This is a genomic window from Marinococcus halotolerans DSM 16375, assembly GCF_000420725.1.
In the GTDB taxonomy this organism is placed as follows: domain Bacteria; phylum Bacillota; class Bacilli; order Bacillales; family Marinococcaceae; genus Marinococcus; species Marinococcus halotolerans.
On sequence record NZ_ATVM01000008.1, the window covers coordinates 56715 to 113241 of the forward strand.

Below are 56527 nucleotides of genomic sequence, written 5' to 3' on the forward strand. Positions count from 1 at the left end.
CCACACTGCAATCCACTCCGGACGTGCGTCAAACAGCCTAGGAGTTTTCCCCGGCAGTTCCGTGCCACTTTCTTATCCTCTTTTGCAGAACAGGTTTCAGTTGTTGGGTCCCATACCAGTTGGCCGACCGGTATGATACCAATTGAACAACTTCCCCACTGTTCCACTCAAGGCAGGCTACGCTGTTGAAAGGCCTTCCCTTGGCCTTTGCAACAGGTCTTACCGCAGCATGCATCCGGGACGGTATCCGTCTTCCAGGATGACCCGGATGCATCACCGCAGCCTCCACGGCGAAAGGGTTCGCGCCCACATGCCATTGTGGATCGCCCTTACGCCTTAACTCCCAGCACCGACCCAGGGCTGGGCGCCGCAAGCCGACGCCAGGAACTTCATCGATGTGCCCTTCAGCGGATTTTTAGGCCCGCCTTCGAAAATGGAGAACCGACTAGGATACTGCACCATTCAACTTTTCAAAATTATTTTAGCATGGTTTGCCTGTTCTGAAAACTAATTCGTTCTGTTTTAGTGGTTACGCTGTCCAATATATTGGAGAAACGCTGTTAAAAGGGATGTTTCTACCGTCATGCGATCCAACACCATTTCCGCCTGCGCAATATGATGGGAAAGTTTCTCTTTTGCCCCTTCGAGCGTCAGCAGTTTTGGGTATGTGCTTTTTTCTTTCGTTTCATCGCTTCCGGAGGACTTCCCCATTTCCTCGAGAGATCCTTCGACATCCAGAATGTCATCCTTGATTTGAAAAACGAGACCGAGTTCCCGGCCAAACGCGCGCCAATTTTTCACCTCTTCGTCTGCGGCCTCTGCTATTAATGAACCGGAGACCACGGCAAAGGTCAAAAGATCACCTGTTTTATGATGATGAATGTATTCGAGCTCCTCCAGGGTAAGGGACTGCTTCTCCCCTTCAAGGTCAGCCATCTGACCGCCGACCATGCCTTCGCTTCCGGAAGCCACAGCCAGCTCCTGCACCAGCTGCAGTCTGGCGCCGGCAGATGCCGGCCGGCCCGCTTCCGCTATCCAGGAAAAGGCTGTCGTCTGCAGGGCGTCCCCCGCTAAGATGGCAGCGGCCTCTCCGAATTTTTTATGGTTCGTCGGCTGGCCCCGGCGCCAGTCGTCATCGTCCATCGACGGCAGATCATCGTGCACGAGCGAATACGTATGAATCAGCTCCACTGCTGAAGCGGCCGGAAGATCTTCTTCTTCCACTGGGCGGTAGCATTGAAGCACAGCCAGTGAAAGCAGCGGCCGCACGCGTTTTCCTCCTGCCTCGAGAGAATACAGCATCGCATCTTTCAGCGTCTCCGGCGTTTTTAACGCACGTACCCGGTCAGTCAAAGCGCGGTCGACAGAAGGGCGGTATGTATCGAAAAAACGTTGGAGGTCCTCACTCATTCGCCCGGTTCCTCGCTGTCAAGCGGCGTTACCTCTCCGTTCTCATCCACAATTTCGTCCATTTGTTTCTCAACCTTCTGCAGCTTTTCGTGGCACGTGTTGGAAAGTGTCATGCCCTCCTGATACATCGTGATCGCTTTTTCTAAAGGTACTTCGCCTTCCTCAAGCCGTTCTACGATCTGTTCAAGCTTCTCCATCGCCTGTTCAAATGATTGTTCTTGTTCTGCCAAGATTACCGCTCCTTTTCTGGACGGGAAAGTGCCTCAAAGCCATCCTCCCCCTTTTCTTTAACTTCACATCGCAGGTATCCATCCGTCATATACATTCGCACGCTGCTTCCTTCGCCTGCCTGGGCAATCGAAGACAGCACCTTGTCATTTTCGTCGTAAGCAACATTGTACCCGCGCTGTAAAATGGCCAGCGGGTTCAGTAGTTCAAGCGCCTGCAGCGACTTTGTAAAAGTAGCTTTTTTCCGCTCCACCTGCTGGTTCATCGCTTTTTGCAGCCGTGCCCGTTTCTCGTGCATCCTCTGGCGTTCAAGTTCGATTAAGCGCTCGGGGTGCTGGCGCATCAGCCGCTTTTCTGTTTCTTCAAGCTTCTGCCTGCTTGTTTTCACTGTCTGCAGCGCCTGCTTTTCGAGCCGTTCCATCATCCGGTCAAGATCCTGTTCTTTTTGCTCAAACAGGCGGGCCGGGTATTTAAATGCATACGAACGACGGAGCTTGGCAAGCCGGGTGCGCTGCTCCTGAACTTTATAATGCATCTGCCGGTGCAGCCGGTTCTGCAGCTGGCGGATTTTTTCTTCGAGTTCGCTGATCATCGGGACAGCTATTTCGGCAGCCGCTGTCGGGGTCGCAGCCCGTACATCTGCCGTAAAGTCGGCAATCGTAACATCTGTTTCGTGTCCAACAGCGGAAATAACCGGCACGCTTACGTTCCGGATGGCCCGTGCGACCACTTCTTCATTAAACGCCCACAGGTCTTCGATAGAGCCGCCTCCGCGCCCAACGATGACTACATCTGCGCTGTTCATTTTTTCAACTCTCTCAAGCGCCCGGGTGATTGATCCCGGGGCCTGCTCCCCCTGCACCAGCACCGGGAAGAGCGTGATTTTCACCGGCGGGAAGCGCCGCTTCAGCGTAGAGACGATGTCCCGTATGGCTGCACCGGTCGGCGACGTAATGACGACAATGTGTCTTGGGATGGGAGGGAGGGCGCGCTTGCGCTCCGCTGCGAACAGCCCCTCTGTCTCCAGCTGTTTTTTCAGCTGTTCAAAGCGTACGTACAGCTGTCCGATACCATCCGGCTCCATCGCGTTCACATACATCTGGTACTGTCCGAAAGGCTCATACACAGAAACGCTGCCTGTGACGAGCACCTTCATGCCATTTTCCGGCATAAAGGAAAGATTTTTGTTTTTGCCGGCAAACATTACTGCCGATATTCTCGCCTGCTCGTCCTTCAGCGTGAAATACATATGGCCCCTGCTGTGCTTTTTAAAGTTCGAGATTTCTCCGCGGAGCCATACCTTCTGCAGCCCCGGGTTCTGTTCGATAGAGCGCTTGATGGCCCCTGTCAGCTGGGAAACGGAGAGCCATTTATCCGCAGGTGACTGCATGACGACTACGCCTCCTGCCGGTGAAAACGTTTAGCGGACTGCAGCGTGTTGTAAAGAAGCATCGTAATCGTCATCGGACCGACGCCTCCCGGCACCGGCGTAAGGTACGAGGCTTTCTCGCTCACTTCGTCGAAATCAACGTCTCCGCATAGCTTGCCGTCATCCTTGCGATTCATCCCGACGTCTATCACGACGGCTCCCGGCTTAATATCTTTTCCTTTTACGAACTCCTGCTTTCCGATCGCCGCAATCAAAATATCCGCCGACTGCATATACGACTCCAGGTCCTTTGTGCGCGAATGGCAGTGGGTAACCGTAGCGTTTTGATTTAAAAGCAGCTGGCCCATCGGTTTACCGACAATGTTGCTTCTTCCAAGGACAACGGCATGCTTGCCTTCAATTGAAACCCCGACGTATTCAAGCATTTTAATAATGCCGTACGGCGTACACGGGAGAAATGCTTCCTGACCGGTCATCATCCGGCCAATGTTAATAGGGTGGAAGCCGTCCACATCTTTATCCGGCGAAATAGTTTCAATTACTTTTTTATCTGAAATGTGATCCGGCAGCGGCAGCTGCACAAGAATCCCGTGAATATCTTCATTGTGATTATAGTCTTTTACAATCTGCAGAAGTTCTTCTTCAGTAACGGATTCCGGCAGTTCTTTTAATTCTGAATGGATGCCGACTTCTTTAGACGCCTTCTGCTTTCCTTTGACATACGACCTCGAAGCCGGATTATCTCCTACTAAAACTACGGCAAGCCCCGGTATTTGCTCTCCATTATTCCAGGAGGCGACCTCCTGCTTGATTTCTTCACGCAAAGAAGCTGCTACTTCTTTGCCGCTGATCAGCTCGGCACTCATTCGCTTTCTCTCCCTTCACGTTCACAGTCACTTAAAATATTCGACAATACGCCGTTGACAAATTTCCCTGCCTCTACACCACCGAATGCTTTGGCCAGTTCAATAGCTTCATTGACGCTGACGTGCAGCGGAATATCAGGCACATATAACATCTCATGGACGCATTCTCTTAAAATAGCCCGGTCCACGTTCCCAACCCGTTCAAGAGTCCAGTGTTCAAGCTGATCTACGAGCCGTTCATCAATTTCTACAAGGTGTTCCCATACACCATGCACCGCAGAAATCAGAAATTCATCTGCTTCTTCATCTTCGAGCATGGAATTCTTTATTGCCTGGTCCGCATCAACATCTGTAATATCCATCTGGTACAGTGCCTGCACGGACCGAAGCCTGGCTAAACGTCGATTCATTTCGTGTTCTCCTTTTCTCCTATGTACCCGGAGCCGTATTCGTAAATGAAAGAAGGACGGCTCCCCCCGAAAAGCGGTTGCGGGACAGCCCTCCCTGGTCATTTTTCCTGTTCCTGTAACGGCTGCTCTTCTTCAGGGAACTGCAGGCCGATAATGTGTACGTTCACCGCATCGATGTGAATATCAGTCATCCCCCGTACGGTCTGCTGAATGTTTTCCTGGACCTGCTTAGCCGTGACGGGCACAGAGCTTCCGTAGTGAATCAGCATGCTGATCGTCACCACTGCACCGCGTTCAGTCAGATCTACCTTCACGCCTTTGCCATATGATTTCCGGCCGAAACGCTCTGCTACATCATCGGCGATGCTGCCCTGCAGTTCGTATACCCCTTCGACTTCGAGCGCGGCAATGCTCGCCACTACTTCAATCACGTCCCGGGCGATCTCAATATTTCCCAGGCTTTCTTTTTCTTCACCTATCGTAAGCAGCGTGTATTCGCTCACAGCGCTCCCCGCTTTCTATGCAGCATGATTTTATTCTTCCTGCTCCGCCTCTGCTTCTGCTCTTTCTTTTTCTTCCGCTTCTCTCTGCTTTTGTACGTACTCATATTTATACTGGCGGAAGACAGGATATTCGGAAAGATTATCAGGAATTTTTCCTTTTTCAAGCAGAATCAATTTGACAATATCCTTGTTCCGGGCCATATGATACTTTTCTCCGTACTCGTTTTCTTCAGCAAATTGTTTAATGCTCTGGTAATCCTCTTCCTGAATGGATACCGTATATTCATGGCCGGGTTCTCCGTACTGGTGCTCAAACCCGATTTCAAATTCCACGATCTGTATCTGGTCGCTTTTCATGTTGCGGGTCTGTTCAAGTACCGCTTTTGCGCCTTCCGTTAAATCATTCCATTCCATATAATAGCCTCTCTTTCCGTATTACCGCTCAAAATTCCATTCCATTATATCACGGTGTTTCTGCAATTTCACCGGTCCAGAGCCGCCTGCGTGTATTGTTCAAGAAAAAACGGCCTCCCCAATGGCAGGCCGTTTGTTTTTAGGCACGGGAAGCGTATGCGCCGGTTCTTGTATCGATAACGATCCGCTCGCCTTCTTCAATGAAAATAGGGACCTGCAGACGGTAGCCGGTCTCCACCACTGCCGGCTTCGATCCTCCGGACTGGGTGTTTCCTTTAATGCTCGGGTCAGTTTCTTTAACTTCGAGCTCTACCATGTTAGGCACTTCTACACCAAGTGTCTCTGTACCATAGCTGGTAATGGATACTTCCATGTTTTCTTTCAGAAAGTTTAATTCATATTTCAGCTGCTCACTTGTCAGCTCCATTTGATCAAACGTTTCCATGTCCATAAACGTATGCACGTCACCGCTCGCATACAAATACTGCATTTTCCGGCGTTCGATATGGGCGTTATTTACTTTTTCACCAGCGCGGAAAGTTTTTTCCTGGATGTTGCCCGTACGAAGACTGCGAAGCTTAGAGCGGACAAATGCTGCCCCTTTTCCAGGCTTTACGTGCTGGAATTCGACAACTGTCCAAATATCGCCGTCTGTTTCAATGGTGAGTCCTGTTTTAAAATCATTAACTGAAACCATAAACGTTCCTCCACTCTTCAATTGATCGATTATTACTATATCACAGCTGTCCGGTTTTTTATATGCACTCCCGGTTAATTGCCGACAATCGTGAGCTCTTTTGCAGAATAGCTGAGCTTCCGGCTGCCGGTTTCGGTAATTAGAACGTCGTCTTCTATCCGAACGCCGCCGAGCTCCGGCACATAAATCCCCGGTTCAATGGTAATGACCATGCCCGGTTCAAGCTTTACATCGCTTTTCGGAGAAATCCCTGGCTGTTCATGCACTTCCATGCCAAGACCATGGCCGAGGCTGTGGCCAAAGCGCTCGCCGAACCCTTCTTTATTAATGTGCTCCCGCGCGATCGCATCTGCTTCTTTTCCGGTCATCCCGGGACCAACCTGCTCCACGGCTTTCATCTGGGCTTCATATACGGTCTGATATATTTTTTTCAGGTCATCAATTGGTTCGCCGACAGCGAGAGTTCTTGTAATGTCGGAGCAGTAACCGTCCACATAAGCTCCGAAATCAAGCGTCACCAGTTCCCCGTCTTCTATCACTTTGTCGGAAGCGATACCGTGAGGAAGAGCACCTCTCCATCCCGAAGCAACGATAATATCAAACGACGACCCCGCTGCTCCGTTTTTTCTCATATAAAATTCCAGTTCGTTGCTTACATCGAGTTCAGTCATGTTCGGGGCAATGATCGATTTAATGTGTTCAAACGCGTCTTCAGCAATATTGACCGCTGTCTGCAGCTTTTCTACTTCTTCTTTTGATTTGTATACCCGAAGCTTCTCCACGATTCCTGATACCGGTGAAAGGGAGCCGCTCAATTTTTCTCTCATATCTTCAAACTGGGCATAGGTTACATGCTGCTTTTCAAACCCGATGGAGCGTACTTCTTCGCTTTGGGCAATTTCTTCAACCATATCCCATACTGAACCCTTCTGCTCGATCACATCGAAATCAAGTGCTTCATCGTTAGCCTGCTCCACATAACGAAAATCGGTAATCAGCCGGGCCGATTTTTTTGTGATAATCAGCGTGCCGGCCGAACCGGTAAAACCGCTCACATACCGGCGGTTGTAGGGGCTTTGTATAACGAGCGCGTCAAGCTTTTTATGTTCAAGGTCTTCCCGGATACTTGCTGTGATCTCATGCATTAACGACACCTCTTTTTGGATTAACTTTGCTTCTTTATTTATCGTAACACAACGCGCGGTAGGGAAACAGACACCAGCAGCGGGGAAGGTCTCTTTTATATATCATGTGTATTTTCGTTGGAATATGGGAATGATATTAATACCGTGAGAGAATGTTTAAAAGTAGCACATTTCAAATCTTTATTGTAAAATTTAAGTACTATTTCTATTAACACTCTATAATCCCCTTAACGCCTTATGCCCCTGCAGAATTGCTGTCATTTCTCCACACAAAGTTTTACAGTGTTACTTAACGGGTATGGAAATGAATCTTCTTATCGAAGCTGTTCAATCCGGGCAGCAGAGTGCCGGAGCGTATCTAATTTTCCTATGTTCACGTCCTATCTGCTCTATTTTCGATACAGCTCTCCATGCCTGCTGATAACGGTTGAAAATTTAACGAAACGAGAGGTGTGTTCCATGCAGCAAGCGCTGAAAAATCCCATTGCCACTGTTGTGCTGGGACTTGCCATTTTAGGGGTGGGTTACCGGCTCGTAACAGATCCGCTCGGACTGCTTCTCTACCTTGTTATTGGTGCAGCTATCGCTGTTGGTTTATATTTTCTTTTCACAAAGGTTATCATGAAACGCGCGATGATGAACCAATATCAAGCCGGCTCAAATGCCGCTTCCGGAAGACCCGGAGCAGCGAAAGGGAATCAGGCGAAAAATTTTAAGCAGGCCCAGAAGCAGCAGAAGAAAAAATCCGCTAAAAACTCCAGCAAACGGCGGAACGATGCAAATCTGAAAGTAATTCAGGGAAACAAAAACCGAAAAAAAGATCGGGCGTAAAATAAACGCCTGATCTTTTTATTCATACGAACGCTGAATATCGCGCAGCGCCTGCACGCGTTCGTCGTCATCTTCAAAATATTGAAGCACATCTCCGATCCGGTCAATCGCATCCCAGCTGAGATGATGTTCAATTCCTTCCACATCGGCGTATATTTTATCCTCTTCCACGCCGATAATATGTAAAAACTTCTCAAGCAGTTCATGCCTGTAAACCAGGCGCTTACCTATTTTATTTCCTTTTGAAGTCAGTACAAGCCCCCGATACCGTTCATAAATCAGATATTCCATTTTATCGAGTTTTTGGACCATTTTTGTTACTGAAGAAGGATGCACCTCGAGCGTCTCTGCAATATCTGAGACCCGCGCATAGCCTTTCGATTCAATCAGTTGATATATCCGCTCTAAATAATCTTCCATACTAGGAGTCGGCATCGAGACCCTCCAATAAATATGATAAAAACCGTCACACAAAAAAATTGGCTTTCTTCATTTTAACGAAACTATTTCTAAAAAACAAACCCTCTTTTTCTTATAATTAACCCTTATTTCAAAATTGCCCTTAAGAAACTTTTTTGTTCACTTAATAATTCTTTCCCTTTTGAAGAGCTTTTCTTTTTTTCGCCACCGCAATCTTGTACAATATAAAGTATTGAAGGAGGCAGCATTCATGAGCTATGTGATGTATAACGAATCCATCATCCCAAAAGAGGAAGCCACTATTTCATTCGAAGACCGGGGTTATTATTTCGGCGACGGCATTTATGAAGTGATCCGGGTGTACAACGGGCAATTGTTTCTCCAGGAGGGTCATCTCGAGCGCTTTCAGGACAGTGCTTCTAAACTCGACCTGGTGGTTCCCTATTCCCTCGATACCATGAAATCGCTTCTCCGCCGGCTGATCGACAAAAACGAGCTTACCACGGGCTATATTTACTTTCAGCTGACCAGAGGGATCCAGGCCCGGGATCATTTGTATGAACGAGGTACCGCCCCTGTGTTAACCGGCTTTACAAAAACGGCCGGGGTGCCGTTTGCTAAACAGACCGACGGTATTGATGTGTACGCCACTGAAGACATCCGCTGGCTTCGCTGTGACATAAAAACCATTAATCTGCTTGGAAACGTGCTTGCTAAACGCGCCGCTGAGGACCACCACTGCGCAGAGGCTCTTCAGCACCGCGGTGACGTTATTACGGAGGGTTCTTCCACTAACGCCTTTATTGTTAAAGATGAAACGATTATTACCCATCCACAGAGCAATTATATTCTTGAAGGTATTACTAAACGCTATGTGCTTCAGCTTGCAAAACAGCTGAATATTCCCGTCGAACAACGTCCGTTTACTATTGAGGAGGCCCGAAAGGCTGACGAAATGTTTATGACGAGCACTTCAATCGAAATTGTGCCTGTGCGATCCATTCAGGGCTCCTTTGAAGCTGAGTACGGAGATTCTCCGGTAACGAGAGAGCTTCTTGGAGAATTCCGCCGAGAGGTCGAACTATTCGAAGCAGGCGACACCCAGCCGCTTGTGACCTATAACTAAGTATTTATGTATAATCAGTAAAAGACCGCTCCCGAGCGGTCTTTTGTCTTTTGATTGCATTGTTTTATGCTCTGTATCAGCGCCTGAAATTCCATTCCTCTGCCTGATAGCGCTCTGCAGCCAGTTTTTGAACCTCTTGCTGCTGGGCAGTGGTCAGCTGGTATTCTTCAAGGTTCGCATTCAGACCATCGGCAAACCCTTCCTTAAACGCCTCACGCAGATCGCCGAGTGTAAATGGTGTATCCGTCAGCTCGTTAATTGCTACAGCTTTGTTTTTAAATGCTTTCTGCATTCTTTCCCGCACGCGCCCGCTCGGGTATTTAAACAAATCAAACAATTTATCCTCATCAAGATCAAGAATAATCGAACCGTGCTGGAGAATAACGCCGCGCTGTCTCGTCTGGGCACTCCCGGCAATTTTCCGGTCCTCTACGACCAGCTCATACCACGACGAGGCGTCAAAACAGTTAGCCGAACGAGGATTCTTTAATGAATCCTCTTCCTCCTTCGTCTTCGGCACGGAAAAATAAGCATCCAGACCGAGCTTTAAAAACCCCTGCAGAATGCCTTCCGAAAGCACGCGGTAGGCTTCGGTCACCGTTTCCGGCATTTCCGGATGTTCTTCTGAAACGATGATGCTGTAGGTCAGCTCCTGATCATGCAGAACCGCCCGGCCTCCCGTCGGCCGCCGTACAAAGCCTACGCCGTGCTTTTTTACTGCCTCCATATCGATATCCTTTTTCGCCTTTTGAAAGTAACCGACCGACAGCGTCGGCGGATTCCATCCGTAAAACCTTATTACCGGCGGAATCTGCCCTTCACTGTGCCACTGCAGGAGTTTTTCATCAAGTGCCATGTTGTAGGCCGGTGACTGATTACCTGAGTCTATAAAAAGCCAAGTATCTTTTGCCATTAATGTTCATCTCTCTTTCTCGATTTTTCCATTTCCATTGTAGCAGAGATCGCTGCTTTCCATATATAAAAATGACCGCCCGTTAATTAGAAATCTAGCAAAACAACAGGGTTATGCGTTATAATTAATTTGCAATCGACCTGGAAAGAGGTGAAATAATATATATGATATTTGAATGGTTATGGGTAGTGCTTATTGCAGTATTAGTTTTTCTTATTGTACGCCGGTTTGTCGGTCCGAAAGACTTAACTGCATTACCACAGGAAGATTTTATTAAAGGCTATCGTAAAGCCCAGCTTATCGATGTGCGGGAGCCGAAGGAATATGACGGCGGCCACATCCTCGGGGCCCGGAATATTCCTGTTTCCCAGATGAAGCAGCGGATGGTGGAGATCCGGGAAGACCAGCCTGTTTATTTATACTGTCAGTCAGGTATGCGTTCAAAGCAAGCTGCAAAATTGATCAAAAAGCATAAAGGGAACCGGGATATCTATCACCTGAAAGGCGGCTTCAAGCGCTGGACAGGAAAAATCAGCAAAAAGAAAAAAAGCGCATAGTTAAATAGTTAAAAGGAAGAGCGGGAGATGCTCTTCCTTTTTTGTATTTTGAAGTTCGAAGACCTCATTGGCTTATTTATTTCATCGATTTGAGCGACGTTTCGGTATTATATGTCAGCACTGGTTTACGTGCTGCCAGCGTCTCGTCCAGCCTTCCTACTACGGTGGTGTGAGGTGCTTCCTGTACCATTTCCGGGTCTTCCTCTGCTTCTTTGGCAATCCCGATCATGGCATCTGCGAACGCATCAAGCGTTTCTTTCGCCTCGGTTTCCGTCGGCTCGACCATCATGCACTCTTCGACGTTGATCGGAAAATAAATTGTTGGCGGATGGTAGCCATAGTCAAGCAGGCGTTTAGCCATGTCGAGTGTACGTACGCCGAGCTTCTTCTGGCGGCGGCCCGAAATCACAAACTCGTGCTTGCAGTGGCGGCCGTACGGAAGATCAAAATACGGCTCGAGCCGTCTCATTAAATAATTGGCGTTTAATACAGCATACTCCGACACTTTTTTGAGTCCCTCTGCACCCATCGTACGGATGTACGTATAGGCACGCACGTTAATGCCAAAATTGCCGTAATACGGCTTCACGCGGCCGATGGAATGTGGACGGTCGTTGTCCCAGTAGTACGTATCATTTTCCTTCGTAAGTACCGGTCCGGGCAGATAAGGGATCAGCTCTTTTTTTACGCCAACCGGCCCGCTGCCGGGCCCTCCGCCTCCGTGAGGGCCGGTGAATGTTTTATGCAGGTTCAGGTGAACGACATCAAACCCCATGTCCCCGGGTCTTGTGATCCCCATGATGGCATTGGAGTTGGCTCCGTCATAATAGAGCCGGCCGCCGGCCTGATGGATCGTATCGGCCATTTCCATAATATCTTCCTCAAACAAACCGAGTGTGTTCGGATTCGTGAGCATGAGAGCAGCTGTTTTTTCACTCGTTACTTCTTTTAAATGCTCAAGGTCCACCAGGCCGCGTGCATCGGTCCGGACCGTTACGTGATCGAATCCTGCTACCGTTGCTGAAGCAGGGTTCGTTCCGTGCGCAGAATCGGGAACGATTACTTCTGTGCGTTCTGTTTCCCCGTTAGCCTCGTGAAGCGCCCGGATCAGCATCAGACCGGTCCACTCTCCCTGGGCGCCGGCCGCCGGCTGCAGCGTCACTTCGTCCATACCGGTTATTTGGGCAAGCGCCTGCTGCAGGTCGTACATCATTTCGAGATTCCCCTGCACCTGCGCCTCCGGCTGGTATGGATGCGTAGCGGCAAAACCGGCCATACGGGCCGTTTCTTCATTGATTTTCGGATTATATTTCATCGTGCAGGACCCGAGGGGGTAAAAGCCCGAATCTACTCCGTAATTCCGGTTCGAAAGCGCCGTATAATGACGCATTAACTGCAGCTCGGACACCTCCGGCAGGGCCGGCTCTTCCTCCCGGATGCTCCCCTCCGGCAAAATATCACTCAGACTTTGCTCAGGTATATTTGTCCCAGGGAGTGAGTACGCTACCCTCCCTGGTTTACTTTGTTCGAAAATTAACGGCTGGTTAGGCTGTTTCATGTACGAGCACCTCCAAATGTTTAGCAAAGGTTTCCAGCTGTTCTCTTGTCCGGAGTTCGGTCACGCATACGAGCATCTGTCCGTTTTTATCTCTAGAGACCTCCCCTAAATCATACCCGCCGATGATCCCGTGTTTGAAAAGCTGTTCGTTCACTTCTGCCACAGGGCGGCCGAGATTAATCACAAATTCATTAAAGGATGGGGCTTCATAGACAAGCTGGATACCCTTTTGTTTGAGCAGTTGTTTAAAGAAATGAGCGCCTTTAACATTTCGTTCGGCCGTTTCCTTCAGGCCTTTTTTACCGAGAGCCGTCATCGCCACAGAAGCAGCCAGCGCGTTCAGAGCCTGGTTTGAACAAATGTTGGAGGTTGCTTTATCCCGGCGGATATGCTGCTCTCTTGCCTGCAGCGTCAGTACGTATCCCCGGCTTCCGTCTTCATCTTCCGTCTGTCCGACTAGACGCCCGGGAACTTTCCGGATATGCTTTTTAGTGGTGGCAAAAAATCCGCAGTGCGGGCCGCCAAACTGCATTGGAATACCAAGCGGCTGGGCGTCTCCTGCCACAATATCCGCCCCGAAACGTCCCGGCGGTGTCAGAACGCCGAGCGCAAGAGGGTTTGCCGAGACAATCATCAGCGAGTTTTCTTTATCGGCTGCCTTCCTTACAGCAGCTAAATCTTCAATAGTGCCGTAAAAGTTCGGGTACTGCACGATCACTCCTGCAGTGTCAGCATCAACCATGTCTTCAAGCTTATCGAGGTCTGTCTGTCCGTCCTTTTCGGGAACAATTTTCACTGTGATCCCGGGACCTGAAGCGTATGTTTTCAATACGTCGAGCGCTTCGGGATGAATCGTTTCAGAGACGACAATGGTACGCCGTTTCCCCCTGTTTTCACTTGCAGCCATCAGCGCTGCTTCTGCAAGCGCCGTCGGGCCGTCATACATAGATGAATTAGCGATATCCATTCCTGTAAGTTCACTGACCATCGTTTGAAATTCGAAGATTGCCTGCAGCTCGCCCTGCGAAATTTCGGGCTGGTACGGAGTATACGCCGTGTAGAATTCCGAGCGCCGGAGCACGTGATCAACGACTGTCGGTATATAATGCTCGTACACCCCTGCTCCGAGGTAGGAGACGCAGTCCTGCACGTTAGCATTCCTGTCACTGAGGCGTTTCATTTCCTTTAGAAGGTCCGTTTCCCCAAGGGCATTCTGCAGCTCCATTTCTCCGGAAAAACGAATATTTTCCGGCACGTCCTCAAACAATTCATCGATCGAATCCACACCGATTGTTTTAAGCATTTCTTCCTTATCCTCGCCGGTAACCGGCAGGTAGCGATAATCCATTCTGACGCCTCCTCTGTTTATTTTTCCCGTTTATAAAAAGGCACAGCTGCCACTTTCGCCCGTTTAGCTTTGCCCCGCACGTCTACTTCGACAGCCTGACCCTGGTTCGTCCATTCGATATTCAGAAGTGCAAGCCCTACGTTTGTTTTCAGCGTCGGTGAGTGAGTGCCGGTAGTGACCCATCCGATTTCCGCTCCGTCATCGTCCTGCACCCTGTAACCCGGGCGCGGGATTGCTTTATCAACCATTTCAATGCCGACGAGCTTACGTTTTAAGCCTGCTTCTTTTTGTGTTTTTAAAGCCTCTTTACCAATAAAATCGTCTTCCTGCTTCAGCTTTACGCAAAAGCCAATGCCTGCCTCAAGCGGCGTAATATCTGCGCTCAGCTCCTGGCCGTACAGCGGCAGTTTTGCTTCAAATCTTAAGGTGTCTCTCGCGCCAAGACCGCATGGAAGGATCCCTTCAGATTCTCCTGCTTCCATGATTGTCTCCCAGCAGCGGATGGCTTCCCCAGCCGGGCAGTATAATTCAAAACCGTCTTCTCCGGTATAACCGGTTCTTGATATGATGATATTTTCGGCTTCTCCGACGGAAGCGCCGGCAGCAAAACGAAAAGGCATTATCTCTGCAAGAGAAGCATCGGTTACTTTCTGCAGCACCGTTTCTGCCCTCGGGCCCTGCACGGCAAGTAGCGCTGTATCTTCTGAAATATCAGTAATACTTACGTTTTTCGTTACGTGGCGACGCAGCCACTCCAGATCCTTTTCAATGTTGGCTGCGTTTAACACGAGCATATATTTTTCTTTTTCAAGCTGGTATACGAGCAGATCATCAACCGTGCCTCCATCTTCATAGCACATAGCGGTATACAGCGCTTTTCCGGGCTCTGCATTTTTTATGTTATTTGTGAGCATGTACTGCAGAAATTCAGCAGCATCCTCGCCATCCACGATCGTCTCGCCCATATGGGAAACATCGAACAGACCGACCTTTGTACGCACTGCCTCATGTTCATTTTTAATGCCGGAAAACTGAACTGCCATTTCCCATCCGCCAAAATCGACGGTTTTTGCTCCGTATTTCTCGTACACGGGAAACAAGGGGGTTCGTTTTAATTCTGCCAAGAAAATCACCTCATTCATTGTTTTCTGAAAAATCAAAACAGAAAAAAGCATAAAAAAGACAGAACTCCATAAACTATGGAAGCTCTGTCCTATAACCAGAAAGTTTCTCCTTTCCGTTTTACGGAAAGAGTGTCTTCGTGGGTGGCTTCTAAAAGAAGCGCTCTCCAGAGGAGCGTCCAGTAAGAGTCTGTTTGCCTGAGAGATTCACCTGTTACGGCTTGCTCCTTCGGCGCTGCCTGGCAGTCTCTCCCCTTACCATCATCCGCGCATTATATGTACATCGTTATTTGCTCATATTCTATCACTAATTCAGATAAAAACCAATGCTGAAAAAATTAAACCGAACATTGCCTGCAAATTTTTCTTTAATATTCGTGCCTCCCTTTGGATCAGTCATTTCTTCTCATCGAAATATTGTTTATACTAAAACCAGCACAAAAAATGGAGGGAAACTATGAACTGGAAACAGCTTCCGCTTGGACCACTGCAGACAAACTGCTATGTTCTGTACGATAATGATAAAAACGCCGTTATTATTGACCCGGCTGGTGATGCCGATAAACTGCTCACCTATCTTCAGGAAAACGACCTGCACCCTGTCGTCATTCTGTTAACACATGCCCATTTTGATCACATCGGCGCGCTTGACGCTGTGCGGGATGCCTATAATATTCCTGTTTATCTTCATGATCAGGAAAGTGACTGGCTCGGAGATCCCCAGAAAAATGGGTCTGGTCGCATGATGCCGGAGGCTGCGTTTACTACCAGACCCGCTGATCACCTGCTGCAGGCTGAAGGCACGCTTCAATTCGGCAGCTTTGAATTCCAGTGGCTCCATACGCCTGGTCATTCACCAGGAAGTATATCTTACTGGCATAAAGAAACGAACACGGTGTTCTCCGGCGATGTATTATTTTCAGGCGGTGTCGGCCGGACCGACCTATACGGAGGAGATATGGATACGCTTCTAGCCTCCATTCACGAACAGCTGCTTGAACTCCCGGAAAATACGGTAGTAGCCTGTGGTCACGGGCCTTTCACCGATATCGCAGCCGAAATGGACTCCAATCCGTTCATTAATGGGTTTGGCGCATAATAAGTAAAAGGACCTCTGTTTAAAACTAGAGGTCTTTTTATTTATTCATTACAGTAATTGAAATTATTTACGCTTTCCGCCTGTTTTCAGGCGGGATTTACTTTCATATGCATTATTGCTCATCCTCGAGCCACTGATACACGTGCTCATGCAGTTCTTCTTCCGTTTCGCCGCCATTGGCCGGATGATCTGCTTCGGCCATCGGCTTTACAGTGTACTGGTCTTCAGGTCCCGGGACCACCTGGGTGAAATCAATGTTTGGCTCTGTAACCTTCACATCTTCCCCGTCCTTTTCCACATCGAATGTGGCAACACCGCCTGTATCGGTATAATCATTGTCCTGGCCGGAATAAAAATTACCGAGAGAATAAAATACGAGCGTTTCATTGCCTTCCTCGCCCTCCAGCCGTTCCATCGGCTGAAGTACATGAGGGTGATGACCGATGACTACATCTACTTCCAGGTCTGCAAGAAACTGAGCGAGTTCCTTCTGTTCTTCATTGGGCAGCCGCTCGTATTCATCTCCCCAGTGCATATTCACGACCACGATATCCGATTCATCTCTGATTGCTTTGACGTCTTCCTGTATTTTTTCCTTGTCAATTTCCTGTACAACATATTCATGCCCCTCCGGCACCTCGATGCCGTTCAGTCCGTACGTATAGGAAAGCACCCCCATGTCTACATCCTTTACGTCTATAATACGCTGCCGATTGGCATCCTCTTCGTCTTTATATACCCCTACATAGTCCATGCCCGTCTGCTCATAATGATTAATCGCATTGTTTACAGCTTCCATTCCTCGGTCAAGCGTATGGTTATTGGCCCCGGAAAGCATGTCCACTCCAGCATCCTGAAGGTCGTCCACGATCGCGTATGGACTGTTAAAGGAAGGGTAGGCTGAGAGGCCAAGCTCCTCACCGCCGGGAATCGATTCCTGATTTACGATCGTATAATCCGGTTCTTCAAGCATCGGAGTGACCGCTTTTAACGCCGGGGTGAAATCGTATTCCCCGTCTTCTTCCATTCTTTTATATACACGACCGTGCAGCAAAACGTCTCCCGCCGCTCCAATTGTAATGCTTTCATCTTCCTGCTCCTGTTTTTCAGGCTCTTCTTCTGTCTGTGCCTCGGAGTTTTCATTTTCCCCATTGGACTCCCCGGCGCTGCTGCAGCCACTTAAAAGGAAGACTCCGCACGTTAATCCATAATAAAGTTTTCGCATGACATCCTCTTTTCCTTCAAATAAATTTCCTAGTCTGAATATACTATAAGTTTACTAGTATATACATTGGAATTGAAGAGGTTTTCATGCAATTTTTATGACTGCCGGGGCGAAACACTTCTTCCACGCACAGCGAGCGTCCCAAGAACTACTGCAAGCGGTACGATAACCCACCACTCCTGGTAAAGCAGCGGGTACGAAAAATTCTTCGAGGTTAACGGGAATAAAAACTGAGTCCCGTTTCCCAGAAAGTCAATCAGCATAGAGCCGATGGCCAGTGTAATAAATGAAGCAGTCTAGGCTTTGGGAAAGCTCCCCCCGAGCGCGCGACGGACTACCGGGGCGAACGCTGCTGCAATAAACGGCAGCGTCAGCAGCGTATGAAAAATATAGTTGCCAAACAGCTTCGGAATATCCGGCACAAGCACCATCACTCCGAAGGCCATCACCTTAAAACGCCGCGAAATAGTTAAATTCGAATTTCCGTAAAATATATACATAACCACTGCACCGGTCAACAGGTGCAGCAGAGTACTCGGTACATGTTCAATCAAAATTTCAATCACAGGTCGTTCCTTCTTTCTGCGGGAGATGATTGTTTTATTCACGGTTTTCTTCTTTCATAAACTCCCTCCATAACGTTTTACTGGATTGAGTGATACGGCTGCCGGGGTATGGAAAGAAAAGCAGCTAAATTATTGTCAGGAGAGATTTTATAATGACCCCTGTGGAAAAACCGTCTGCGCTCAACCGGGCGCGAAAGAAAAAGGCCGCTGCCATGATAGCAGAAGGCGAGTTTGCCAGGCAGCTTAAAAGTATTCTTGTTTTTCAGGATATCGATAAGCAGAGTGCTGACAAAATGGACAACAGCTTTCGTCCGAAAAAAACGATTTACGCTCTCACTGGAGAAAAGTTGAGCATGAAAGATATTGTATTTGTAATCAAATTGAAAGGCTTTAACGGGCTTTACCGTTTATTTTCCAATTACCACACTGCTTGTCACACAAACGATCGCGGCGAACCGGTGGTTGTTTTTCAGCGTCGCCCTTAACAGAGCGTACACGGGCCGTTTTCATTTTTCCGGAAGCACAGCCTGCTTATGATGGTTTCTGTAGACAAACCATCCTCTGCTTCCATATACTATTAGTAGGCAAAGTATATACAGAAGAAGCTAAAAGCCCTGCTTTTTTCTGTCTTATTTCTGAATCTATACATATTACAGAGGAGTGGATAGTTTGACAAAAGCACCGTTTCGCGCAGAACACGTAGGAAGTTTTCTCCGTCCGGAAAGACTCAAAAAAGCCCGGCAGCAGTATACAGAGGGAGAGTTAAGCGCCGAAGCACTATGGGACATTGAAAACGAAGAGATCACTGCTCTTGTTGAAAAGCAAAAAGAAGCTGGCCTGCCGGTCGTTACGGATGGCGAGTTCCGCCGCGCATGGTTTCATCTTGATTTTATGCAGGAGGTCGAAGGGGCAGAATTTATTAAACTCGACCATGGCCTTGTATTCAGCGACAATACGGAAACAAAAGCCGAAGGAGTTAAAGTTGTTGATAAATTAGCCTTCCGCGACCACCCAGTTATCCGTGAGTACGAATTTTTACATAGCCTGAAAGATGAACACGCCGCCCGCGTGACCGTTCCAAGTCCAAGCATGTTTATTTTCCGGACTGTCACCGAAGAAGAAAAAAATGTCTATCAGTCGGAAGCGGAGCTGTTTTCCGATCTGGTGCAGGTTTACAAAGATACGATACAGGCTTTGTATGAAGCCGGCTGTCGCCATCTTCAGTTTGATGATACGACCTGGTCTTTATTTCTCGGCGCTGAAAAGGACAAGGACCTCGTACTTTCCGGCGGTCTGCTTGAAGCACGAGGCCTGGATCCGAAAGAAACGCTGGATATGTTTGTAAACACCGTCAATGAAGCGATTGCCGATAAGCCTGAAGATATGCGGATCTATATGCACGTCTGCCGTGGCAACTACAAGTCCACCTATGCATCGAGCGGCAGCTATGACGCCGTTTCAGAATATATGTTCAGTAAATTAAACGTTGACGCTCTCCTGCTGGAATTTGATGACGAACGTTCTGGAGGCTTTGAACCATTAAAGTATGTAAACCGCAGCGATCTGCAGGTGGTGCTCGGTTTAATCACTTCGAAATTCCCTGAACTTGAAGATGCTGGTCTAATCAAATCCAGACTGCAGGAAGCAGAAAAATATGTACCGCTTAAACAGCTCGGTTTAAGCCCTCAGTGCGGCTTTGCTTCTACCGAAGAAGGCAATATCCTAACCGAAGAAGAGCAATGGGCGAAAGTGCGGCACGTCGTTTCTCTTGCCGAAGACGTCTGGAAATAAGTATTCGGAAAAAGAAGCCGGCGTTCACCGGCTTCTTTTTTAACAGGCATGTAAGACAGCTCTTTCTGCCAATGCACCAGAAGGCGCAAATCTTTTCTGGCGTTTAGACCAGTCCCGATATTATAATCTCAGTAAGTATAAAAAAGGTGGAAGATAAAATGGTTATGGAAAGAGACATGGAATCAATCAGGAAGCTTTTGATCGACTTGAAGGAGCAAAAGCCCGGCTTCAGCCTGACATCTAAAAACGAAGAAACCGATTATTACATGTATCTGCTCACCGAAGGAGGACTGATCGAGGCTACCCGGCACAAAACCCTGAGCAAGCAGGTGACAAGCTACCATAATATTAAAATTACATTTGCCGGCCATGATTTTATTGATGTCGCCGAAGACGACCATATTTGGAACAAAACACAGGAAAAAGCCCTGGAAAAGGGCTGGTCGATGTCCAATATTCCTTTAACCGTCCTGACAGATTTACTTAAAATTACACTTTACCAGCACTTAAGCAACGACTGACGCACAACTAATTTCTCACGATTTATATTTTTCCACATAGCTTCCGGCACACCTCCTGATGATTCAGGGGGTTTTTTGTTGTGCCGGGTGAGTGCTGCATCTCCTTTTTCCCGCTCTTTTTCTGCAGCATTTTTATGGATTTACTAAAATTTAAAGATTAGTTCATTCCTCACGAAATCTCGAAATTAGGCTTTTGTTCTCACAATTTTCATTTGTAATATTATGTTCGTTTCCTTACCGAAATTTTAAGTATAAATGCCTTAAAACTCTTTAGTATAGGGATTTTATAAATATTACACATAATTTCTCATATATTTCATAAAGCTTAATCTTGTTACGTTTGCATTACATTCGTCCTATTCGCTTGAAAGTTCTCCTCCTTCAAGTTAAATTTACAAACGTGCGATAGATTATTTTCACATACGCATCCAATACTAATTTGTTTACGTTCGTTCACCCTTAATGCTTACTAAATAAAAAATTTTATACTTTCCGGGGAGGAATTTTTCAACCATGATGAAATCTACGAAAGCTTCACATTGGATCGGCGGCGCAGTTCTTGGTACAGCTTTAGCTTTTGCAGCACCAGCGGTAAGTGATGCATCAGACAGTCTGTTAGTCCAGGGAGACTCCAATGACTCTGTATCCGAAGCCCAATCGGTACTCGATGATAAAGGATATTATGATTATGAAGTAGACGGGATTTTTGGTTCGATTACAGCAGCTGCTGTCCGTGATTTTCAGGCTGATGAAGGCCTTACAGTCGACGGCATTATTGGCCCGAATACAAAGGCTGCGCTTTATGGAGAAAGCTCCGGCAGCTCCAGTGAAAGTGAGACTGAGGAAAGCTCCGAAGCGGAAGACAGCGACAATGAAGCAGTAGAATCTGCTTCCACTTCCGAAAGCAGCAGCTCTTCAGACACCTCCGGCGGAGGAGAGTCCATGACAGTCGAGGCCACTGCTTATACAGCAGACTGCGCAGGCTGCAGTGGCATTACAGCTACTGGTGTAAATTTAAATACCAACCGTTACGCGAAAGTAATAGCAGTAGACCCTGACGTCATTCCACTCGGCTCTGAGGTGCAAATTGAAGGTATGGGTACTTATACGGCAGCGGACACCGGCGGAGCGATAAACGGAAACCGTATCGACGTTCACGTTCCAAGTAAGTCCGAAGCATACTCCTTCGGCCGCCGAAGCGTCGAAGTAACCGTAGTAGATTAATCTACTTATAAGCTTTATAAATATAGAGCCGCCTTTCCTTCGAAATGGAAAGGCGGCTCTATTGTCTTTATTTGTCTACCATTTTGAATACGGAAGAAATTTGCCGTTCAACGTGACAACCACCCGGTCTCCACCCGGATCTTCCTCACGTTCTACATCCATTTTAAAATCGATGGCGCTCATAATACCATCACCGAATTCCTCATGGATAATTTCCTTTAATGTCGTGCCGTATACCTGAGTAATTTCGTGAAAGCGATAAATAAGCGGATCTGTCGGAGTACCTTCGCTTAGAGAACCTTTGTACGGTACAGCCATCAGTTTATGCTTGATTTCTTCATAAGGAACCTCGAGGTAGTTAATGAGCGCGTCTGCTTCCTTTTCATCCATTGATGCCTGACCCTGAATTACGGCAGCGACCCAGGTTTTATTACGGCCCACAGCTTCCGCTAAATCCTGATAAGTAGCTCTTTTCCGGTTTTTTGCTTCTATCAGCTTGGCGGTGACTTCACTCATTTCCATCATTTTCTCTCCTTCCTTATTCTGTTCTCCTCCACTTTAACATGCAGCCCTCCCCCGATATATGATTTTTGCCATCCTCTTTCAGGCATCTTCCATTTAAACTGCTTTAAACCTAGTTCCAAAAGCTTATTTTTTGTTCATTTGCCTTTACTTTGTTTCAAAAAGATGCATTAAGGATATATGTATAGCTATCCGCAAATTTTTACGCCGGTTTTTAAAAGTGAATATAACCAGCTTCAGCAGCAATGAGTTAGACCATTGGGAGCTAATCATAAGCTGAAAAGAAAAAGCCTGCCAGCTGTTTCTTTTTAGTTCCAGACATGCACCGGGTGCTTCTGTGACTGAAACAGATTAATTACTACTACCCCACGAAGGAGTGCTTGTTATGTCTTATTCTTCTCCCTATATTGTTACAACTGTAGCTGACGCCAACTATGCAGAACACACAGCTGTTTCCTTTACATCTCTGCTTATGAACACCACAAAACCCGAAAGAATCGAATTTCACGTTATTGAAACCGGCTGGATCAGCTACCAAAAGCAAATGCTCGAGCAGCTCGGAGCTCATTTTAAATCCCGTGTCGTTTTTCACGCCATCGACACAGACAGATATAAAAATCTTTTTCAGGCGAATCACAAATATTCCTATCACATTACCAACGCTGCCTATTACCGGCTGTCCATTCCGTACTTGTTTACAGAGGCAGACAAAGTATTATATATCGACTGCGACACGATCATCCAGGAGGACATTACAATTTTGTGGAAGATCCCTCTGCGGCACCAGGTTATTGCCGCAGCGGAAAACTTCGGCGGCTTTTACCGCAACGATGATTTATTCATGCCGCCGGAAGCTAAATATTTTAATTCCGGAGTCATGATGATTCAGGTGCCGAATTGGAAAAAACGCCAGGTGACCGACCAGGTCGTCCAGTTTATCCAAAAGCACGAGAGCCGGATGCTTTATCATGACCAGGACGGCTTAAACGCTGTACTTTACAATCATTGGTTCGAGCTTCATCCTAAATGGAATACAATGACCGATATGTTTCTGAAGGCTTTACCTGACACCCGTCAGGGGAAAAAGGTGATGAGTGCTGCCGAAAAGCCAGCCGTTATTCATTTTACCGGCCCGGAAAAACCGTGGCAGCCAAACACCAGACACCCTTTAAAGCATTTGTATCATGAATACGCCGCCCAAAAAGACGAAATTGTCGTGAAGCCCACTTCCCTGTAATACCGGCGCCGCTCTTTTAATCAAAAGGAGCGGCGTTATTTTGTTTCGGGTTCCCTGCTGCTGCAGATAAATATTAAATAATTAATGTCTTTATCCACATCCCAGATAATAAATGGATCGATGACTTCCCGCGGCATTCGTGCCAGTAAATCTGTTTCCTCGATAATACCTTTCACAAGTGTCGTCTTTGCTGCTTCAATTTCCTCTTCATGTCCTTCTTCAAGAAGCTGGCGTTCTACCGGAGTTAATACATTCGTACGTTCAATCAGAACTACGCGGTGATTTAAAGGTTTTGTATTCACAAAAGCAGAGAGACCTTCCTTGTTTTCTCCAGCCCTTTTTACCACGCTGTTTAACTCTTCCTGCCACTTTTCTACAATTTCAGATTCCGCAGGGGCATCAACTGTACCGAAAATTACTCCCGAGCGCTGACTCAGGTTCCAGTTTGTATAAATATCGAGAACTTCCTTGCCGGTAACCGCTTCGAGTTCTGATTTTATATCAGCATAGAGAACGCTCATCAGCATCTCTCTCAACTCTTTAACCTTTCTGCCTTCATTTTTTTGGATTAAAATTTGTTCCATTGGCACCAAAAAATCACGAATGTGAACACAAAAATAAGGCGGAGCCCACGTAGTATGTACAGAGATAGGTCCCTTTCCAAAGCTTTCCCTCAAAACCTTTCCAATATATCCAGCTATCGCTGATTGTACTTCCTTTACTTCTGACATTACATTCTTCTCCTTTTCTTCCAAACCTCATCTTGTTTTGTTCTCGCTCTACCAGCCTTCCTCGGAAAAACGAAGGCTTATAAAAGCATAAAAAAAGCCACAGAGGAAAAATATCCTTTGTAGCTTACCGTTTAGCTCAATTGTCTAACGATCCTGCATCATTTACTGCTTATTGAATTTTACGGGGAGCCGCCTGAGACGACTCCCGGGGTTTTATTTCCTGCGAGGCAACGACTTATTTTCAGCCCTATTGTCTAAAAATTTCTATCGTCCGTATAAAACATACATTATTTATTCATGTTTCACTTTACCTGTTTTGGACTAATTTTGCAATGCATTTGCTGCGAAACTGCTACAGAAGAAACGCTGCGGCAAGTCCGCAGATAAACAGCGGAATGTTGAAGTGCAGGAACGTAGGAACACAGGTGTCCCATATATGATCATGGTGGCCATCGGCGTTGAGGCCGGCTGTTGGTCCAAGCGTGCTGTCGGAAGCCGGAGATCCTGCATCCCCAATCGCCCCCGCCGTGCCGATTAAAGCTGCAGTGGCAAGCGGAGAGAAGCCGAGCGAGGCGCTTAGTGGCACAAACAATGCCGCGAGGATTGGAATCGTCCCGAATGAAGAACCAATCCCCATTGTAATCAACAGCCCTGTCAAAAGCATCACGACTGCTCCGAGCAGCTGGCTGCCGCCAAGAACATCAGACGTTACTGCCACTAACTGTTCTACTGCTCCGGTGTCCTGCAGCACAGTCGCGTAGCCGGACGCAAGAAGCATTACAAAGGCGATCATCCCCATCATGCGAACGCCGTCGTTCACCGTCTGATCTGCTTCTTTCACCGGAACAACCCGGAAAATAAACATAGCTGCAATACCGGTCAGTGCACCTATTACCAATGATTCTGTCCACACCTGTACTAACAGCGCAGACACAATCGCTATCAGTGTTAACAAATGCGACAGCTGAAATCTTTTCGTATCCTTCAGGGAAGCTTCTGCTTCCGTAACATCTATGTTCCCCGTGTTTGTTTCTTTATCTTTGCGGTACGTAACGAATACAGCTATCAGCAGACCGATCACCATGCCGCCGACCGGAATAATCATCGCCTGCCAAATCTGTCCGAAAGCAATGTTCATGCCGTTTTCGTTCATGCTTTCCTGAATAATATTCTGAAAGATTAACCCATAGCCGACAGGCAGCAGTATATACGGCGCCTTTAAGCCGAAGGTCAAACTAACAGCAACTGCCCGGCGGTTAATTTTCATATGGTCAAACAAATGCAGAAGCGGCGGTATAAGTATCGGAATAAAAGCAATATGTACCGGAATAAGATTCTGCGATAAACAGGCTACTCCTGCAATGGTCAAAAGCAAAGCCGCCCGTTTATTTTTTAACAGCTTTACCAGATTTGTCACTAAAAACCCTGTAATACCCGAATAGCCAATCATAACAGCAAAAACACCAAGCAGAATGTAGCTGAGGGCGGTATCAGCCCTCCCGCCCATACCGGATACGAGCATTTCAATGGAATCGGTAAAAGAAAGACCGGCCAGCAGCCCTGCCGTTACTGCTGCCCCCATCAGTGCAAGAATGACATTCAGGCGAAAGAGGCTGAGCACAATTAACACCAGAACTGAAACTATAACTGCGTACTCCACTTTGTTTCCCTCGTTTCTCTTCTTTTATCGTTTATGTACATATACAGGTTAAACGCACAAAGAAGATTTTAGCATAAATCCTTTAGTCTGCTCAAACTTTATCAGAGTAAACTATTTTGCGTTATTTAAAATTCCCATTCGTAATGCGTCCAGGCGCTTTTAGCACCGCCGAGCGATTCGTAAAGCCTGCGTGCTTTTTTATTGGCCCGGTCTGTTTCAAGCACCATGCCGGCATAATCCTCCGACTGTACATAAGAAAGAACGAACTCAAGAAGCTCTTTTCCATAATGCTGACCCTGAAATTCTGGATAGATATACAGATCATTTAAGATGGCTGTTTTTTTAACCTGTAAGGTGCTGAACGTCTGATACAGGGTAGCAAAACCGATTAAATCGCCGTAATGCTCCACAATAAACTGGATGCCGATTTCCGGCTGGGCCAGAAGTTTCTTAATTAACGTTTTTAATTTGCCGAGGCCGGGATCCGGATGCTCGTAATGGTTCACAATATACGTCTGCATGGCTTCTGCGAGACTGGGTATATCTTCTGCTTCTACTGTTCTTATTCTTATACTCATGACGTCCTCCTGCCTAGTTCTATTACCTTGCATATAATTGTTTTACCGCACTATATTTCATCTTATGGGACATACAAACAGGATACAACCCTGAAAGCAAAAGCGCTGAGGAAAAAATCTCCCTTTTAAATTCATAGAAAAACGGGAGCCGCTTACGCGTGCCCCCGTTTTTATCAGTCATGAAAATTTGTGCCGTCTGTAGTCGCTTTAACATAGTCTGCACGGATGACAAAGTCCCCGAAATGCTCTCCCTCGTAACGCTCCTTCGCAAAGCGGCCAATCATCGGTTTGAGTTCACTTAAAATCTCCTCTTCCCCGATATTTTCCCGGTACAGCTTGCTCAGGCGGTCGCCGGTAAAGCTTGCGCCTAAATACATATTATATTTTCCCGGTGCTTTTCCGATAAAGCCGATCTCCCCGAGCGCTGAACGGGCACAGCCATTTGGACATCCTGTCATGCGGATAATAATGTCTTCATCCCGCAGACCCTGCTCCTCAAGCATCACCTCGAGTTTATCGACCAGCGACGGAAGATAACGCTCTGCCTCCGCCATGGCAAGGCCACAGGTCGGAAAGGAAACACAGGCCATGGAATTGCGGCGGAGAGCGGAATAGTGCTTTCCGTCTGTCAGACCGTAATCCTCAATCAGTTTGCTGATCTGCTGTTTTTTATCGTCTGTTATATCGGATATGACAACGTTTTGATTCGGCGTCATTCGAAAGTCGCCGGTGTGGTTTTTGGCTATTTCCCGAAGACCGGTCATCAATTGATAGTTTTCTTCATCTTTGATCCGTCCATTTTCAATAAAGAGGGTGAAATGCCACTTACCGTCGTTGCCTTTGATCCATCCGTACTCGTCCCCGTTGCTTTCAAATTCATAGGAACGGGCAGCCTCTAATTCATAGCCAAGCCGTTCATTCAATTCGCTTTTCAGCCATTCGACCCCATAACGGTCAATCGTATATTTGAAACGGGCGTTTTTCCGGTTGGAACGATTGCCATAATCGCGCTGAATCGTCAGCAGCTTCTCTGAAGCATTCACCACTTCTTCCTTCGGCACGTAGCCGATCACGCGTCCAAGCTGCGGATACGTATCCGGCTCGCCGTGCGTCATTCCCATGCCGCCACCGACTGATACGTTAAATCCCTGCAGCTCCCCGTCTTCTACAATAGCAATATAGCCGATGTCCTGGGAGAAAACGTCAATGTCGTTGGACGGCGGGACCGCCACGCCGATCTTGAATTTTCTTGGGAGGTACGTTTCGCCGTAAATAGGTTCAACTACTTCCTTGCTATCTGCTACTTTTTCTTCATCAAGCCATATTTCATGGTAAGCCGTCGTGCGGGGCAGCAGATGGTCGCTAATCTGTTTGGAATACTCATAAACTTCTCCGTGCACATCGGATTGATTCGGATTCACATTGCACATAACGTTTCTGTTAACGTCCCCGCAGGCCGCCACAGAATCTATCATAGCTGCATGGATTTCCTGCAGATTTTTTTTCATATTCCATTTCAGAACTCCATGCATTTGAAAGGTCTGGCGCGTAGTCAGCCGGAGAGTGCCGTTGCCGTATTTATGTGACACTTCATCCATCGTGAGCCACTGTTCTGGGGTTATGACGCCTGCCGGCAGACGGACACGGAGCATAAACTGATAAGCCGGTTCAAGCTTTTGCTGGCGTCGTTCGTTGCGCAGGTCCCGGTCGTCCTGCATGTAGCTGCCATGAAATTTCATGAGCTTCGCGTCTGTTTCAGGGATGCTTGCAGTGATGGGGTTAGCCATCGTTTCTACAAGCGTGCCGCGCAAAAAATTACTGCCCTTTTTCAATTGCTCCATCCCGTCCAAGGGAGTGTCTTGAATGTGTTTTAAACTACTGTATTCTGCCATATGCGTTTGGTTCCTCCCCGGTAGTTATTAATATACGTCACGCTGATAGCGTTTTTGCTGCTGCAGATCGAGCATGTATGCTTCAGCTGCTTCATGTGTCATATTTCCTTCTTGTTCAAGCACTGTCACCAGGGCTTCATGCACGTCATGGGCCATCCGCTTTTCATCTCCACAGATGTATAAAAACGCCCCGTCCTGCAGCCACTGATAAACTTCTCCACTATTTTCAAGAATCCGGTGCTGGACGTATACCTTTTCTTCGTTATCCCGTGAAAAGGCTACATCCATTTTTGATAACGAGCCTTCTTCAAGCCATTGCTGCCATTCTGTCTGGTACAGAAAGTCTGTCCGGAAATGCTGGTCCCCGAAGAAGAGCCATGATTTGCCGTCCGCTTCCACTTCCTCGCGTTCTTCGACAAATGAGCGGAACGGGGCAATTCCAGTTCCCGGTCCTACCATAATAACAGGGGCAGACGGGTTATCCGGAAGTTTGAAATTTGGGTTGTGCTGAATATAAATAGGCAGCGTATCTCCCGGGTCCGTGCGTTCTGCGCACTGTCCGGAGCAGACACCTGTCCGTGGTCTGCCATGAGCATCATAGCGAACGGCCCCTACTGTTAAATGCACTTCATCAGGATTGGCGGATGGACTGCTTGCTATCGAGTACAGGCGCGGCGGTATTTTCCGTAAATTACCCACTACATCTGCTGCTCCACCCTGCCATGGTCCGTAATCCTTCAACAGATCCAAAAGGTCACGTCCTTCGAGGTACGAGCGCAAATCGTCCGCCTGTTCTGTTTCCAGCAGCTCTGAGAGTTTTTCGTTATTTGTCAGCTTACTCATTTTTTCAAGCAGCGGTTTAGTTAAAACCGTGATTTCAAAATGAGAGAGGAGTGCTTCACGAAGCGAGCGAATATCGCCCTGCTTATTCAATACTACTGTTTCTTCCGGATTCCAGTCCATTTCGCGAATCAGCTGGTCAACCAGAAGTGGATCATTTTCCGGAAACATCCCGAGGCTGTCCCCGGGTTCAAAGGTCAGGCCTGATCCTTCAAGCGAAAGCTCTATATGACGGGTTTCTTTTGCCGATCCCCGTCCGTTTAAATTAATGTTATCCAATATTTCCGCCCGGAACGGGTTAGTTCTTGAGTACGCCGGCTGTTCCGTGGCAGGAGCAGCCGAAGCAGCCGCTCCGGCAGGGGCTGCTGCCGCCTGCGCCGGTTCTTCCTGAAGCTCATTCAGGCTCGAAAGGACGCCCTGGATCCATTCTTCGGCATCGTCGTCAAAATCAACATCGCAGTCTACTCTTGGATATAGACGGGTGCCTCCAAGATCTTCAAGCCGCTGATCAAAATCTTTACCTGTCTGGCAGAAATGTTCATAGGAGGTGTCTCCAAGCGCGAGTACGGAAAAGCGTGCATCTTCGAGTTTCGGAGCTTTACGCCCATTCAGAAACTCATGAAAAGAAATAGCGTTGTCCGGAGGATCGCCTTCTCCGTGTGTACTCACGATAACTAATAGGTTTTCCACCTTTTTCATGTTTTTCGTCTTGAAATCATCCATCGAGCTTACAGTTACATTGTAGCCCTGATCTTTCAGCCTTCTTGAGCTGTCTTCTGCAATCATTTGACCATTACCGGTCTGGGAGCCAAATAAAATGGTTACTTCCTTGGAAGCCGCCTCTGCCTGGGACGTCTGGGGAGCAGCCGCTTCCTGGACAGCCGGCCCTTCAGCTGCTGCCGGTGCAGCGCCTGAAGTCGCCTGGGAAGCCAAATACCCGCTTAACCAAATTTTCTGATTTTCTGTTAATGTCGGCAGGAGCTGATTCAGTAAATCTACCTGCTCCTGGCTAAAAGGACTATTAGTAACCTGCAATTGCACTCTCTCCACCTCACAAATAAATTTAACTGCAATCTTATCGCTTTAAGGACAAAATAATTTTCTCTTTAGCTTTATTTTATCCATGTGTATAAACTGGTCATTTTATTATGGTCAATTTTATCCGTATAATTCTTATGTGTCAAGTTGGTTTTAAACTCCTGACGGAATATTGGGCAGTCTTTTATATTTTATCATACCGCTGCTTCTGTTACGCTTTCTTCAAAAAATTAATATATTGAAAAAAATGGTAGATTATTTCCTTGATTTACCATATAATAAAATTACTTTTCAGAAAGAAGGTGAGGCCTTGACCAACATCGAATCATTTACACGGCAGTTGATCCATCAGGCAGCGGCCGCCGGCGCATCGGATATTCATCTGCTGCCGTCTTATTCAGAAGCTTCTCTCTATTTTCGTATCCATGGACGCCTCGAGCATTTAGATACGTATTCTGCGGCTTTCGCCCACCGGCTTATTACGCACTTAAAGTTTAGAGCCGGAATGGATATCGGCGAACGAAGGCGTCCGCAGGATGGCTCGCTTACGTACCGCTCGCTTCATCCCCCCGTACATCTCCGTTTTTCCACCATGCCTTCAGAACGTATGGAAAGCTTCTCTATCCGGCTGCTTCCGCAGACCTTTAAGTTTACTCTCCCGCAGTTGTTTTTAACTTCCACCACTACCCGCTCATTCGAAGACGCTCTTGCCTCCCGCAAAGGACTGGTTCTATTGACCGGAGCCACCGGGTCCGGAAAATCCACTACCCTTTACGCCATGCTCGAGCATCTGCTTGCCTCAGGACCGCAGCGTATTATTACAATCGAAGACCCTGTAGAGCTCCGGGTGCCCGGCTGTATCCAAACGGAAGTCAACGAAAAAGCGGGGCTCACCTATGCATCTCTTCTGAAGGCATCCATGCGGCATGACCCCGATGTGATCATGATCGGAGAGATACGTGACGCTGAAACAGCGCAGCTGGCTCTGCGTGCTGCACTCACCGGCCATCTTGTGCTCACTACACTGCATGCCGGCAGTACGTTCGGGGTCCTCCGCAGACTGCTGGACCTTGGCCTTTCAACAACGGACCTCCTTGAAACCACCACCTTCATTGCCCATCAGCGGCTTATTTCCACCTCTTCTCTTTCCACCCACGGGCGCCTCGCGCTATTTGATTTTTCTACCCGAAAGGATATCCATTCCATGCTTGATTCCAATAAACCACTTGATTCACCCCGAATAAATGAGCAGCTGAGACGGGGCTATGCGCTCGGCTTATTCGGCAAGGAAGCCTTTGCTGAGGCCAGAGCATGAGCAAGCCAATAAAAAAAGCCTGGAAGCCGGAGGCAAAAGCATTATTTCTTCAACAGCTTGGCGAGCTGCTCAGCAGCGGGTATCATCTGGATCAATCCATACAGATGCTTTCCTGGGAACAGCCAGCTTCTGTTACTGCTTCTCTGCGCAGCATACGAAGGCACCTTCGCAGCGGCCGGGAGCTCCATGAACTGTTGCTTGAACACCATTTCCCATCTGATATTGCTGCTTTTGTTTATTTCGCGGAGCAGTCCGGCCGACTTTCTGAAGGATTAACTGCAGCGGGTGATCATTACATGAGCCGCCTGGAGGCCTGGAGCAGCTTCCGTAAAGTTCTGTATTACCCTTTATTTCTTCTATGGCTGCTGATTATTCTCGCTTATGTATTTGTCCGCTACCTTTTTCCACAGTTTCTCGAGCTGTTTGAACAGCTGAGCATGGAGCTTCCTTTTTACACCCGAATGGTGATGAACATGATTTCTGCAGCTCCTTTCTTCTTTGCCCTTGTTTTTGTTCTGCTGACTGGCCTCGGGGCATTTTATGCTTTCGCTGTCCGTCCGAAGCCTGCTTCAACGCGAGCTTATTTTTGGACCAGACTGCCGTTTCTCCGATCTTTTATTACTATGAGGACTACGGCCTCTTTCGCTGAACAGTTCGGCTACCTGCTATTAAATGGTTTATCTCTCTCTGAAAGCTGTCTGGTGTTAAAAAACCAAAAGCATTCCCCATTAATTCAGGAAGAAGGAGAGCGCCTTGAACAAACGCTCGCTGCCGGCACGCCTCTGCCCGAAACGTTCCGACGGCCCTGGTATCTTGAAAGCCTCGGCCAGGCGGTGCAGTACGGCCAGTCTATCGGCGCACTCGGCCAGGTGCTTGTGCAATACAGCAGCCAGACACAGCATAAACTCGAAACAGACATCCAACGGATGACCATGACTGCCCAGCCCATTCTCTTCTTCTCGGTCGGCATTCTGATTTTAAGTCTTTTCGCTGCCGTATTTTTACCTATGTATCACATGATTACTTCCATACAGTAAAAGGAGTGTCCACCCATGCAAATTCCTCACGATTATTTTTCTGAACGACTCTCGTTACTTGAAAAACGCTTGACGGACCTTGAAATGCATAAAGAAGAAGACATTGCTTCTTTATTACAGTTGCTTCGCCAATCCCGCCCTTCCAGAAAGGAAAAAACATATGCTTAAAAACAACAAAGGTTTTACTATGGTGGAAATGCTGATTGTACTTCTCATTATTACTGTGCTTCTTTTAATTGCTATCCCAAACATCGGTACAAACAACCAGGTTGCCCAGTCCAAAGGGTGCGACGCCACCATCCAGCTTTTAGAAACCCAGGCTGCTGCCTATGAGGTTGAATACGGCAGCGAACCGTCTTCCCTTCAGGATCTTGTCGAAGCTGACTATGTAGAAACGATCACCTGCCCGGACAACACTCCACTTGTATATAATAACGGGGCCGTAAGTAAAGGATCCTGATGCTTCTCTTCAATTCAAAGGGTTATACCTTTCCGGAAGCTATCGTAGTTCTGCTTGTTTTCAGCGTACTTGCCGCTGTACCATTTATTCATTTCTCTTCGGCCTATCAGAGCACACGTGAAGATCATTTCGTCCGGCAGTTGGAGGCTGATCTCGTTTACAGTCAGCACTATGCTTATACTCACCATACCCCCGCCCGTCTCAACTGGCACGCAGAGGAGAATTACTATGCCCTCGTAAGCAACGACCGCAGTGAACCTTTAATCGAGCGCACCATCCCCGAAGGTTTTTTCGCTCCCACTGCTTCTAAGCTCCAGTTTTATGAATTGTCATATACGGAGAAAGGAAACATTAAAAAAGCAGGCACAGCAACCCTTCACGGTCCGTCCCGGTCGTACCGGTTTATATTTCAAATTGGAAGGGGGCGGCTCCGCGTTGAGACATCTTCGTAATGGATTCACGCTGATTGAAGCCGTCAGTGCCCTTTCCCTTCTGTTCGCTGTTACTCTATTTATGCTCCCCCTTCTTCATCAGAATTATCAGACCTGGAGCAGCCAGCAGTTGTATTACGAGCAGCTGTATGTGATGGAAAAGGAAGCAGGGCGCATTCACCAGTCTGCCTCTGCCGCAGTCACTGCTTCCACCTATTTGAAAGGAAGGATTCATGTTCACATTAAAGAGCACGAAGAAGGCTATAAAGTGTGTACTTCGATCGAGGGAAGCCGTAACGAACAGTGTGTGTATGTCCTTGCGAAACAGTAAAGGGGTCACGCTTCCTGAAATGATTATTACTCTGCTGCTGTTCAGCCTGTGGGCACTGGCCGCTGCTAAATTCAGCAGCCTGCTTTTAACTGAAGTTCCGTCTCCCGATACTGAAGCACGCTTATTTGTTCAGCAGATGGAGGAAGACATGCAGACTGCTCAATCGTTAACATATAAGAAGCAACGGTTTTATATTAAATCCACACAGCATACGTACGAATATTTTATCTCTAACGGGCGGGTCGTCCGCCGGGTGGATAATGAAGGATTTGAAATCATGCTCCAGGGAGCTTCTGCTTTTTTTGTGAAGACAGGAGAATACGGGGCGGATGTGGAGGTGATTTTAAATGATGGGCAGTATATTCAATCGTTTCTTTCCTATCATGCAGCGACGAAAAAGCTCTTCCCATCGTGACGGCTTTATTCTCCCCTCCACCATTTTCTTTCTTTTATTCATTTTCTTATTTATGGTACTCGCTGCCGGACTTTTAAAGCTTCAGCTTCTGCAGCAGAGCGAGGAGTTTGGATCCCTGGATGTAAAGTGGATGATCCGCAATGCCGAAAATATTTATATTGAAGCTCCTTCTGAATCTGGCACTGTAGCGATGCCGGACGGTACCGTCGAATGGGAAGAATTAGAAAGCGGTGAAGTCAAATTCACTGCCCGCCACCGCCGGGGATTTTCCAGGGAAGTGTCTTATCCCCCAGACTGGAGAGACTCTGTTTATGAAGCTCTTTCTTACCAAGAACATAGGTAAAGCCGGCAGAGTCAGCTCTGCCGGCTTTCGTATTGGTTACTGCTTTCGCGCGTTTCGTACTGATTCCATTTTCTTTTTCATCTGCTTGCCTTCTGCATCACGGCGGTCGTCAATACGAATATTTGTTGATACACGCTGATAGCCTTCTTCAAAAGGTATTTCGTGTATTTCTCTGACAACCTGCAGCAGATCATCAATATTTCCTTCGAGAAGCGTACTCATTGGCGTCATTTCAATATCAATTTTATCATTGTGCTTTTCAAGCACGTCCTGAATTTTTGCTACCGTATCCGACATCCCAGTTCCCTGTTTGTCTATAGGAGAGACTGTCACATCAACAATTGCCATAAATAACTGCTCCTTTCGTTTTCTTCCGGGCCGGTGCGGGAATTCACGTTCAGCAAGCACCCGAAATGCGGTAATCGCAGTTTGAACGTGTACCTTCTCCGGCACAGAACATGTAATATTTCGTTGAAGCCAGAACGAAGGCTTCAGCCATGTGTTTCTGCTGTCGGCAAAGTGCCGCTGAAGCACTTTTTCTGCCAAAAAAGCCATCGGCAGTGATACATAAGCACTGACAGCTATAAAAACATTTCCCGGAGAAGAAACAATGTAAACCGGCGACGCCATTACAAGAAACAATACGAAGTATATAAACACAATGTTGGTGGAGCAGTGATGGTTTGTAATCGATGCTCTTGCCACTCTTTTCCACGAGCTTTTTTCGGGTACGCCGGTAAAGCTAAAAACGCTAAAAACTTTATGCTCTGCGCCGTGAAACTTTTTGAGCTGCTGTGGAAAAATAAAATGAGTTCCCATGACAAACAATAAAAACGAATATAAAGGAAGGAGCTGAAAAATGGCCGCTATGAGCCAGACAGCGGCTGTGAGCTTGTACCAGACAGGCATCGCCCCTGTTACCACTGCTGCTGCTCTTAAATAAGACCGCACGGAAAGCGGAAGCAGTTCGGCATGTATCTTTCCTTCACTGCCGACATAGGCTCTGCTCATAAAGGATGCTCCAAAGAAAAACACGCCGCCCTGATAGGAAAGCCCGCGAATTTTCATGCCGGCTGTTACTCGCCGTACATGAATCGTGAACCGGCGATGCCCGGTTTGGTCATTTCCTTGGCATCCAAAATTTCATCAAGCTCTTCTTCAGACAATATCCCCCGTTCAATGCAGATCGAGCGTACACTCTGATCCGTTTCAATCGCTTCTCTTGCAATTCTCGCAGCTGTTTCGTACCCAACATGCGGGTTAATGGCTGTAATGATGCCTACGCTTCGTTCCACCATGTTCCGGCAGTGTTCAATATTGACTGTAATTCCTTCAATAGTAAATTCACGGAAGACTTTCAGCCCGTTCTGCAGCACCGAAAGGGACTGAAGCAGGTTAAATACGAGCACCGGCTCCATTACATTCAATTCGAGCTGGCCGGCTTCCGAAGCATGGCTGATCGTATGGTCGTTGCCGATAACCTGAAAGGAGATCTGATTAATTAATTCGCACATGACCGGATTTACTTTCCCCGGCATAATCGAAGAACCCGGTTGGCGGGAAGGAAGGTTGATTTCATTCAGGCCGGTTCTAGGCCCGGAGCTCATCAGCCGCAGATCGTTCGCCATCTTGGAAAGGTTAATCGCATGTACCTTGAGAGCCGCTGACAGTTCGGTGTAGGAATCCGTGTTCTGCGTCGCGTCCACAAGATCAGTCGCACTGTAAAACGGCATCCCGGTCTGCTCAGCAAGAATTTCTGCCACGCGTCCAATATATTCAGGCATCGCGTTGAGCCCGGTGCCGACCGCTGTTGCCCCGAGGTTGATTTCATACAAATGATCCACCGACCGTTTAATGCGGCGCAGGTCTCTTGTCAGCACCCGGCGGTAGGCACCGAACTCCTGGCCGAGACGGATCGGCACGGCATCCTGCAGATGCGTACGCCCCATTTTAATGACATTGTCAAACTCTTCTTCTTTTTCTCCCATCGCTTCAATCAAATTATCGAGCGCAGTGACCAGGCCCTGTGAAAGACGCAGCGCTGAAATGTGAATCGCTGTCGGGAACGAGTCGTTGGTGGACTGGGCCATGTTCACGTGGGAGTTCGGGCTTACCCGCAGGTAATCCCCTTTTTCTCCGCCCAGTAATTCGATAGCCCGGTTAGCAATGACTTCGTTTGCGTTCATGTTAAAGGAAGTCCCTGCCCCGCCCTGAATAGAGTCCACAATAAATTGATCATCAAATTTGCCCTCGATCACTTCGTCCGCTGCCTCTATAACCGCCTCAGCAATAGATTCATTCAGAAAGCCAACTTCCGCGTTAGCGGTGGCTGCTGCTTTTTTTACATAACCGAACCCTTTAATCAATTCCGTGTGCGGCGGATAGCCGGTTATTGGAAAGTTTTCTTTTGCCCTCAGCGTCTGTATGCCGTAATAAGCATCTTTAGGCACTCTCTTTTCTCCTAAAAAGTCACGTTCCACACGGTAGTTTTCCATGTTTTTAGCCCCTTTTTAACAATCTTTTTTCTATCTCAGCCGTTCATGTAATGATTTTTCGCCAGCCATGCGGCTCCCGCCACCCCGGCGTCGTTTCCGAGATCGGCAATGACAAAATCCGTTCCTTTTTTCACTTTGTCGAGAGCAAACATATCAAAATGAGCACGCAGCGTCTGCAGTAAATCATCTCCGGCAGCGGCCACTCCGCCTCCGATCACGATTCGCTCCGGATTCAGCGTGTTGGCAATATTACCGACGGCAAGCCCCAAATAATACATGGCGTGATCAATCACCCCGGCACAGTACGGATCGGCGGACGTAGCAAAGGCGAACAAATCCTTGGTCGTAATTTCTTCTCCGCGCTGGTGCACATCATAAATTGGAGAGCCCTCGGCTTCGTCGATATGCTCCAGGGCCCCTCGTACCATGCCCGTTGCCGAAGAAATGGTTTCCAGGCATCCGCGTTTACCACAGTTACAAAGCCGGCCTCCCTCCGGTTTCACCGTAACATGACCGATTTCCCCAGCCATATTATCTTTGCCATTCACCAGATTTCCGTTAAGCACAATTCCGGCTCCGACCCCTGTACCAAGCGTAATAAAAATCATATCCCGGGCGTCCGTGCCGGCCCCTTTCCAGTATTCGCCCGCCGCAGCAAGGTTCGCATCATTATCGAGCGCCACAGGAAACCCCAGCTTGTCTTCAAGAATACGTGCGACCGGATAATCCTTCCATCCTATGTTTGTTGCGAATTCAATAATGCCGTTTTCTATGTCGATAAAGCCTGGAAGCCCCGCGCCGGCGCCCGCGACTTCCGTAAGCGGAATGTTCTTTTCGTTCAGTTCATGCTCGATCGATGCTGCAATTTCATCAAGCACGTATTTTCCGTTTTCTTCCTTGCTGGTCGTAATGCTCCATTTATGCTGCATGCCGCCGTCCTGGTCAAAAAGCGCCATTTTTACCGCGGTGCCGCCGATATCGATTCCTAGCACGTATTTTTCAGCCATTTGTCTACCCCTTTTCCTGCTCGATTCGTCGTTCTCTTTTTATTGTTAACAAAGCACTCTGGTACGTCCTGACATCCAAAAGACCGTTTTTATAAGCCTCTCTGATTTCTTCTTCCATTAAATCTAAATCCATTAAACGATTTTTCGTATAGATGAAAGCGCCGACCGTGCGCAGCCACATCCGGATTTCTGTCATGGATTCCATAGTTATCCTGCTTCCTTTCATTATAGCAAGCGAAAGACGTTTTTCTACTACGTATTTTGATTAATTCCACCGGTACATACCGATCGCAAAAAAGACAGCACACACCAGAACAAAAAACGCAAACGCTCCTATACGCACAAACTGCCAGCGATGTCCCGGCAGATGCACAAAGACGGAGGCGATAAATCCGCCGACAAGACCGCCAATATGGGCACCGTTATCCACTGCCTGCACAGTAAACCCAAATACCAGGTTAATCCCGAGGATAACAAGCACGTTCATGCCAAGCGTACGGAAAAACAGCCGTTGATGGGCAAGCCCCAGATATAAAAGGGCTCCGAAACAGCCGAAAATAGCACCACTGGCCCCGGCTGATACCTGTTCATTCATAGCGAAGCTTACCGTCGATGCAAATACGCCTGCAGCAAAATAAATTATAATAAAGCGAGCTGTGCCGTAAATACGTTCCGTGATACCGCCAATAAAAAACAACGCCAGACTGTTCATAAACAAATGCAGAAAACCGATATGCAGAAACATAGCAGTAATCAGGCGCCACCATTCTCCGTCGACAATCCCAGGATTATATTTCGCCCCAAGCTCAATGAGCGTGTTGACGTTCATACTGCTTCCCGAGCGTTCCAGCACTAAAAAAATGACAGCAAGTAACGCCAGCACCGTATAAGTCACAATCGGCTTCCCACTCGAGAAAAAGGACATGTCCTGCTGCTCAAGCTCCCTCTGCTTTTTTTCTGCCTGACGGCGGTAAAAGGAGGCTCTTTGTTCGTGTTCTTCGGGTTCGAGCTCTTCTTCCATGCCGCCCCATGTCCATTCACTGGTTTTTAGATGCGTACTGACAGCCGGGGGCCCGTCCGCCAGGCCCCGGCCGTTGTCATCGGCGAATAAAAAGGAACGGGCTTCCCGGTCTCCGCTTTTCATCGGCTCTGTCATATCCGCCGGAGGATAAGAAGTAATATATACGTTCGCAAATTTTGCTTTCCTTAAAGCGAGCCGCCGCCTCCAACCATGAAAGCTTTTTTCCGCTTCGTGCCTGTCTTCTTCCAGCCGCCCGAGACGTTCATATTCCACCCTCGCCATGCGCACAATCCACGGTTGGCCGTCGATATCCCCCTGAAGCCATAGCCGCTTCCGGTCCGGACCAACATCAATCAGGCGGAAGGATTCCGTCTCCATCAGCTGCTCTGTAAATTTCCAAAACTGGTGAGCTTCCCGTTTAGACATCCGAACGCCGTCCTTCATTCACTATTTCTTTTAAATATGAGGCTGCCTGATTAAATTCACTAAACTCTTTTACTGTATTCGATGAATGGCCTCCCTCTTCCCCGCGCGTGTTCACATAGATAGCTTCCCACCCTGCATTTTCTGCCCCCTGCACATCGTGGGCCCACGAGTCACCGATAAACAACGCCCGTTTTTTGCGGCTGCCCAAAAGCTGCAGCGCCTCGTTAAAAATTGCCGTTTTCGGCTTCGGGGCTTCGGCCGTTTCAGAGATAAAAAGATGGCGGTGGTCGATCCAGCGATCAAGCTTAAGCTGATAAAACTTTTCCTTCTGCAGCTCCTCTGAACCGTTTGTGATGATGCCGAGGCGGATGCTGCTTTTTGTGAGCGATTCCAACAAATCAGGTACACTCTCAAACAGCTCGCTGAATTCCGGCAGCCGCCGCTCGTACTCATGATGAAACTCCAGAGCTTCCCGGTCAGACCCCGGGAGCCCGAACACGTTCATCGTTTCTAAATACCGCTTGATACGGTACTGCTGCTGCGTAAGAATGCCTTCCTCATATTCCTGCCAAAACAAATCACAGTGATATTTAAATACCTCGAACCACTTGTCTTCATGAACGAACGGCACTTCTCTATTCAGCTGCTGTCTGATGGAAACAAACACAGCTTTAATTGTTTTCTGAAAAGCTTTTTCATGATCATAAAGGGTATTGTCCAGGTCGAAACAAATCGTTGTCCAGCGCATGTACTTGTGCCACCTTTCTTCCTTCTATTATAGCAACCTCCCGCTAAAGGCGAAATCAAAAGGAAAAGAAAGAAACAATGTACATCACTATAACCACTATACCGCCGCCAAAAGAACTTAACGCGTTCACAGCGTTGTTTGTCATCCATGAAATGCCCGAGGCGTGCATGGTTTTCCTTTCATGATGAACGTCGGCTTCCGTATAGGATCCGCATACGCTGCAGCGATTCAGCCTTTCTGCATAAGCTCCGAGAAACGTATCGATAAAGCAGCCGCCTACACCAGCAACACTCACGACGATAAGCATAAAGACGTTCACCTCTAAGGAGATGAAACAGGCCGCTCCTCCCACAAGAAAAGCGCCGCCGACAGCCCCCAGTGTCCCTGCTCCGGAAACCGCTCCAGAATAACCGTTTTCTATTCGTTTTCGGCTGCGCACGTGAAGCGGCCTGCCCCCGAACCGGCGGCCGATCTCAGACGCCCACGTATCCGCATTTGACGCCGCTGCTGCGCCAACAGCAGCGGCTAAAAATCCTTCCCACGAGACAATGCCGTACAAAGCAGCAAATATAAGCATCGGTCCTCCATTCGCCCATACCTGCCAGCTGTCCCGCTGTTCCTTTTCCTGTTTATTCAGACGGGACAGGACTGTTGAACTCACAAAAAAAGTGATCAGGGCTGCTGTTCCGGCCCACCCTGTCCACATGTAGATAAACGTGCCGAGCACTCCGGCTGATAACGTGCCGGCAAGCGTTAATGATCGCTTTTGCCAGATCACCAGCAAAAACAGCACGAATGCTAAACCGAGTGCCGCTTCATTCCACATGAATAAAACCTTCGCTGCTGATGAGGGTTTGTACCGGTACGTCGTGCGCTTCCACCGGGATACGATCCTGAAGCTGAAAAGGATGGATCAGAGCTGCCGTAGAAAAATCTGCCCGGTTTAAAAAGCGGTCATAGTATCCGCCCCCAAATCCAATGCGGTAGCCCTGCCTGTTAAATACAAGGCCAGGTACAAGAACAAGGTCTAGCTGCTCAGGAGGCACGAGCGGACACATACCTTTTTTAGGCTCATATATCTGACCGATAGTACGCTCAAGCTCCCCGAATTCCTGTATTTCATAAAAATCCATTCCCCGCTGTTCGGGCTCAATTTTAGGCACACACATCCGCTTTCCCTGCTGCCATCCAGTCTCAATAATCGGACCAGTATTTATTTCATTTTTGAGTGAAACAGTAACTGCAATTGTATCCGCCTGTTTCCAGCCGCTCCATTGGAATAAATACTCGTAAATCCTTTTTTCTGCCTTCAGACGCTCATTTCCGGAAAGAGCCTGGTACATGTCATTTACCTGCTGCCGTAGCATATGTTTATTCAATTGCCTTCCCCTCCCGTGTCTTTTTCCTTTTAGAATGCTTTAAAGACAAAAGAAAAAGCAGCTGGGAGATGTAATCTCCTGCTGCTTATTTCGTTTCGCGATGAAGAGTGTGCTTTCCTAAACGAGGAGAATATTTGTTCAACTCGATACGCTCAGGATTTGTGCGTTTATTTTTGCTGGTGATGTAATTACGGTCACCAGTCTCTGTGCAGGCAAGCGTTATTTGTACACGCATGTGATTCCCTCCCTACTTTCGTACATTTTTCATACTTAGTAATACTATCAGATTCCTATTTGTGCTTCAAGTCTGTGATGTTAGTTTTTCTTAGGAAAGTTAAGAAGATTTTTTGTAAAAGCGGCAAATCAGTGAAAAATGCTACCAGCACACCGATATGCCGCAGTTATTTGTCCCGAAGGAATTACTGTTCTTCTTCGCCGCTTCCGGTTTCTTCATCATCTTAGCCACTGTCTTCCGCGTTCCCGCCGTCTTCTTCATTTTCACCTTCAGCTTCGTCTTCGCTGCTTCCGGCGCCCGGACGTTCCTCTTTAAGGTTCACATATGCCTGCATCGTATCGGCGGCAATGCTGTTGGCAATACCCGTGCGTCCCCCGTCTTCACTTTTATAAGTGTTAGGAACGACGACCGCGATCGCAATCTCCGGATCTTCATACGGGCCGTAGGCGATAAAGGTCTGGTTGTTTACTTCTATCACTTCATTATCGCTTTCCCTGCGGACACTGCGCTGGGCGGTTCCTGTTTTTCCGGCAATTTCCATATTTACATCCGTGAAGTAGCTGTCCGCTGTTCCAAGCTCGGTGTTCACCACGTCGTACATGCCCTCCTGGGCAATATCAAAGTTTTTCTTGTCAATATTAACCCGGTTCAGCATCTCTGGTTCAAATTGGTGAAGCACCGCTCCCATTTCATCAGTATTACGGTTTGGTTCACGAATTTCTTTCACCAGGTGAGGCTCCATCCGTTTGCCGTCTGAAGCAATAGTCGCGGAATACTGCGCCAGCTGCAGCGGCGTGTACGTATCCAGCTGTCCGAAGGAGAAGAAAAGCAGACTTCCTGGTTCTCTTCTTCCTGCATTAAGCCCGGTAGCCTCTGACGGTAGATCAACGCTTGTCTCTACTCCCAGTCCGAATTGATGGTAGTAATCTCTCATCGTCGCATAAGCTTCGTTCACTTTTTCATTATTGAACCCGTTGTCTCCAAGCTCGTAATCCATTAGCCGCATCGCAATTTCGGACATGAATACGTTGGATGATTCTTGGATAGCTTCTACGACATTTACTCTGCCAATATCATGGGAAGAACTAATTGTTGGACTATTGGGCAAACTGAACGGACTGTCATTAATTTTTGTATCTTCTGTGATAACTTCCTCCTGAAGGCCGATCATGCCTGTCGCCGGCTTGATCGTCGAACCCATCTCATACGTATTGGTTACGTTCCCGAGCTGATCGTCGTAGCCGTTCATGGCAAGTATTTCCCCCGTATTCGGGTCGATCGCGGTTACATAGGCCTGCTGGTCGTTTGGAAACGATCCCTCCGACTGCCCCATCTGATTATCAAGTATCGTCTGCACTTCCTGCTGCAGATCCATATCAATCGACAGCACCAGGTCATTGCCACGGCTTCCGTTATTCGTTTCCTCCGCGTCATCATCCTCACCGCTGACGGTTCCTTTTTTGCCCCTCAGCGTATCTTCATAGTATTCCTCGAGAAAGCTCTGGCCAACCTCGTCGGAACGCTGATAGCCTTTAGCAAGAAACTCGGTTACGGTTTCTTCAGGAATAGACCCTACCTTTCCGTAAAGGCTCTGGAAGGCCTGCGTATACTGGTAATCACGCCGGAAGTCCCTGGTTACATCCACGCCTTCCAGTTCATCGAGACGGGCACTGATAGCCGTCGCCTCTCCTTCTGTCAAATCCCTCTTGACGCGCTGCGGCGAGTCATAGTACCCGGAAATCATTTCACTCCAGATGGCTACAACTTCCAGCTCTTCGTCACTGATGTCATTCAATTGTTCATCTGTAATCCGGTCGAGCTGCACTTCATATGGATCTTTATCATTTTCCATCAGCCGCTCTTCTTCTTTTTCTGAGACTAACTCCTCGGCTTCATTTTCACGCGTTAAAAGCCAGTAGTCCTGCAAATTTCTTTCCGGCATGCTGTCCCGGTCTGTTTCCTCTTCATCGAATTCAATCAGTTCAGCCAATTCTTCAGCCGTCTGCAGGCGTTCTTCATCCTCATAGCTTCTCTGGTTCGTATACGTTAAAGTCAGAATAAGGTTATTATCCACCAGCTCTGTTCCATTGCGGTCGTATATAATCCCGCGCGGGGCATCAACCCGGCTCGCCGACGTGGAAGCCGTTTCGTTCACGTCCTCTTCATACGTATCCCCTTCAACGATCTGCACGTATCCAAGCCGCAGAATTAATATTGAAAACAATATAAAGACAGCGAAAAAAAGAACGTTCAGCCGAAAAGGAATGGAAGGTTTTTTATTTTTTCTCGAAGCCACACGCAATCCCTCTCTTAATATATGTAAGTTTGCTTGTTTCCAGTTAAGTATAGCATAGAAAAAAGCCGCTGCCGAACTTCTGCTCTCTTCCTAAAAAGAAAAAATCCGCTCCCGATTTCCGGGAACGGATTCTTCAAATATATTATTTAGCTTCCTGATAGTTCTTTTCAACTTCGTCCCAGTTTACAACATTCCAGAATGCTGCTACATAATCCGGACGACGGTTTTGATACTTCAGGTAATACGCGTGCTCCCAAACGTCAAGGCCGAGGAGAGGTGTTTTCCCTTCCATGATCGGGGAATCCTGGTTGAGCGTATCCATAAGCTCAAGCTCGCCGTTATTTAATACGAGCCATGCCCAACCGGAGCCAAAGCGTCCAACAGCTGTTGCGCCGAATTCTTCTTTGAACTTGTCAAAGCTTCCCCATTTGCTCTTAATGGCATCTGCCACTTCGCCTTTTGGTTCGCCGCCGCCATTCGGGCTGAGAAGCTTCCAGAAGATGGAGTGGTTGGAATGGCCGCCACCGTTATTTCTCACTGCAGTGCGGATATCTTCAGGTACAGCGTTCAAATCGCTGATCAGTTCATCAACGCTTTTGTTTTGAAGGTCGCTGTGATTTTCCAAGGCTGAATTTAATTTCGTTACATACGTGTTATGGTGTTTATCATGGTGAATGTTCATTGTCTGCTCATCGATATGAGGCTCTAATGCGTTTGGTGCATAAGGTAGATCTGGTAGTTGATGTGTACTCATAAAAAATGCCCTCCTTGAAAGTTCTGGCGATTTGTCCAAAGTGACTTTGTGATAATTTAGTATACAAAATTACACTTAGTCTACTCTCACTTTACCAAAACAATTCTTATTTTTCAAATCGGCTTTCTGCTTTATTCAAACTAGAAAGCCTGCCACGGTTGATTATTCCCGTATGCTTCTTCTTTAAACATAAAAATCCAGCCAGCCTCGCTGCATATGGAAAAAACGGGCAATCAATACCGGCTCTATCTCCTGCTCGCCCTGCTCCGGCCGGAAATGCCTTCAAAATAAAAAAACTTTTCCGTCCGGGACGAAAAAGCTTGCTGCGCTGCTATCTAAAATTGATGTTTAAAATAATAAGTATGGCGGAGGAAGAGGGATTCGAACCCTCGCGAGCCGTAAAGCTCCTAACGGTTTTCGAGACCGTCCCCTTCAGCCGGACTTGGGTATTCCTCCAAATACATGTTTACCCACTGCTTCTTAAAGTGGTGGACCCTGTAGGACTCGAACCTACGACCGGACGGTTATGAGCCGTCTGCTCTAACCAACTGAGCTAAGGGTCCTTAAAAGCATTACAGACAAAAAAATGGGGCGGTTGATGGGAATTGAACCCACGAATGCCGGAACCACAATCCGGTGCGTTAACCACTTCGCCACAACCGCCGTATGAGTATGTAAATATATTGGTAGCGGCGGAGGGGATCGAACCCCCGACCTCACGGGTATGAACCGTACGCTCTAGCCAGCTGAGCTACGCCGCCATGGCTCCGCAGGCAGGATTCGAACCTGCGACCAATCGGTTAACAGCCGATTGCTCTACCACTGAGCTACTGCGGAATGTGTTACTGCCGTTTTTACGACAGTAATTACTATATCATTTCCCTAAAAACGCGTCAAACAGATTTTTGTATTTCTTTTAAACAAGAATTATTATAATATAAATGGCGTTTACTAGCAATATACCGCCCTTTATAACAACGCTTGCGACAAACCCGCCGACAGATCCTACACCAATTTTACCAAGCTGCTTCCACGATTTCTGGCCGCCGATTAACTCTCCAATAATGGCTCCGGCAAGCGCACCGATCAGAATACCGGCGACCGGAATAATAAACGGGCCGACGACCAGGCCGATCAGGCTTCCCCAGATGCCGTATTTTGTACCGCCGCTCCGCTGGATACCATAATAATTAGCCGCGTAGTCAATTACAAACAGCAGCACAGCAATGACTGCCTGAATCACCCAGTATACAAGACCAATATCCGTAAACCCGTAGCCCAGTGCAAACATCAGGGCCGCAGCTGCGTGAAAAATCCCGCCCGGAAGAATCGGGTAAACAACCGCGACAAGCGCCAGCGCGTAGCAGGCAATCCCCAGTAAATACCAAATTAGTTCCATACGTGCCTCCCTTTGCAGATATATTGTTATTCTATAGCCGCTTATCTCCCGATATAATCAATAAAAAAGAAGGAGGAGCACCTCCTTCTTTATGAAACCTCCCGGTCATCCAGTACTGTTTCGGCAATGTTTACCGAATGATCGCCAATACGTTCAAGGTTACTGATCATGTCGACAAACACAATACCTGCAGATCCGGAGCATCGTCCTTCATTCAAACGGAGAATGTGTTTTTTACGAAGCTTCCGTTCCATCTTATCAATGTCTTCCTCCTGTCTGGCAACCTGCTGGGCAATTTCGTAATCATCTTTTTCAAGCGCTTCAACAGCACGGTTAAATGTGCTGATCGTCAGCGTAAACATTTCATTTAAATCTTTGTACGCTTCCTCTGACAGCGTTACCTTGTTGGTCAGTTGATAGTCCACGAGCTCCATTATATTTTCAATGTGGTCGCCGACACGTTCAATGTCACGGACGGTGTCCATCACCACAGAATGCTTACGTGAATTTTCTTTAGACAGGGACCGTGCAGAAATACCGATCAAATAATCCGTAATGTTTTTATCAAGATTATTGATGGCTTCTTCGTAGCGCACGAGTTTTTCCGCGTCTTTTTTATTTTTTGTTTCCAGATAGCTTTCGCTTTTCCTTAAGCCTCTTCCCGCATAGTCGGCCATCCGGAGAGTTTCGAGCTTCGCCTGATCCAAAGCGATCGCCGGAGACTGGTAAATAAAGCTTGGATCCAGGTGCTTCGGCTTGTATTCAATCTCTTCGTCACTTCCAGGGACAAGCTTGGTTACTATATACGCAAGAACCCCGACAAACGGCAGCTGTATAATCACGTTCGACATATTAAATATACCGTGCGCAAACGCAATTGTCATCGGCTGGTTTAAATTAAGCGCCTCCTGCAGAAAACCAATAAAAGCCGTATAAGGAACAAGCAGAATAAGGATAATCGTTGCTCCGATCAGGTTAAAAATGACGTGGGTTAAAGCGGTACGCTTTGCTGCCACAGAAGCGCCAATAGCCGCAATAACTGCTGTGACGGTGGTGCCTATATTATCCCCAAACAGGATCGGAAGAGCTGCATCCAGTGATATCGCATTTTGAGCATACAGTTCCTGAAGCAGTCCAATGGTCGCTGAGGAACTCTGCAGTCCTACTGTAAAGATGACCCCCACCAATAATCCTAAAAGCGGGTTGTTACTCATGCTGATGGTTAAATCGTTAAATGCCGGCAGTTCTTCGAGCGGCGCTACTCCGTCCCCCATAAGTGAAAGACCGAAAAACAGAGCCCCGAAGCCGAAAAAAGTTTGTCCTATGTTGTTTACCTGTTTATTTTTAAAGAAAAAGATCAGTACTGTACCAATAAATATAATCGGAAGAGCATATTCTTCGAGTTTAATCCCGATAATAAACGCCGTTACCGTTGTGCCGACGTTTGCTCCCATAATAACGCCGATTGCCTGCCGCAGTGTCATAAAGCCGGCACTTACGAGACCGACCGTAAGTACTGTCGTTCCTGAACTTGATTGAATAAGTATAGTTACGATAATACCGACCAGCACGCCCATAAATGGGTTGGAGGTGAATTTATCCAGAAGATCCCGGAGCCTGTCGCCAGCAATTTTCTGCAGACCGTCACCCATGTATTTAATTCCAAACAGGAATATCCCCAAACCACCAAAAAAAGTAAACAAAATCGTTTGAATATCCAAACTCTACATCCCCTTAGTCGCTTTATGAATTTTGGCAGTTTTTTTGCCGCACCCAATCTATTTTTAAAGTAAATTGAGTGGTTTGTAAAGGAAATATTATTTTTTCCATAAGTTATTTAACTTTTGGTTTTCCCAACAAAAAAAGAGCAAGCCGAAGCTTCCTCTTTTTTCATAAATAACCTCTAATATGGAAATTACTGTTCTTTTACAGCCGTCTCCAGGCGCTTCACCCGGATGCGCGTACCGTCCACAGACGTCACTTCAATTTCTTCTTCAGCATTCAGCCACTGATCACCGCTTGTAGCACTGTAGCGTTCTCCCTCAATATCAATCGTACCCGTCGGGCGGAAGGGGGTGACGGTTGTCCCCGTTTTACCGACCAGCCCACCGTACGTCTGGTTAATCGAGTTATAGCCCTGTTCGCTAGTTAAGCTGTCCTTAAGCATCAGCTTCGACCACAGATCCCGACGCGGGAAAACCTTCAGGAAAAACATCGCTGCGATGGCCCCGGCCAGGAAGCCGAAGATAACGAGCACTCCGTAAATAATAGTAGGAGTCGGCACAGCGATCGAGACTCCCATTAACAAAAGCCCTACAATAGAGACCGTTCCATCCCCGATAAGCTTGCCGTCAAGCAGGATCAGCCCAAGGCCGGCTGCATATAATACAAGCACCCAGATGCCGGCTGCCCCTTCAAGATGATAGGAAAAGAATAAGACCATAAAGGCTGTACCCAGAATAAAAAATAAGCTTTTGGACTTAACAAGAAACTCTGAGATTAAAAACATCGTCCCAAGAAAAACGACCATAAAGCCTACACTCGGGTTCGCTAACCATTCCATTGTATATGCTCCCTTCCATAAACTTCTGTATTCACTAATCATTGCGGCTCGTAAAAGCCTGGTAACCTTATATACGCGTAAGCATCAGGAATCGTTTCACATTTATTGTAACTCTTCTTTCTGCCGCTTGTCAGCTGAAAGCGTCTTCTTTGCATAAAAAAAGAGACCACAGCGGCCTCTTTTTTATCTAATATTATGCAGATTCTTCAGAATTGCTGTTGAACCATCCCTGGACGGAATCAAGCATCTGTTCAAGGAAAGCGACGATTCGTGAAAGGAAATTCTGCGTATCTTCACTGTTCACAAAGCTGTCGATGTTTTCCGAAGCTTTATCAAGCTGGCTCTCCATCTGTGACCAGTCGATATTTAAGTTCTGCATCCGGTCGAATAAGGAAACGAGCTCATCTGTCTGCTCTTCGCTCAGTTCAATATTCATATCTCCTGAAACATTCTGCACGATGACCCCGATATCTTCCGTATTATTAATTTCTGTGTTGTTTATTTCCTGCTTGATTTGTGTAATCAGTGTTGTTGCTTCTTCTTTACCGATATCTTCACCAAGCTCAGATGTTTTGGCAATCTCTTCATTTGCCACCTGTTTTTGATCCTCCGATATGCTGACATTGTTCTGCTGCTCATAGGCTTTTAAAATTCCGGTCAGCGCGGCCGTCCCGGAGACCTCAAATGGAGCTGTCACGTAAACCTCTGCATCCTCTACGCCCGCTGTTGCCAAAGCATTCGCATACATTCCTTCAGTAACTGTATCTATTTTGTTCGTTTCAATATCAATACCTTCACCATCTTCAGCCGCAGTAATCTTTGCAGAAGATAACGCCCGCGAGCCAATTTCAGAGCTGCTTAAATAATCCCCAAGGTACTGATACTCTTCTTCATTTGTAACCTCGACCACCGGTACTTCCCCTTCGGTTACATCCATCTCTTCGAGAAGAGAACTTCTTTGCTCAGAAGAAAGGTCCTGGCCAAGCGTCACAGTCACCTCTCCTGCTGCTGCGTCTGCAGACGCCTCCTGGCTCACCCCAAGAACTCCTAACGTCACTACCCCGGCTGCCAATGTCTGCTGCCACCACTTCATTATGTTCAACTCTCCTTCTTATGCCCTTTCATTTCCAATCCTATACTTTTATGACCAATATATTTATATTCGTCGCATCTATAGTCGTAACCCCCGGGGAAAAGTTACATCGTCTGCACTCTTTTGTTAGTTTCTCATCATTTTACAAAATCCCGGCTTTTGTATTTCTGATTTCTCCTCTCTCGAAGCAACTGCTTGCCAAGAGTACATACCCACTGATACAATTACGATGTGTTATAGACCACTATCAACCATTGTTGTTGCATTAGACGAGGCACGAAATAAATTCACCAATATAAAGGGGCGAATGGATACATGAGCCAAATAACCCACCGCAGCGAAACCCGAGCAGTCAAAGTAGGTAATGTGACGATCGGTGGCAGTAATGAAGTAGTAGTACAAAGCATGACCACAACAAAAACCCACGATGTGGAAGCGACCGTCGCAGAAATCCACCGCCTTGAAGAAGCCGGATGTCAGATTGTCCGTGTCGCATGCCCACAGATGAGGGACGCTGAAGCAATTCCGAAAATTAAACAGCGCATCAACATTCCGCTCGTAGTCGATATCCACTTCGACTATAATATGGCCTTAAAAGCCATTGAAGGCGGCGCTGATAAAATCCGGATCAATCCTGGTAACATCGGAAAGCGGGAAAAAGTAGAAGAGGTTGTCGAGGCAGCCAAAGCCAAAGGCATTCCGATCCGTATCGGCGTGAACGCCGGCTCCCTCGAAAAACGGATCCTTGATAAATACGGTTATCCAACTGCAGACGGCATGGTCGAAAGTGCTCTCTACCATATTTCTATTCTCGAAGAGCTCGGCTTTTACGACATTATCGTTTCGATGAAGGCTTCAGACGTGCATCTGGCTATTGAAGCTTACGAAAAAGCGGCTCAGGCATTCAGCTATCCTCTTCACCTGGGAATTACTGAATCGGGCACTCAATTTGCAGGTACGGTTAAAAGCTCGGCTGGCCTCGGAGCAATTCTCAGTAAAGGTATCGGAAGCACGCTTCGTATTTCACTCAGTGCCGATCCGGTAGAGGAAGTGAAAGTCGGGCGCGAACTGCTGAAAACATTCGGTCTTGCCTCCAACGCCGCGACGCTTATCTCGTGTCCGACATGCGGACGTATTGAAATTGATCTGATCAGCATCGCTAATGATGTGGAAGAGTATATTTCCACGATCAAAGCTCCGATTAAAGTAGCCGTGCTCGGCTGCGCCGTTAACGGTCCCGGCGAAGCAAGAGAAGCCGATATCGGTATTGCCGGTGCAAAAGGTGAAGGTCTTCTTTTCCGCCACGGGGAAATCATTCGGAAGGTTCCGGAAGAAACCATGGTGGAAGAGCTGAAAATCGAGGTCGACAAAATTGCTGAAGAGCATTACGCCAAAGAAGCAGAAAAAGAACGCGAAGCCAAAGAAAAAGAGCTGACAAACTAAGCATTTGACGTAAAAGAGCTCCGCCCATTATTCATGGGCGGAGCTCTTTTTGTTTTTCCTGCTAGTGCTGCAGCTCCGATTATACGTGCGCTGCTTCCTTTTGTTTTGTCCTTTTACACTCCGCGCACATACCATAGATTTCAAATTTATGTCCTGTCACTTCAAAGCCGCCGTCGACATTTTCATTCAGCCAGTCCATCGGACACGTTTCAATTTCTCTCGTTTTTCCGCATTCAAGACAGATAAGATGGTGATGATGGGCCGTCGTTGAACAGGAAAAACGAAAATGCATTTCCCCTTCAAGCTCAGTCATCTCGAGAATATCCATTTCCTCAAATATGGCCAGGTTGCGGTAGACGGTATCCACGCTCATTCCCGGGTAATTTTTCTGCAGGGAATTCAGTACTTCCTTCGCTGTCAGATAGCGTTTTTCATCTGAAAAAAGCTGGAGCAGTTCTTCACGCTTGGCTGTATATTTAAATCCCTGTTCTTTCATAATATTAAGCGCCTTGGTGACGTTCATATTTAAGCCTCCTGTTTCTTTTCCAATTGATCCATGTTCTGAGGAGTAAAGTGGCAAAAAGTATAAAAGCAGCTGTCACGACAGTGCCACCGCCGGAAGCAATGCCAAAAAGGATAGATCCTGTTACCCCCGCCGCCACGGAGGCTTCCCCGATAATGACAGCAATCAGAAGCATCCGTTTAAAGCCGGAGGCCCACTGCATCGCGGCCGCTGCCGGAAGCGTGATCAACGCCCCGGCAAGCAGCACACCGACCACCTGCATCGACGCTGAAATAACAATCGCAAGCAGTACAGCAAGCAGTACATTGAACACTTTAACCGGAATCCCGGCAGCAGCTGCCATTTCTTCATCAAAGGAGAGAAACATCAGTTCTCTGCCAAACGCTGCAAGCAGCCCGAGAGCAGCAATCGTCATTAATCCGATAAACCAGAGATCTTCCATCTGTACGGAAACCACACTCCCAAACAGATAGCCGTACCACTCCGTCACCCCATCAGCGGATATAGACATAAATACAGCGCTCAGTCCTACCGCTGCTGCCATTAAAATCGGGGCGGCAAGCTCCTGGAAGCCTCCATAGGTATGCCGTACCCGCTCAATGATCAACGAGCCGGCAAACGCAAATAAAAAACCGGTATACAAAGGATTGATGTCCCAAAAAGCCTGGAGGTTGCCTGCAAGTACTCCAGCCGTCACCCCGGTAAGGGTAACGTGAGCGAGAGAATCCGCTATCAGGGAGGAGCGGCGCACGACTAAAAACGAGCCGATTAAAGGTGCCGTCAGCCCAATCAACACCGCTGCTATAATGCTTCGTTCCACAAAATTAATATCAAACATAGCCGTCACTCTCTATTCTTTATTTTACACACGGGTCGCTTTTCTGTGCTATTGATTTGCTTTGTCCGTCCATTTCGCTTCTTTCCATGGACGCTGACGCCTCTGTCCGGCTACTTTTTCAGCCAGCACAATGATCGTCCATATAAGAAATGAAACGACCGCGATCGTGCCGCCTGAGCTCAGATCATAATAGTATGAAGCAAAAAAGCCGGCAAGAACGGCTGTTTCCCCGAAAACCACGGCATATAAAAACATGCTTTTGAAGGTGGAAGCGACCCGGAGTGCTGCTGCTGCCGGGAGAGTAATTAAAGCGGAGACGAGCAGCACTCCTAAAATAGATATGGAAGAAGCAACTATCACCGCTGTGATGCCGGCAAATAATAAATTCACTCTCTGCACCGGGATGCCGTTTACAGCAGCCTGTTCTTCATCAAAAGCCAGAAACAATAATTCTTTATAAAACAGCAGAAACAACAGCAGTGATACAGCAGAAATAATACCAATCACCACTGCGTCTGCAGCATTTACCGTAAGAATGCTTCCAAATAAATAGTTAAACAAATCATTATTAAAGCCATCCGCCAGAGAAATAAACACAACTCCAAGCCCTATGGCCGAAGCCATTACTACCGGAATTGAAAGCTCCTGGAACGCCTGAAACCGCCGGCGCAGATATTCAATTAGAAACGAAACAATGAACGTAAATAAAATGCCGGTATAAAGAGGATTCCATTCGCTGAGCCATACCAGATAAGAAGCAAGCCAAAGGTGAAAAGCGATGCCGGTCAGTGCTGTGTGCGACATCGCATCAGCAATCATCGGCGTTTTTCTTACCACCACAAACACGCCCGCTACCGGAGCGACCACGCCTATCATGAGGCCGATGATAAGCGCATATCTTAAAAAATCAAATTCCAGAAAAATCATCAGGCGCCTCCTGCATGGTGATCGTGCTCATGATGGATAATATGCACGTCGTGTCCATATGCGCCGGCAAGATCACTTTCTTCAAACTCCCGCGTTGTACCGTGAAAATGAAGCTGCTGGTTCAGGCAGGCTACCTTTGTTACGTATTTGGTCATTGCTCCTACATCATGGGTAACAAGAATAAGAGTAATCCCCTTCTCCCTGTTCCAGTGGCTCAGCCGCTCATAAAACGCCTGGGCCGAGGCAGCATCCACCCCGACAGTCGGTTCATCCAGAATCAGCACCTCCGGGTCGCTCACAAGGGCACGTGCAATAAATACCCGCTGCTGCTGCCCTCCGGAAAGCCTGCCCATATTTTTCTTTTTGTAGCCGAGCATATCCACCTGCTCGAGTGCTTCGTGAATGCGCTGCTTGTCTTTACGATTCAAAAACCGGAGCAGCCCCTTTTTACCGTACAGCCCCATAGCTACGACTTCATATACAGTTACCGGGAATCCGGCGTTAAAACGATTCGCTTTTTGAGAAACATAGCCAATCTTTGGCCACTGGTGAAACTGGCGTACCGGTGTCCCAAACCAGCGTACTTCTCCTTGGTAATGCTTGTGCAGGCCTAAAAGAACCCGGACAAGCGTAGATTTCCCTGATCCGTTCGGCCCGACCAGGCCTACGAAATCTCCCTGGTTTATATTCATATTAATATCGTCAAGCACGAGCTCTGACTCGTAGCGAAACGAAAGATGGTTCACTTCAAGCAGCGTCTTTGTTGAATCTTCCACCGGGAAGCCTCCTTCTTTCCAAAAACAATTAGGAATCGTTACGATTTATTGATAGGAAAAGTATACAAAACCTTTTTGCTTCTGTAAATCTTCTTTGCTTAATCGTATATACAATTCATGGTTATTCTTTGTATGATAGTTAGTAGAAAAGCAGGTAAACGAAATCAAATCCAATTCTAAGGAATGATGCAGATGTTTCAAGCGAAGGAAAAAGTCGCCGTTATTGATATAGGCTCCAACTCGATCCGGCTCGTAATTAATGAGGTGGACGAAAAACGAGGATACCGCGAGCTTCATAATTTAAAAACCGTCGCCCGACTGAGCAACCATATCAACGACCAGAATGCACTCACCGAAGAAGGAAGAGACGTTTTGCTGCATACCCTGCAGCAGTTTGAAGAAGTCCTCCGCTTTCACGACGTTCAGACCACTCATGCCGTGGCCACCGCAGCCATTCGCGGTGCCTCCAACCGCGAAGAGGTTTTGCAGTATATTGAAGAACGCATCGATTTTCCCATCCGTGTTCTCTCCGGCGAGGAGGAAGCCTCCTACGGTTATCTAGCGGTAGTGAATTCCACCAGCCTCTCTGAAGGCATCACAATTGACATCGGGGGCGGCAGTACAGAGGTAACCATGTTTAAAAACAGGGAGCTTGTGCGCACCCACAGCTTTCCTTTCGGCGCCCTGACATTAAAGCAGAAATTTCTTCCAAATGATGACAAAATCACGTCCAGCAACCTGAAGCAGATGAATAAATGGATTGAAAAACAATTTCAAAAAGTGCCCTGGCTGAAAGAAGAAGGGGAAAACCTTCCGGTCGTCGGTATCGGCGGCAGCTCCCGGAATATGGTGCTTGTGCATCAGGCTTCCATCAACTATCCTCTGGCCGGCCTGCATCAGTATTCCATGACCGGTGATGACATTGCCGAAACGATGGAGCTTCTTGAAAAATCGAGCTTATCCGAGCGGGAAAATATCGAAGGGCTTTCCAAAGACCGGGCAGACGTCATTATTCCAGCGGTCCGGATCATTTCCCAGCTCTACAAACATATCGACGCCTCCTACTATTTGATCAGCAATAAGGGTCTGCGCGACGGGCTATTGTTTGAAGAGCTGCTCCGGGATAAAATGTATCCTCATTTTCCGGATGTGATCGAGGAAAGCTTTTACCAGCTGAACCGGGAATTTGAGATTAATCCGGATTATGTGGATGAAGTTGGAAACATTGCTTCTTCGATGTACAACAGCCTCGAGCCGTATATCCCGAAATCCTACCTGCATGAAGATAACCAACGCCTGCTGAACCGTGCGGCCCAGGTTCTTTACATCGGGGAATACATCAGCTCGGAGGCAAGCAGCCAGCATACCTTTTATATCTTAACCAACCGTTCCATCGACGGGATTACTCATGAGGAACGAATTGCCATGTCGCTCGTCTCTTCCTTTAAATCTAAATCGATGTTCAAACAGTTTGTGAAGCCATTCCGGCCGTATATGCAGAAAAACAGCTTGAAGCGTCTCGAATTTCTCGGAAGTATTTTAAAGTTCTCGTACTCACTCAACCGCACGCGCCGCAATATCGTTTCCGGGCTTGGCATTGAAAGGAATGGCAAAGAGCTTCACTTCCATATATACTGCCGCGAAGGCATGAATTCCACCTTTGAAGAAGCCAAAGCAGATAAGTATAAAAAACATCTGGAAAAAATGATCAACCGCGAGATTGTACTTCATTTCCACGAACAGTCACCGGTCTCTGCGTTTTCCAGCTGAACAATGCTTTTTTCGTGAATCTTTACATGCGCTTAACATTTCGTTGATACAATTGGCCCAGGAGTGACCAGGGTGTAAAGAAAGGCGGATTCTACCATGACCGAAACGACACAGACACACATTGACCTTGAAAACCCAGCGTATTACAACAACCGTGAGATCAGCTGGCTTGCTTTTAATGAGCGGGTGCTTGAAGAAGCACTTGATGAAAATAATCCGCTCCTTGAACGTCTGCGGTTTTTAGGAATTTTCAGCTCCAACCTGGACGAATTTTTCATGGTCCGGGTGGCAGGATTAAAAGACCAGGTGAAAGCAGGATTTAATAAGCCGGAAAATAAAGCGGGACTTACGCCGAAGCAGCAGCTCGCAGAAATTACTAAAAAAAATTCAGAGCTCGTGCGGCTGCAGGATCATTTTTTTACGGAAACGGCGGTTCCGCTGTTAGCCTCGGAAAATATCCGCTTTCTTTCAACGCTTGAATTAAACAGCGGCCAGTATGAATATGTCCAGGAGTATTTCATGTCCAGCATTATGCCGGTGCTGACCCCGATGGCCGTGGATGCCTATCGTCCGTTTCCCATGCTTTTAAACAAGTCCCTGAACCTGGCTGTCCGGCTGCAGAAAGAAGCCGGCGGTGAAAA

The 56527-nt window shown here is 47.4% G+C and carries 62 protein-coding genes, 5 tRNA genes and 2 riboswitches (1 of these 69 running past the window's edge); of the genes, 20 read left to right on the top strand and 47 right to left on the bottom strand.

All coding sequences use genetic code 11. The features are described from left to right. Positions 1-522: 522 nt before the first annotated feature. From G548_RS0107685 to G548_RS0107725, 9 genes are all read right to left on the bottom strand, one after another. Complete coding sequence (locus G548_RS0107685; RefSeq protein ID WP_022793580.1) at positions 523-1410, bottom strand: polyprenyl synthetase family protein; 888 nt, start codon at positions 1408-1410, stop codon at positions 523-525. Then, positions 1407-1643 carry an exodeoxyribonuclease VII small subunit gene (gene xseB, locus G548_RS0107690; protein ID WP_281163399.1) on the bottom strand — a complete coding sequence of 79 codons (237 nt, stop codon included), beginning with the start codon at positions 1641-1643 and terminating at the stop codon, positions 1407-1409. Before xseB ends, G548_RS0107685 begins: the two co-directional genes overlap by 4 nt. After that, positions 1643-3028 carry an exodeoxyribonuclease VII large subunit gene (gene xseA / locus G548_RS0107695; RefSeq protein ID WP_022793582.1) on the bottom strand — a complete coding sequence of 462 codons (1386 nt, stop codon included), beginning with the start codon at positions 3026-3028 and terminating at the stop codon, positions 1643-1645. Before xseA ends, xseB begins: the two co-directional genes overlap by 1 nt. Before the next feature lie 5 nt (positions 3029-3033). Further along, positions 3034-3894 carry a bifunctional methylenetetrahydrofolate dehydrogenase/methenyltetrahydrofolate cyclohydrolase FolD gene (folD, locus tag G548_RS0107700; protein ID WP_022793583.1) on the bottom strand — a complete coding sequence of 287 codons (861 nt, stop codon included), beginning with the start codon at positions 3892-3894 and terminating at the stop codon, positions 3034-3036. Beyond that, complete coding sequence (nusB, locus tag G548_RS0107705; protein WP_022793584.1) at positions 3891-4304, bottom strand: transcription antitermination factor NusB; 414 nt, start codon at positions 4302-4304, stop codon at positions 3891-3893. Before nusB ends, folD begins: the two co-directional genes overlap by 4 nt. 98 nt (positions 4305-4402) lie before the next feature. Next, positions 4403-4807, bottom strand: coding sequence for an Asp23/Gls24 family envelope stress response protein (locus tag G548_RS0107710; RefSeq protein WP_022793585.1), 405 nt, complete (start codon positions 4805-4807; stop codon positions 4403-4405). 30 nt (positions 4808-4837) lie between these two features. Next, positions 4838-5221: a hypothetical protein gene (locus G548_RS0107715; RefSeq protein ID WP_022793586.1), complete on the bottom strand. Its 384-nt coding sequence runs from the start codon at positions 5219-5221 to the stop codon at positions 4838-4840. Positions 5222-5360: 139 nt separating this feature from the next. Further along, positions 5361-5918 carry an elongation factor P gene (gene efp, locus G548_RS0107720; protein ID WP_022793587.1) on the bottom strand — a complete coding sequence of 186 codons (558 nt, stop codon included), beginning with the start codon at positions 5916-5918 and terminating at the stop codon, positions 5361-5363. A 74-nt stretch (positions 5919-5992) separates the two neighbouring features. Continuing rightward, the gene (locus G548_RS0107725; RefSeq protein ID WP_022793588.1) at positions 5993-7063 is read right to left on the bottom strand and encodes a M24 family metallopeptidase; all 1071 of its coding nucleotides are present in this window, start codon (positions 7061-7063) and stop codon (positions 5993-5995) included. Between the two features lie 459 nt (positions 7064-7522). On the opposite strand from G548_RS0107725, the gene G548_RS0107730 reads away from it, so the two are divergent. Next, positions 7523-7894 (top strand): hypothetical protein, encoded by a 372-nt coding sequence (locus tag G548_RS0107730; RefSeq protein WP_022793589.1) that lies wholly within the window; start codon positions 7523-7525, stop codon positions 7892-7894. 18 nt (positions 7895-7912) lie between these two features. Here G548_RS0107730 and mntR read toward each other — a convergent pair whose 3' ends face one another. Further along, positions 7913-8329 carry a transcriptional regulator MntR gene (gene mntR / locus G548_RS0107735; protein WP_022793590.1) on the bottom strand — a complete coding sequence of 139 codons (417 nt, stop codon included), beginning with the start codon at positions 8327-8329 and terminating at the stop codon, positions 7913-7915. A gap of 235 nt (positions 8330-8564) precedes the next feature. On the opposite strand from mntR, the gene dat reads away from it, so the two are divergent. Then, positions 8565-9440 carry a D-amino-acid transaminase gene (gene dat / locus G548_RS0107740; protein WP_022793591.1) on the top strand — a complete coding sequence of 292 codons (876 nt, stop codon included), beginning with the start codon at positions 8565-8567 and terminating at the stop codon, positions 9438-9440. A 76-nt stretch (positions 9441-9516) separates the two neighbouring features. Here the strand turns inward: dat and G548_RS0107745 are convergent, their stop codons facing one another. Next, a complete protein-coding gene (locus G548_RS0107745; protein ID WP_022793592.1) occupies positions 9517-10353 on the bottom strand; it encodes a lipoate--protein ligase family protein in 837 nt (278 codons plus the stop codon). Positions 10354-10517: 164 nt separating this feature from the next. Between G548_RS0107745 and G548_RS0107750 the strand changes: the two genes are divergently transcribed. Next, entirely contained in the window at positions 10518-10910 is a 393-nt protein-coding gene (locus G548_RS0107750; RefSeq protein ID WP_022793593.1) for a rhodanese-like domain-containing protein, read from the top strand. Positions 10911-10986: 76 nt separating this feature from the next. On the opposite strand, the gene gcvPB is transcribed toward G548_RS0107750, so the two are convergent. Genes gcvPB through gcvT form a run of 3 tightly spaced genes read right to left on the bottom strand, consistent with a single transcriptional unit; the run spans position 10987 to position 14958 of the window. After that, positions 10987-12468, bottom strand: coding sequence for an aminomethyl-transferring glycine dehydrogenase subunit GcvPB (gene gcvPB / locus G548_RS0107755; protein ID WP_022793594.1), 1482 nt, complete (start codon positions 12466-12468; stop codon positions 10987-10989). Then, a complete protein-coding gene (gene gcvPA / locus G548_RS0107760; RefSeq protein WP_022793595.1) occupies positions 12455-13816 on the bottom strand; it encodes an aminomethyl-transferring glycine dehydrogenase subunit GcvPA in 1362 nt (453 codons plus the stop codon). Before gcvPA ends, gcvPB begins: the two co-directional genes overlap by 14 nt. A 17-nt stretch (positions 13817-13833) precedes the next feature. After that, positions 13834-14958 (bottom strand): glycine cleavage system aminomethyltransferase GcvT, encoded by a 1125-nt coding sequence (gene gcvT, locus G548_RS0107765; RefSeq protein WP_040880807.1) that lies wholly within the window; start codon positions 14956-14958, stop codon positions 13834-13836. A 64-nt stretch (positions 14959-15022) separates the two neighbouring features. Beyond that, positions 15023-15110: riboswitch (glycine riboswitch) on the bottom strand. Positions 15111-15113: 3 nt separating this feature from the next. Beyond that, a riboswitch (glycine riboswitch) is annotated at positions 15114-15202 on the bottom strand. Positions 15203-15394: 192 nt separating this feature from the next. Between gcvT and G548_RS0107770 the strand changes: the two genes are divergently transcribed. Further along, positions 15395-16036, top strand: a complete 642-nt coding sequence (locus G548_RS0107770) for an MBL fold metallo-hydrolase (RefSeq protein WP_022793596.1) — start codon at positions 15395-15397, stop codon at positions 16034-16036. 112 nt (positions 16037-16148) lie between these two features. Here the strand turns inward: G548_RS0107770 and G548_RS0107775 are convergent, their stop codons facing one another. The 3 genes from G548_RS0107775 to G548_RS0107780 all read right to left on the bottom strand — a co-directional run bounded on the left by G548_RS0107775 (position 16149) and on the right by G548_RS0107780 (position 17827). After that, positions 16149-17261, bottom strand: coding sequence for a CapA family protein (locus G548_RS0107775; protein ID WP_022793597.1), 1113 nt, complete (start codon positions 17259-17261; stop codon positions 16149-16151). Positions 17262-17356: 95 nt separating this feature from the next. Beyond that, a complete protein-coding gene (locus G548_RS19175; RefSeq protein ID WP_156847919.1) occupies positions 17357-17524 on the bottom strand; it encodes a hypothetical protein in 168 nt (55 codons plus the stop codon). 33 nt (positions 17525-17557) lie between these two features. After that, a complete protein-coding gene (locus G548_RS0107780; RefSeq protein WP_022793598.1) occupies positions 17558-17827 on the bottom strand; it encodes a hypothetical protein in 270 nt (89 codons plus the stop codon). A gap of 152 nt (positions 17828-17979) precedes the next feature. On the opposite strand from G548_RS0107780, the gene G548_RS0107785 reads away from it, so the two are divergent. The 4 genes from G548_RS0107785 (at position 17980) to G548_RS18750 (ending at position 21363) form a co-directional block, all read left to right on the top strand. Then, positions 17980-18312 (top strand): hypothetical protein, encoded by a 333-nt coding sequence (locus G548_RS0107785; protein ID WP_022793599.1) that lies wholly within the window; start codon positions 17980-17982, stop codon positions 18310-18312. A 175-nt stretch (positions 18313-18487) separates the two neighbouring features. Then, entirely contained in the window at positions 18488-19618 is a 1131-nt protein-coding gene (locus G548_RS0107790) for a 5-methyltetrahydropteroyltriglutamate--homocysteine S-methyltransferase (RefSeq protein ID WP_027847272.1), read from the top strand. Between the two features lie 158 nt (positions 19619-19776). Next, positions 19777-20139 (top strand): DUF2513 domain-containing protein, encoded by a 363-nt coding sequence (locus tag G548_RS0107795; RefSeq protein WP_022793601.1) that lies wholly within the window; start codon positions 19777-19779, stop codon positions 20137-20139. A gap of 513 nt (positions 20140-20652) precedes the next feature. Further along, positions 20653-21363 (top strand): 3D domain-containing protein, encoded by a 711-nt coding sequence (locus G548_RS18750; protein ID WP_022793602.1) that lies wholly within the window; start codon positions 20653-20655, stop codon positions 21361-21363. A gap of 75 nt (positions 21364-21438) precedes the next feature. Here G548_RS18750 and cynS read toward each other — a convergent pair whose 3' ends face one another. Continuing rightward, complete coding sequence (gene cynS, locus G548_RS0107805; RefSeq protein ID WP_022793603.1) at positions 21439-21885, bottom strand: cyanase; 447 nt, start codon at positions 21883-21885, stop codon at positions 21439-21441. A 385-nt stretch (positions 21886-22270) separates the two neighbouring features. Here cynS and G548_RS17660 point away from each other — a divergent pair, with 385 nt between their 5' ends. Continuing rightward, entirely contained in the window at positions 22271-23122 is an 852-nt protein-coding gene (locus G548_RS17660) for a glycosyltransferase family 8 protein (protein WP_022793604.1), read from the top strand. 35 nt (positions 23123-23157) lie between these two features. Here the strand turns inward: G548_RS17660 and G548_RS0107815 are convergent, their stop codons facing one another. From G548_RS0107815 to G548_RS0107835, 5 genes are all read right to left on the bottom strand, one after another. Then, positions 23158-23853 (bottom strand): Na-translocating system protein MpsC family protein, encoded by a 696-nt coding sequence (locus G548_RS0107815; protein WP_022793605.1) that lies wholly within the window; start codon positions 23851-23853, stop codon positions 23158-23160. Positions 23854-24205: 352 nt separating this feature from the next. Further along, on the bottom strand, positions 24206-25513 hold the full coding sequence (locus G548_RS0107820; RefSeq protein WP_022793606.1) for a Na+/H+ antiporter family protein: 1308 nt from the start codon (positions 25511-25513) through the stop codon (positions 24206-24208). Between the two features lie 125 nt (positions 25514-25638). Then, positions 25639-26091: a GNAT family N-acetyltransferase gene (locus G548_RS0107825; protein ID WP_022793607.1), complete on the bottom strand. Its 453-nt coding sequence runs from the start codon at positions 26089-26091 to the stop codon at positions 25639-25641. A 173-nt stretch (positions 26092-26264) separates the two neighbouring features. Continuing rightward, positions 26265-27983, bottom strand: a complete 1719-nt coding sequence (gene cysI / locus G548_RS0107830; protein ID WP_022793608.1) for an assimilatory sulfite reductase (NADPH) hemoprotein subunit — start codon at positions 27981-27983, stop codon at positions 26265-26267. A gap of 27 nt (positions 27984-28010) precedes the next feature. After that, positions 28011-29864, bottom strand: a complete 1854-nt coding sequence (locus tag G548_RS0107835; RefSeq protein ID WP_022793609.1) for an assimilatory sulfite reductase (NADPH) flavoprotein subunit — start codon at positions 29862-29864, stop codon at positions 28011-28013. A 307-nt stretch (positions 29865-30171) separates the two neighbouring features. On the opposite strand from G548_RS0107835, the gene comGA reads away from it, so the two are divergent. The 8 genes from comGA to G548_RS0107875 are packed head-to-tail and all read left to right on the top strand — an operon-like array spanning position 30172 to position 34193. Continuing rightward, the gene (gene comGA / locus G548_RS17665) at positions 30172-31176 is read left to right on the top strand and encodes a competence type IV pilus ATPase ComGA (protein ID WP_169435233.1); all 1005 of its coding nucleotides are present in this window, start codon (positions 30172-30174) and stop codon (positions 31174-31176) included. Then, a complete protein-coding gene (comGB, locus tag G548_RS0107845; protein WP_022793611.1) occupies positions 31173-32213 on the top strand; it encodes a competence type IV pilus assembly protein ComGB in 1041 nt (346 codons plus the stop codon). Before comGA ends, comGB begins: the two co-directional genes overlap by 4 nt. Positions 32214-32228: 15 nt before the next feature. Further along, the gene (locus G548_RS19180; RefSeq protein WP_022793612.1) at positions 32229-32381 is read left to right on the top strand and encodes a hypothetical protein; all 153 of its coding nucleotides are present in this window, start codon (positions 32229-32231) and stop codon (positions 32379-32381) included. After that, positions 32374-32673 (top strand): competence type IV pilus major pilin ComGC, encoded by a 300-nt coding sequence (gene comGC, locus G548_RS0107855; protein WP_022793613.1) that lies wholly within the window; start codon positions 32374-32376, stop codon positions 32671-32673. The genes G548_RS19180 and comGC overlap by 8 nt, the downstream gene beginning before the upstream one ends. After that, entirely contained in the window at positions 32673-33125 is a 453-nt protein-coding gene (gene comGD, locus G548_RS0107860; protein WP_022793614.1) for a competence type IV pilus minor pilin ComGD, read from the top strand. The genes comGC and comGD overlap by 1 nt, the downstream gene beginning before the upstream one ends. Beyond that, entirely contained in the window at positions 33109-33435 is a 327-nt protein-coding gene (locus G548_RS19185; protein ID WP_022793615.1) for a hypothetical protein, read from the top strand. Before comGD ends, G548_RS19185 begins: the two co-directional genes overlap by 17 nt. Continuing rightward, positions 33416-33850 (top strand): ComGF family competence protein, encoded by a 435-nt coding sequence (locus G548_RS0107870; protein WP_169435234.1) that lies wholly within the window; start codon positions 33416-33418, stop codon positions 33848-33850. The genes G548_RS19185 and G548_RS0107870 overlap by 20 nt, the downstream gene beginning before the upstream one ends. Next, entirely contained in the window at positions 33783-34193 is a 411-nt protein-coding gene (locus tag G548_RS0107875) for a hypothetical protein (RefSeq protein WP_156847922.1), read from the top strand. Before G548_RS0107870 ends, G548_RS0107875 begins: the two co-directional genes overlap by 68 nt. A 36-nt stretch (positions 34194-34229) precedes the next feature. Here the strand turns inward: G548_RS0107875 and G548_RS18995 are convergent, their stop codons facing one another. The 20 genes from G548_RS18995 to G548_RS17680 form a co-directional block, all read right to left on the bottom strand. After that, positions 34230-35261, bottom strand: coding sequence for an MTH1187 family thiamine-binding protein (locus G548_RS18995; protein ID WP_022793618.1), 1032 nt, complete (start codon positions 35259-35261; stop codon positions 34230-34232). Positions 35262-35269: 8 nt separating this feature from the next. Continuing rightward, the gene (gene aspA / locus G548_RS0107885; protein ID WP_022793619.1) at positions 35270-36688 is read right to left on the bottom strand and encodes an aspartate ammonia-lyase; all 1419 of its coding nucleotides are present in this window, start codon (positions 36686-36688) and stop codon (positions 35270-35272) included. A gap of 35 nt (positions 36689-36723) precedes the next feature. After that, positions 36724-37695, bottom strand: coding sequence for an ROK family glucokinase (locus tag G548_RS0107890; RefSeq protein WP_022793620.1), 972 nt, complete (start codon positions 37693-37695; stop codon positions 36724-36726). 4 nt (positions 37696-37699) lie between these two features. Further along, on the bottom strand, positions 37700-37900 hold the full coding sequence (locus G548_RS0107895) for a YqgQ family protein (protein WP_022793621.1): 201 nt from the start codon (positions 37898-37900) through the stop codon (positions 37700-37702). A 60-nt stretch (positions 37901-37960) separates the two neighbouring features. Then, complete coding sequence (locus tag G548_RS17670) at positions 37961-39142, bottom strand: rhomboid family intramembrane serine protease (protein ID WP_022793622.1); 1182 nt, start codon at positions 39140-39142, stop codon at positions 37961-37963. Then, positions 39135-39890 carry an HAD family hydrolase gene (locus G548_RS17675; RefSeq protein ID WP_022793623.1) on the bottom strand — a complete coding sequence of 252 codons (756 nt, stop codon included), beginning with the start codon at positions 39888-39890 and terminating at the stop codon, positions 39135-39137. The genes G548_RS17670 and G548_RS17675 overlap by 8 nt, the downstream gene beginning before the upstream one ends. Before the next feature lie 55 nt (positions 39891-39945). Beyond that, complete coding sequence (locus G548_RS0107910) at positions 39946-40716, bottom strand: DUF92 domain-containing protein (RefSeq protein WP_022793624.1); 771 nt, start codon at positions 40714-40716, stop codon at positions 39946-39948. Next, positions 40706-41269 (bottom strand): 5-formyltetrahydrofolate cyclo-ligase, encoded by a 564-nt coding sequence (locus G548_RS0107915; protein WP_022793625.1) that lies wholly within the window; start codon positions 41267-41269, stop codon positions 40706-40708. Before G548_RS0107915 ends, G548_RS0107910 begins: the two co-directional genes overlap by 11 nt. A gap of 85 nt (positions 41270-41354) precedes the next feature. Continuing rightward, positions 41355-41504 carry a 50S ribosomal protein L33 gene (gene rpmG, locus G548_RS19000; RefSeq protein ID WP_079476821.1) on the bottom strand — a complete coding sequence of 50 codons (150 nt, stop codon included), beginning with the start codon at positions 41502-41504 and terminating at the stop codon, positions 41355-41357. Positions 41505-41727: 223 nt separating this feature from the next. Further along, positions 41728-43800 (bottom strand): peptidoglycan D,D-transpeptidase FtsI family protein, encoded by a 2073-nt coding sequence (locus G548_RS0107920; RefSeq protein ID WP_022793626.1) that lies wholly within the window; start codon positions 43798-43800, stop codon positions 41728-41730. Between the two features lie 142 nt (positions 43801-43942). Beyond that, positions 43943-44554, bottom strand: a complete 612-nt coding sequence (locus G548_RS0107925) for a superoxide dismutase (RefSeq protein WP_022793627.1) — start codon at positions 44552-44554, stop codon at positions 43943-43945. 363 nt (positions 44555-44917) lie between these two features. Beyond that, a tRNA-Ser gene (locus G548_RS0107930) sits at positions 44918-45010 on the bottom strand. A gap of 30 nt (positions 45011-45040) precedes the next feature. After that, positions 45041-45117, bottom strand: a tRNA-Ile gene (locus G548_RS0107935). A gap of 24 nt (positions 45118-45141) precedes the next feature. Then, a tRNA-His gene (locus tag G548_RS0107940) sits at positions 45142-45217 on the bottom strand. Between the two features lie 21 nt (positions 45218-45238). After that, positions 45239-45315, bottom strand: a tRNA-Met gene (locus G548_RS0107945). 1 nt (position 45316) lies between these two features. After that, positions 45317-45391: transfer RNA gene (locus G548_RS0107950), tRNA-Asn, on the bottom strand. A gap of 79 nt (positions 45392-45470) precedes the next feature. Next, the gene (locus tag G548_RS0107955; RefSeq protein WP_022793628.1) at positions 45471-45953 is read right to left on the bottom strand and encodes a DUF456 domain-containing protein; all 483 of its coding nucleotides are present in this window, start codon (positions 45951-45953) and stop codon (positions 45471-45473) included. 89 nt (positions 45954-46042) lie between these two features. Continuing rightward, entirely contained in the window at positions 46043-47674 is a 1632-nt protein-coding gene (locus tag G548_RS0107960; RefSeq protein ID WP_022793629.1) for a Na/Pi cotransporter family protein, read from the bottom strand. 194 nt (positions 47675-47868) lie between these two features. Next, complete coding sequence (locus G548_RS0107965; protein WP_022793630.1) at positions 47869-48516, bottom strand: NfeD family protein; 648 nt, start codon at positions 48514-48516, stop codon at positions 47869-47871. A 193-nt stretch (positions 48517-48709) separates the two neighbouring features. Next, positions 48710-49609: a DUF1002 domain-containing protein gene (locus G548_RS17680; protein ID WP_022793631.1), complete on the bottom strand. Its 900-nt coding sequence runs from the start codon at positions 49607-49609 to the stop codon at positions 48710-48712. 315 nt (positions 49610-49924) lie between these two features. On the opposite strand from G548_RS17680, the gene ispG reads away from it, so the two are divergent. Then, a complete protein-coding gene (ispG, locus tag G548_RS0107975; protein WP_022793632.1) occupies positions 49925-51052 on the top strand; it encodes a flavodoxin-dependent (E)-4-hydroxy-3-methylbut-2-enyl-diphosphate synthase in 1128 nt (375 codons plus the stop codon). A 79-nt stretch (positions 51053-51131) separates the two neighbouring features. Here the strand turns inward: ispG and G548_RS0107980 are convergent, their stop codons facing one another. The 4 genes from G548_RS0107980 to G548_RS0107995 are packed head-to-tail and all read right to left on the bottom strand — an operon-like array spanning position 51132 to position 54116. Continuing rightward, positions 51132-51575: a Fur family transcriptional regulator gene (locus G548_RS0107980; RefSeq protein ID WP_022793633.1), complete on the bottom strand. Its 444-nt coding sequence runs from the start codon at positions 51573-51575 to the stop codon at positions 51132-51134. Further along, positions 51553-52413 (bottom strand): metal ABC transporter permease, encoded by an 861-nt coding sequence (locus G548_RS0107985; protein WP_022793634.1) that lies wholly within the window; start codon positions 52411-52413, stop codon positions 51553-51555. Before G548_RS0107985 ends, G548_RS0107980 begins: the two co-directional genes overlap by 23 nt. Positions 52414-52461: 48 nt before the next feature. Then, entirely contained in the window at positions 52462-53340 is an 879-nt protein-coding gene (locus G548_RS0107990; protein ID WP_022793635.1) for a metal ABC transporter permease, read from the bottom strand. Beyond that, entirely contained in the window at positions 53340-54116 is a 777-nt protein-coding gene (locus G548_RS0107995) for a metal ABC transporter ATP-binding protein (protein ID WP_022793636.1), read from the bottom strand. Before G548_RS0107995 ends, G548_RS0107990 begins: the two co-directional genes overlap by 1 nt. A 192-nt stretch (positions 54117-54308) precedes the next feature. On the opposite strand from G548_RS0107995, the gene ppx reads away from it, so the two are divergent. Continuing rightward, positions 54309-55886 (top strand): exopolyphosphatase, encoded by a 1578-nt coding sequence (gene ppx / locus G548_RS0108000; RefSeq protein ID WP_022793637.1) that lies wholly within the window; start codon positions 54309-54311, stop codon positions 55884-55886. Between the two features lie 96 nt (positions 55887-55982). Beyond that, positions 55983-56527, top strand: the 5' end (the start) of a protein-coding gene (locus tag G548_RS0108005) for an RNA degradosome polyphosphate kinase (protein ID WP_022793638.1). The gene runs 1564 nt beyond the window's last position; only the first 545 of its 2109 coding nucleotides appear in the window; its start codon is at positions 55983-55985; its stop codon lies off the right edge, out of view.

Bases quoted from the DNA above. Each gene is read 5' to 3' on its own strand.
- G548_RS0107685 (WP_022793580.1), bottom strand. From the start codon at position 1,410: ATGAGTGAGGACCTCCAACGTTTTTTCGATACATACCGCCCTTCTGTC.
- xseA (WP_022793582.1), bottom strand. From the start codon at position 3,028: ATGCAGTCACCTGCGGATAAATGGCTCTCCGTTTCCCAGCTGACAGGG.
- folD (WP_022793583.1), bottom strand. From the start codon at position 3,894: ATGAGTGCCGAGCTGATCAGCGGCAAAGAAGTAGCAGCTTCTTTGCGT.
- nusB (WP_022793584.1), bottom strand. From the start codon at position 4,304: ATGAATCGACGTTTAGCCAGGCTTCGGTCCGTGCAGGCACTGTACCAG.
- G548_RS0107715 (WP_022793586.1), bottom strand. From the start codon at position 5,221: ATGGAATGGAATGATTTAACGGAAGGCGCAAAAGCGGTACTTGAACAG.
- efp (WP_022793587.1), bottom strand. From the start codon at position 5,918: ATGGTTTCAGTTAATGATTTTAAAACAGGACTCACCATTGAAACAGAC.
- G548_RS0107725 (WP_022793588.1), bottom strand. From the start codon at position 7,063: ATGCATGAGATCACAGCAAGTATCCGGGAAGACCTTGAACATAAAAAG.
- G548_RS0107730 (WP_022793589.1), top strand. From the start codon at position 7,523: ATGCAGCAAGCGCTGAAAAATCCCATTGCCACTGTTGTGCTGGGACTT.
- mntR (WP_022793590.1), bottom strand. From the start codon at position 8,329: ATGCCGACTCCTAGTATGGAAGATTATTTAGAGCGGATATATCAACTG.
- dat (WP_022793591.1), top strand. From the start codon at position 8,565: ATGAGCTATGTGATGTATAACGAATCCATCATCCCAAAAGAGGAAGCC.
- G548_RS0107745 (WP_022793592.1), bottom strand. From the start codon at position 10,353: ATGGCAAAAGATACTTGGCTTTTTATAGACTCAGGTAATCAGTCACCG.
- G548_RS0107750 (WP_022793593.1), top strand. From the start codon at position 10,518: ATGATATTTGAATGGTTATGGGTAGTGCTTATTGCAGTATTAGTTTTT.
- gcvPB (WP_022793594.1), bottom strand. From the start codon at position 12,468: ATGAAACAGCCTAACCAGCCGTTAATTTTCGAACAAAGTAAACCAGGG.
- gcvPA (WP_022793595.1), bottom strand. From the start codon at position 13,816: ATGGATTATCGCTACCTGCCGGTTACCGGCGAGGATAAGGAAGAAATG.
- gcvT (WP_040880807.1), bottom strand. From the start codon at position 14,958: ATGAATGAGGTGATTTTCTTGGCAGAATTAAAACGAACCCCCTTGTTT.
- G548_RS0107770 (WP_022793596.1), top strand. From the start codon at position 15,395: ATGAACTGGAAACAGCTTCCGCTTGGACCACTGCAGACAAACTGCTAT.
- G548_RS0107775 (WP_022793597.1), bottom strand. From the start codon at position 17,261: ATGCGAAAACTTTATTATGGATTAACGTGCGGAGTCTTCCTTTTAAGT.
- G548_RS19175 (WP_156847919.1), bottom strand. From the start codon at position 17,524: ATGCTGATTGACTTTCTGGGAAACGGGACTCAGTTTTTATTCCCGTTA.
- G548_RS0107785 (WP_022793599.1), top strand. From the start codon at position 17,980: ATGACCCCTGTGGAAAAACCGTCTGCGCTCAACCGGGCGCGAAAGAAA.
- G548_RS0107795 (WP_022793601.1), top strand. From the start codon at position 19,777: ATGGTTATGGAAAGAGACATGGAATCAATCAGGAAGCTTTTGATCGAC.
- G548_RS18750 (WP_022793602.1), top strand. From the start codon at position 20,653: ATGATGAAATCTACGAAAGCTTCACATTGGATCGGCGGCGCAGTTCTT.
- cynS (WP_022793603.1), bottom strand. From the start codon at position 21,885: ATGGAAATGAGTGAAGTCACCGCCAAGCTGATAGAAGCAAAAAACCGG.
- G548_RS17660 (WP_022793604.1), top strand. From the start codon at position 22,271: ATGTCTTATTCTTCTCCCTATATTGTTACAACTGTAGCTGACGCCAAC.
- G548_RS0107815 (WP_022793605.1), bottom strand. From the start codon at position 23,853: ATGTCAGAAGTAAAGGAAGTACAATCAGCGATAGCTGGATATATTGGA.
- G548_RS0107825 (WP_022793607.1), bottom strand. From the start codon at position 26,091: ATGAGTATAAGAATAAGAACAGTAGAAGCAGAAGATATACCCAGTCTC.
- cysI (WP_022793608.1), bottom strand. From the start codon at position 27,983: ATGGCAGAATACAGTAGTTTAAAACACATTCAAGACACTCCCTTGGAC.
- comGB (WP_022793611.1), top strand. From the start codon at position 31,173: ATGAGCAAGCCAATAAAAAAAGCCTGGAAGCCGGAGGCAAAAGCATTA.
- G548_RS19180 (WP_022793612.1), top strand. From the start codon at position 32,229: ATGCAAATTCCTCACGATTATTTTTCTGAACGACTCTCGTTACTTGAA.
- comGC (WP_022793613.1), top strand. From the start codon at position 32,374: ATGCTTAAAAACAACAAAGGTTTTACTATGGTGGAAATGCTGATTGTA.
- comGD (WP_022793614.1), top strand. From the start codon at position 32,673: ATGCTTCTCTTCAATTCAAAGGGTTATACCTTTCCGGAAGCTATCGTA.
- G548_RS0107870 (WP_169435234.1), top strand. From the start codon at position 33,416: ATGTCCTTGCGAAACAGTAAAGGGGTCACGCTTCCTGAAATGATTATT.
- G548_RS0107875 (WP_156847922.1), top strand. From the start codon at position 33,783: ATGATGGGCAGTATATTCAATCGTTTCTTTCCTATCATGCAGCGACGA.
- G548_RS18995 (WP_022793618.1), bottom strand. From the start codon at position 35,261: ATGAAAATTCGCGGGCTTTCCTATCAGGGCGGCGTGTTTTTCTTTGGA.
- aspA (WP_022793619.1), bottom strand. From the start codon at position 36,688: ATGGAAAACTACCGTGTGGAACGTGACTTTTTAGGAGAAAAGAGAGTG.
- G548_RS0107890 (WP_022793620.1), bottom strand. From the start codon at position 37,695: ATGGCTGAAAAATACGTGCTAGGAATCGATATCGGCGGCACCGCGGTA.
- G548_RS0107895 (WP_022793621.1), bottom strand. From the start codon at position 37,900: ATGGAATCCATGACAGAAATCCGGATGTGGCTGCGCACGGTCGGCGCT.
- G548_RS17670 (WP_022793622.1), bottom strand. From the start codon at position 39,142: ATGTCTAAACGGGAAGCTCACCAGTTTTGGAAATTTACAGAGCAGCTG.
- G548_RS17675 (WP_022793623.1), bottom strand. From the start codon at position 39,890: ATGCGCTGGACAACGATTTGTTTCGACCTGGACAATACCCTTTATGAT.
- G548_RS0107910 (WP_022793624.1), bottom strand. From the start codon at position 40,716: ATGTGGAATGAAGCGGCACTCGGTTTAGCATTCGTGCTGTTTTTGCTG.
- rpmG (WP_079476821.1), bottom strand. From the start codon at position 41,504: ATGCGTGTACAAATAACGCTTGCCTGCACAGAGACTGGTGACCGTAAT.
- G548_RS0107925 (WP_022793627.1), bottom strand. From the start codon at position 44,554: ATGAGTACACATCAACTACCAGATCTACCTTATGCACCAAACGCATTA.
- G548_RS0107955 (WP_022793628.1), bottom strand. From the start codon at position 45,953: ATGGAACTAATTTGGTATTTACTGGGGATTGCCTGCTACGCGCTGGCG.
- G548_RS0107965 (WP_022793630.1), bottom strand. From the start codon at position 48,516: ATGGAATGGTTAGCGAACCCGAGTGTAGGCTTTATGGTCGTTTTTCTT.
- G548_RS17680 (WP_022793631.1), bottom strand. From the start codon at position 49,609: ATGAAGTGGTGGCAGCAGACATTGGCAGCCGGGGTAGTGACGTTAGGA.
- ispG (WP_022793632.1), top strand. From the start codon at position 49,925: ATGAGCCAAATAACCCACCGCAGCGAAACCCGAGCAGTCAAAGTAGGT.
- G548_RS0107980 (WP_022793633.1), bottom strand. From the start codon at position 51,575: ATGAACGTCACCAAGGCGCTTAATATTATGAAAGAACAGGGATTTAAA.
- G548_RS0107985 (WP_022793634.1), bottom strand. From the start codon at position 52,413: ATGTTTGATATTAATTTTGTGGAACGAAGCATTATAGCAGCGGTGTTG.
- G548_RS0107990 (WP_022793635.1), bottom strand. From the start codon at position 53,340: ATGATTTTTCTGGAATTTGATTTTTTAAGATATGCGCTTATCATCGGC.
- ppx (WP_022793637.1), top strand. From the start codon at position 54,309: ATGTTTCAAGCGAAGGAAAAAGTCGCCGTTATTGATATAGGCTCCAAC.